Source organism: Sphingopyxis sp. (assembly GCF_016793825.1).
Classification (GTDB): Bacteria; Pseudomonadota; Alphaproteobacteria; order Sphingomonadales; family Sphingomonadaceae; genus Sphingopyxis.
Map to the genome: position 1 here is coordinate 1 of NZ_JAEULM010000024.1, position 48,235 is coordinate 48,235.

At 63.8% G+C, this 48,235-nt stretch carries 51 protein-coding genes; 30 read left to right on the forward strand and 21 right to left on the reverse strand.

Annotated features, from left to right (window positions below; all coding sequences use genetic code 11):
- Positions 1 to 94 precede the first annotated feature (94 nt).
- The 9 genes from JNM03_RS07980 to JNM03_RS08020 all read right to left on the reverse strand — a co-directional run bounded on the left by JNM03_RS07980 (position 95) and on the right by JNM03_RS08020 (position 10,973).
- A complete protein-coding gene (locus JNM03_RS07980) occupies positions 95 to 2,881 on the reverse strand; it encodes a carboxypeptidase regulatory-like domain-containing protein (protein WP_294035941.1) in 2,787 nt (928 codons plus the stop codon).
- A 30-nt stretch (positions 2,882 to 2,911) separates the two neighbouring features.
- The gene (locus JNM03_RS07985) at positions 2,912 to 3,742 is read right to left on the reverse strand and encodes a molecular chaperone (RefSeq protein ID WP_294035942.1); all 831 of its coding nucleotides are present in this window, start codon (positions 3,740 to 3,742) and stop codon (positions 2,912 to 2,914) included.
- A 283-nt stretch (positions 3,743 to 4,025) separates the two neighbouring features.
- Complete coding sequence (locus JNM03_RS07990; RefSeq protein ID WP_294035943.1) at positions 4,026 to 4,520, reverse strand: DUF4402 domain-containing protein; 495 nt, start codon at positions 4,518 to 4,520, stop codon at positions 4,026 to 4,028.
- A gap of 354 nt (positions 4,521 to 4,874) precedes the next feature.
- On the reverse strand, positions 4,875 to 5,828 hold the full coding sequence (locus tag JNM03_RS07995; protein WP_294035944.1) for a ParB/RepB/Spo0J family partition protein: 954 nt from the start codon (positions 5,826 to 5,828) through the stop codon (positions 4,875 to 4,877).
- Positions 5,829 to 6,611: a ParA family protein gene (locus JNM03_RS08000; RefSeq protein ID WP_294035945.1), complete on the reverse strand. Its 783-nt coding sequence runs from the start codon at positions 6,609 to 6,611 to the stop codon at positions 5,829 to 5,831.
- Positions 6,608 to 7,267 carry a 16S rRNA (guanine(527)-N(7))-methyltransferase RsmG gene (rsmG, locus tag JNM03_RS08005; RefSeq protein ID WP_294035946.1) on the reverse strand — a complete coding sequence of 220 codons (660 nt, stop codon included), beginning with the start codon at positions 7,265 to 7,267 and terminating at the stop codon, positions 6,608 to 6,610. The genes JNM03_RS08000 and rsmG overlap by 4 nt, the downstream gene beginning before the upstream one ends.
- A gap of 115 nt (positions 7,268 to 7,382) precedes the next feature.
- Entirely contained in the window at positions 7,383 to 9,245 is a 1,863-nt protein-coding gene (gene mnmG / locus JNM03_RS08010) for a tRNA uridine-5-carboxymethylaminomethyl(34) synthesis enzyme MnmG (protein WP_294035947.1), read from the reverse strand.
- Between the two features lie 76 nt (positions 9,246 to 9,321).
- Entirely contained in the window at positions 9,322 to 10,656 is a 1,335-nt protein-coding gene (gene mnmE, locus JNM03_RS08015; RefSeq protein ID WP_294035983.1) for a tRNA uridine-5-carboxymethylaminomethyl(34) synthesis GTPase MnmE, read from the reverse strand.
- Between the two features lie 8 nt (positions 10,657 to 10,664).
- Positions 10,665 to 10,973, reverse strand: coding sequence for a DUF6489 family protein (locus JNM03_RS08020; protein ID WP_294035948.1), 309 nt, complete (start codon positions 10,971 to 10,973; stop codon positions 10,665 to 10,667).
- Between the two features lie 97 nt (positions 10,974 to 11,070).
- Here JNM03_RS08020 and JNM03_RS08025 point away from each other — a divergent pair, with 97 nt between their 5' ends.
- From JNM03_RS08025 to JNM03_RS08035, 3 genes are read left to right on the forward strand one after another with little or no spacing between them, the layout of a single operon-like run.
- Entirely contained in the window at positions 11,071 to 11,778 is a 708-nt protein-coding gene (locus tag JNM03_RS08025) for a dienelactone hydrolase family protein (RefSeq protein WP_294035949.1), read from the forward strand.
- The gene (locus tag JNM03_RS08030) at positions 11,775 to 12,182 is read left to right on the forward strand and encodes a nuclear transport factor 2 family protein (protein WP_294035950.1); all 408 of its coding nucleotides are present in this window, start codon (positions 11,775 to 11,777) and stop codon (positions 12,180 to 12,182) included. Before JNM03_RS08025 ends, JNM03_RS08030 begins: the two co-directional genes overlap by 4 nt.
- Positions 12,183 to 12,201: 19 nt before the next feature.
- Complete coding sequence (locus tag JNM03_RS08035) at positions 12,202 to 13,779, forward strand: FMN-binding glutamate synthase family protein (protein ID WP_294035951.1); 1,578 nt, start codon at positions 12,202 to 12,204, stop codon at positions 13,777 to 13,779.
- A 10-nt stretch (positions 13,780 to 13,789) separates the two neighbouring features.
- Here JNM03_RS08035 and JNM03_RS08040 read toward each other — a convergent pair whose 3' ends face one another.
- From JNM03_RS08040 to hemE, 7 genes are all read right to left on the reverse strand, one after another.
- Entirely contained in the window at positions 13,790 to 14,191 is a 402-nt protein-coding gene (locus JNM03_RS08040; protein WP_294035952.1) for a DUF1489 family protein, read from the reverse strand.
- Between the two features lie 44 nt (positions 14,192 to 14,235).
- Positions 14,236 to 14,943, reverse strand: a complete 708-nt coding sequence (locus tag JNM03_RS08045; protein WP_294035953.1) for a YjbE family putative metal transport protein — start codon at positions 14,941 to 14,943, stop codon at positions 14,236 to 14,238.
- A gap of 13 nt (positions 14,944 to 14,956) precedes the next feature.
- Positions 14,957 to 15,610, reverse strand: a complete 654-nt coding sequence (locus tag JNM03_RS08050) for a YjbE family putative metal transport protein (protein ID WP_294035954.1) — start codon at positions 15,608 to 15,610, stop codon at positions 14,957 to 14,959.
- The gene (locus JNM03_RS08055) at positions 15,610 to 15,903 is read right to left on the reverse strand and encodes an antibiotic biosynthesis monooxygenase (RefSeq protein WP_294035955.1); all 294 of its coding nucleotides are present in this window, start codon (positions 15,901 to 15,903) and stop codon (positions 15,610 to 15,612) included. The genes JNM03_RS08050 and JNM03_RS08055 overlap by 1 nt, the downstream gene beginning before the upstream one ends.
- Before the next feature lie 9 nt (positions 15,904 to 15,912).
- The gene (rho, locus tag JNM03_RS08060) at positions 15,913 to 17,169 is read right to left on the reverse strand and encodes a transcription termination factor Rho (RefSeq protein ID WP_294035956.1); all 1,257 of its coding nucleotides are present in this window, start codon (positions 17,167 to 17,169) and stop codon (positions 15,913 to 15,915) included.
- A gap of 279 nt (positions 17,170 to 17,448) precedes the next feature.
- The gene (locus JNM03_RS08065) at positions 17,449 to 17,889 is read right to left on the reverse strand and encodes a CopD family protein (protein ID WP_294035984.1); all 441 of its coding nucleotides are present in this window, start codon (positions 17,887 to 17,889) and stop codon (positions 17,449 to 17,451) included.
- An 18-nt stretch (positions 17,890 to 17,907) separates the two neighbouring features.
- Positions 17,908 to 18,933 carry a uroporphyrinogen decarboxylase gene (gene hemE / locus JNM03_RS08070; protein WP_294035957.1) on the reverse strand — a complete coding sequence of 342 codons (1,026 nt, stop codon included), beginning with the start codon at positions 18,931 to 18,933 and terminating at the stop codon, positions 17,908 to 17,910.
- A gap of 378 nt (positions 18,934 to 19,311) precedes the next feature.
- On the opposite strand from hemE, the gene JNM03_RS08075 reads away from it, so the two are divergent.
- The 12 genes from JNM03_RS08075 (at position 19,312) to JNM03_RS08130 (ending at position 27,709) form a co-directional block, all read left to right on the forward strand.
- The gene (locus JNM03_RS08075; RefSeq protein ID WP_294035958.1) at positions 19,312 to 20,124 is read left to right on the forward strand and encodes a pyruvate, water dikinase regulatory protein; all 813 of its coding nucleotides are present in this window, start codon (positions 19,312 to 19,314) and stop codon (positions 20,122 to 20,124) included.
- Entirely contained in the window at positions 20,121 to 20,720 is a 600-nt protein-coding gene (locus tag JNM03_RS08080) for a Maf family protein (RefSeq protein ID WP_294035959.1), read from the forward strand. Before JNM03_RS08075 ends, JNM03_RS08080 begins: the two co-directional genes overlap by 4 nt.
- The gene (gene aroE, locus JNM03_RS08085; protein WP_294035960.1) at positions 20,717 to 21,529 is read left to right on the forward strand and encodes a shikimate dehydrogenase; all 813 of its coding nucleotides are present in this window, start codon (positions 20,717 to 20,719) and stop codon (positions 21,527 to 21,529) included. The genes JNM03_RS08080 and aroE overlap by 4 nt, the downstream gene beginning before the upstream one ends.
- The gene (gene coaE, locus JNM03_RS08090; RefSeq protein ID WP_294035961.1) at positions 21,526 to 22,149 is read left to right on the forward strand and encodes a dephospho-CoA kinase; all 624 of its coding nucleotides are present in this window, start codon (positions 21,526 to 21,528) and stop codon (positions 22,147 to 22,149) included. The genes aroE and coaE overlap by 4 nt, the downstream gene beginning before the upstream one ends.
- 19 nt (positions 22,150 to 22,168) lie before the next feature.
- Positions 22,169 to 22,867, forward strand: a complete 699-nt coding sequence (gene dnaQ, locus JNM03_RS08095) for a DNA polymerase III subunit epsilon (protein WP_294035962.1) — start codon at positions 22,169 to 22,171, stop codon at positions 22,865 to 22,867.
- A 43-nt stretch (positions 22,868 to 22,910) separates the two neighbouring features.
- Positions 22,911 to 23,495: a ribosome-associated translation inhibitor RaiA gene (gene raiA, locus JNM03_RS08100; RefSeq protein ID WP_294035985.1), complete on the forward strand. Its 585-nt coding sequence runs from the start codon at positions 22,911 to 22,913 to the stop codon at positions 23,493 to 23,495.
- A gap of 227 nt (positions 23,496 to 23,722) precedes the next feature.
- Positions 23,723 to 24,187: a PTS sugar transporter subunit IIA gene (locus JNM03_RS08105; RefSeq protein WP_294035963.1), complete on the forward strand. Its 465-nt coding sequence runs from the start codon at positions 23,723 to 23,725 to the stop codon at positions 24,185 to 24,187.
- Between the two features lie 15 nt (positions 24,188 to 24,202).
- Positions 24,203 to 24,541, forward strand: coding sequence for a DUF1491 family protein (locus JNM03_RS08110; protein ID WP_294035964.1), 339 nt, complete (start codon positions 24,203 to 24,205; stop codon positions 24,539 to 24,541).
- Positions 24,542 to 24,739: 198 nt separating this feature from the next.
- The gene (locus JNM03_RS08115; RefSeq protein ID WP_294035965.1) at positions 24,740 to 25,405 is read left to right on the forward strand and encodes a cell wall hydrolase; all 666 of its coding nucleotides are present in this window, start codon (positions 24,740 to 24,742) and stop codon (positions 25,403 to 25,405) included.
- A 98-nt stretch (positions 25,406 to 25,503) separates the two neighbouring features.
- Complete coding sequence (locus JNM03_RS08120) at positions 25,504 to 26,115, forward strand: DUF4136 domain-containing protein (RefSeq protein WP_294035966.1); 612 nt, start codon at positions 25,504 to 25,506, stop codon at positions 26,113 to 26,115.
- Positions 26,112 to 27,227 (forward strand): M14-type cytosolic carboxypeptidase, encoded by a 1,116-nt coding sequence (locus tag JNM03_RS08125; RefSeq protein ID WP_294035967.1) that lies wholly within the window; start codon positions 26,112 to 26,114, stop codon positions 27,225 to 27,227. Before JNM03_RS08120 ends, JNM03_RS08125 begins: the two co-directional genes overlap by 4 nt.
- Positions 27,227 to 27,709, forward strand: coding sequence for a GNAT family N-acetyltransferase (locus JNM03_RS08130; RefSeq protein ID WP_294035968.1), 483 nt, complete (start codon positions 27,227 to 27,229; stop codon positions 27,707 to 27,709). Before JNM03_RS08125 ends, JNM03_RS08130 begins: the two co-directional genes overlap by 1 nt.
- Positions 27,710 to 27,768: 59 nt before the next feature.
- Here the strand turns inward: JNM03_RS08130 and JNM03_RS08135 are convergent, their stop codons facing one another.
- On the reverse strand, positions 27,769 to 28,224 hold the full coding sequence (locus tag JNM03_RS08135) for an Hsp20 family protein (protein WP_294035969.1): 456 nt from the start codon (positions 28,222 to 28,224) through the stop codon (positions 27,769 to 27,771).
- 186 nt (positions 28,225 to 28,410) lie between these two features.
- Here JNM03_RS08135 and gpmA point away from each other — a divergent pair, with 186 nt between their 5' ends.
- Entirely contained in the window at positions 28,411 to 29,097 is a 687-nt protein-coding gene (gene gpmA / locus JNM03_RS08140; RefSeq protein ID WP_294035970.1) for a 2,3-diphosphoglycerate-dependent phosphoglycerate mutase, read from the forward strand.
- 24 nt (positions 29,098 to 29,121) lie between these two features.
- Here the strand turns inward: gpmA and JNM03_RS08145 are convergent, their stop codons facing one another.
- A complete protein-coding gene (locus tag JNM03_RS08145) occupies positions 29,122 to 31,221 on the reverse strand; it encodes a TonB-dependent receptor (protein WP_294035971.1) in 2,100 nt (699 codons plus the stop codon).
- 194 nt (positions 31,222 to 31,415) lie between these two features.
- Here JNM03_RS08145 and JNM03_RS08150 point away from each other — a divergent pair, with 194 nt between their 5' ends.
- Complete coding sequence (locus JNM03_RS08150) at positions 31,416 to 33,452, forward strand: DUF3857 domain-containing transglutaminase family protein (RefSeq protein ID WP_294035972.1); 2,037 nt, start codon at positions 31,416 to 31,418, stop codon at positions 33,450 to 33,452.
- An 18-nt stretch (positions 33,453 to 33,470) separates the two neighbouring features.
- On the opposite strand, the gene dapD is transcribed toward JNM03_RS08150, so the two are convergent.
- Together dapD and JNM03_RS08160 are read right to left on the reverse strand one after the other, a co-directional pair.
- Positions 33,471 to 34,310: a 2,3,4,5-tetrahydropyridine-2,6-dicarboxylate N-succinyltransferase gene (gene dapD, locus JNM03_RS08155; protein ID WP_294035973.1), complete on the reverse strand. Its 840-nt coding sequence runs from the start codon at positions 34,308 to 34,310 to the stop codon at positions 33,471 to 33,473.
- The gene (locus tag JNM03_RS08160; protein ID WP_294035974.1) at positions 34,307 to 34,984 is read right to left on the reverse strand and encodes a pyrimidine 5'-nucleotidase; all 678 of its coding nucleotides are present in this window, start codon (positions 34,982 to 34,984) and stop codon (positions 34,307 to 34,309) included. The genes dapD and JNM03_RS08160 overlap by 4 nt, the downstream gene beginning before the upstream one ends.
- Positions 34,985 to 35,181: 197 nt before the next feature.
- On the opposite strand from JNM03_RS08160, the gene JNM03_RS08165 reads away from it, so the two are divergent.
- Positions 35,182 to 37,584, forward strand: a complete 2,403-nt coding sequence (locus tag JNM03_RS08165; RefSeq protein WP_294035975.1) for a S8 family peptidase — start codon at positions 35,182 to 35,184, stop codon at positions 37,582 to 37,584.
- Between the two features lie 53 nt (positions 37,585 to 37,637).
- On the forward strand, positions 37,638 to 38,939 hold the full coding sequence (locus JNM03_RS08170; protein WP_294035976.1) for an amidohydrolase family protein: 1,302 nt from the start codon (positions 37,638 to 37,640) through the stop codon (positions 38,937 to 38,939).
- 2 nt (positions 38,940 to 38,941) lie between these two features.
- Here JNM03_RS08170 and JNM03_RS08175 read toward each other — a convergent pair whose 3' ends face one another.
- Positions 38,942 to 39,436, reverse strand: a complete 495-nt coding sequence (locus JNM03_RS08175; protein ID WP_294035977.1) for a DNA-deoxyinosine glycosylase — start codon at positions 39,434 to 39,436, stop codon at positions 38,942 to 38,944.
- 303 nt (positions 39,437 to 39,739) lie between these two features.
- On the opposite strand from JNM03_RS08175, the gene rpsL reads away from it, so the two are divergent.
- From rpsL to rplV, 11 genes are all read left to right on the forward strand, one after another.
- Positions 39,740 to 40,111, forward strand: coding sequence for a 30S ribosomal protein S12 (gene rpsL, locus JNM03_RS08180; protein WP_294035978.1), 372 nt, complete (start codon positions 39,740 to 39,742; stop codon positions 40,109 to 40,111).
- Between the two features lie 73 nt (positions 40,112 to 40,184).
- Entirely contained in the window at positions 40,185 to 40,655 is a 471-nt protein-coding gene (rpsG, locus tag JNM03_RS08185) for a 30S ribosomal protein S7 (RefSeq protein WP_033074359.1), read from the forward strand.
- A gap of 105 nt (positions 40,656 to 40,760) precedes the next feature.
- Positions 40,761 to 42,854, forward strand: coding sequence for an elongation factor G (fusA, locus tag JNM03_RS08190; protein ID WP_294035979.1), 2,094 nt, complete (start codon positions 40,761 to 40,763; stop codon positions 42,852 to 42,854).
- Between the two features lie 151 nt (positions 42,855 to 43,005).
- Positions 43,006 to 44,199, forward strand: coding sequence for an elongation factor Tu (gene tuf, locus JNM03_RS08195; protein ID WP_294035980.1), 1,194 nt, complete (start codon positions 43,006 to 43,008; stop codon positions 44,197 to 44,199).
- Positions 44,200 to 44,347: 148 nt separating this feature from the next.
- On the forward strand, positions 44,348 to 44,659 hold the full coding sequence (rpsJ, locus tag JNM03_RS08200; protein WP_003042199.1) for a 30S ribosomal protein S10: 312 nt from the start codon (positions 44,348 to 44,350) through the stop codon (positions 44,657 to 44,659).
- Positions 44,660 to 44,936: 277 nt separating this feature from the next.
- Positions 44,937 to 45,716, forward strand: a complete 780-nt coding sequence (gene rplC / locus JNM03_RS08205; protein ID WP_056341854.1) for a 50S ribosomal protein L3 — start codon at positions 44,937 to 44,939, stop codon at positions 45,714 to 45,716.
- A gap of 2 nt (positions 45,717 to 45,718) precedes the next feature.
- A complete protein-coding gene (gene rplD / locus JNM03_RS08210; protein WP_294035981.1) occupies positions 45,719 to 46,357 on the forward strand; it encodes a 50S ribosomal protein L4 in 639 nt (212 codons plus the stop codon).
- Positions 46,350 to 46,658, forward strand: a complete 309-nt coding sequence (locus JNM03_RS08215) for a 50S ribosomal protein L23 (protein ID WP_058806667.1) — start codon at positions 46,350 to 46,352, stop codon at positions 46,656 to 46,658. Before rplD ends, JNM03_RS08215 begins: the two co-directional genes overlap by 8 nt.
- 21 nt (positions 46,659 to 46,679) lie before the next feature.
- Entirely contained in the window at positions 46,680 to 47,516 is an 837-nt protein-coding gene (gene rplB, locus JNM03_RS08220) for a 50S ribosomal protein L2 (protein WP_294035982.1), read from the forward strand.
- 3 nt (positions 47,517 to 47,519) lie between these two features.
- Positions 47,520 to 47,795, forward strand: coding sequence for a 30S ribosomal protein S19 (gene rpsS, locus JNM03_RS08225; protein WP_037556370.1), 276 nt, complete (start codon positions 47,520 to 47,522; stop codon positions 47,793 to 47,795).
- Complete coding sequence (rplV, locus tag JNM03_RS08230) at positions 47,795 to 48,175, forward strand: 50S ribosomal protein L22 (protein WP_056341841.1); 381 nt, start codon at positions 47,795 to 47,797, stop codon at positions 48,173 to 48,175. Before rpsS ends, rplV begins: the two co-directional genes overlap by 1 nt.
- Positions 48,176 to 48,235: the final 60 nt, after the last annotated feature.

Consider the following 48,235-nt stretch of genomic DNA (forward strand, 5'->3'; position numbering starts at 1 on the left):
GCTCGTTCATCGTTCGACTCCTCAGGTAAAGGAGCCGAAAGGGTCTGCCTGTGGCAGCCCGCGTTCAATCAGGCGCGGCGCTCGAAGGGCTGCTTTACATCGAGGCTAGCGCCAATCCACGAAGTGGTTCGTGCACCGGCCCTCGCGCGCTATTGCCGCTTTCGGCCGCCGCCGTGGGTCCGGCCGCGTCGCGCTGGAGCGGCCGCAGCTTCAGCGTTCCCAATTTGACGCGCGGCGCCGCCTTCCCCGGCCCCACACTCAGCATGAAAGCGGGGTCGAGCCGCAACGCAGCAGCCGATGCTTTCGCCATACGCACCGTGTATCGGCCGTAAGCCACACTTTCGAAAAGGAAATATCCGTCGAACTCCGTCAGCGTCGTCGCGCGGACGCGGCCTTCGGCATCGACCAGCTCAAGGCTCAGTCCTTCGATCGGATTACCGCCGTCGCGGATTGCAACGCCTTCAATTTCGCCGGCCTGCGTCATCGGCAGCGCGACGCGCGTCGCAACGCCGGGGCGCGGAGTAACGACCACACCGGGAAGTGCCGGCTGGACATAGGGATCGGGAAGGCTGCCCGCATCGATCCCGATCATTACCGGGCGAAAGGGCTCAAGCCCGTCGATCGCGGCCCGCCCGCTCTTATCGGTCGATGCCTCGACAAAGGCATTCCCCGCGGTCAGCGGGACTCCGACCACCGCGGCTTCACCGGGCTGACGGATACCATCGCCGTTATCGTCCATGAAGACGTCGGCCATCACTTGCCCGCGACCGCCCAGCTTTTCGCTCGACAGGCGCCAACCGCCGCCGGCCGGCTTCGGCCCGAAGCTGAAAGCGAGCGACAGCGACGCCGCGACGGAGCCATCGGTCGCCACTTCGCCGAATCCACTGAGCTGTAGCTTGTTGAAACGGCGCGTATATCCCAGGCCTGCCCGCGCGCGATCGAGCCCTCGATCATAGCCGAGTTCGGCGCGCCATTCGGCATCGTCCTTCCCCGTCCATTCGCCAACCACCGCGACGCGCGTGTCGGCACTGGCACCGGACAGCAGAAAGCGCGCCTCACCGCGCAGGCGGACGCGCCCGATCCGGGCATTGGCGAGCAGCGTTGCGGTCAGATTATCGGGCGGATCGGGCCCGACAGGAACCTTGGAACGCGCCCAGTCGAGTTGGCCGGTGAAGGTCAGTGCGCGAAAACTCAACGATGCTCGTCCCGACGCCTCAAGGGTCGAGGCTCCCGAGGCACGGTCGATCTTTGCGAGATCGAAATGAAGCGGCAGGATCGTCCGTCCCAACGTCACGGACTGATCGACCGACAACGAATAGAGTCCCTCGATCTTGCCGACGAACCGATCGGACACGAAGCCGCCCCAGCCGCGCATCGCATCGGCCCGCACATTGGTATCGCCGAACGCCGCAACCCAGCTTGCGCGCGCCGCCGCGCTGCCGTCGTCGGCATAGCTCCCGGCGATTTCGAGCAGCGAGGGGCCAATCGAACGACGCACTGCCACTTCACCATAGGTGCGCCGGATATTTTCGATCATCAGGCTGTGGAGATACGCCGCGATCGAGGTACGGGTATTGAGTCCTCGCTCGATTCCAGCGGTTCCGCGCCAGCCACGCCGAAACGCCCCGCCACGCCGGCCGAATTCGACAAGATCGGTGTTTTCCTGGGCGACGCCCGCCCAGTACCAAGTCTGCTGCGGCGGTATCGAATCGATGCCGACCTGCAGTTGCTTGATTTCACGACGAATTTGCCCCTGCGGGCCATACATCACGATCTCGAAGCGGTTCGATCCATATTGCAGCGGGACGTCGAGAAATTCGTAACGACCGTCGCTGTTCGGCGCGGTAAAGGCCAGCAACTGCCCGTTGCGATACAATTCGGCGTCCCAACCCGCCGGAAGGTCGCCGCGAAAGCTCGTCTTGTCGAAGCTGTCGGGGCGCTCGACGGGGCGGTTGGTCAGCACGGCACCGCGCCCCGGTATCGACTGCGCGACGAGTCCGGTCGACAGCAAGCTGACATCGCCCACGGCATAGTGCGTCGCACGCAGTGGACCCAGCAGCCGCCCCTCCGGATCGGTTCGGTAGAGCCGCAGGCGCAGGCTGTCGGGCACTCCCTGATTGTCCGATGACAGGCGCGCATCGAAACTCTGGCCGACCACTTCGCCGGCCGCGAAAACCTCATAGCGCGCCTGTGCGTATGATCCGCCCTTCTTGTCAGACACGAACCCGGCAGAAGCGACCACATCGACCGAAGGAGTCGCCCAGCCCTGATAGGGCCGCTTGGTCTGCGGCAGACTGGCGAGATCGAACGATGCCTGCGGCCGGATTCCCGCCGCCCGGGCCCGCCGCTCGGCCGCTAGCTGGAACGGCAGCTTCTCCTTGGAATCGACCCGCAAAACGGCATTCGACAGATCGGCAACGACGGGAACGCCCAGCCATGTGTTGAGACTGGCGAGGTCGACGCACCAGCCTGCGGGAACATCGCGGATTGCGGTCGCGCCGATCGCATAGCTCTGGCTGCCGACATGGACCTCTCCCGCGTCGCGGTCGATTACCAGGCTGCGCCGTTCGTCGAACACCCAGCCGGTTGCGCGGCGCAACTTCTTGTCGACGCGGACGGCCAGATCGAGCGCAAGCACCATGTCGCCCAGATCGACGCAAATGCCCTGCGGGGTCTGATAGCCGCGCACGCCATCGCCCAGGCGGTATTGGCCAGACCGCAGGTCGAAGAGCCAGCGGTCGTCCTCGTTCGGCGCCCAGCCATCGGATGCCAGAGATACAGGATTCTTTTCAACGGCATGGGCGCCGAACGGGGCAAGCCCGACCAGCGCCAGTCCAGCGAAAAGCGCCGGAAAATACCGAAGTATGGCCGCGCGGATCATCGCACGCCTGCGGTTTCGTCCTGCCCCGACCTATTTCACGACCCGATCCACCGCATCGATCGTAGCGCCGCCAACCTCGCGGTCCTCGGTATAGCGGATCTGTACCGGACCTTTGAGCTTCACCGCCAGTTCGGGCGGAACGCGCAGCGATACCTTGCGCGCGCCAATCTCGGGATAGACAGCAATGCCTCGTGCGAGCAGCAGCGGTTCTGAAACCCCGGGCCGCGTCACTTCGATATCGCCATAAACCGAACGATTGCCCGTACGCGAGAGGTCGAACTCGAACGCTGGGCCATCCTTCGTTTCACCAACCCAGGCGTTGCCGATCGTCGCGGTCGCACCAAGATCGCCGACGCGCACGATGATCGGGATGGTGATGCCGTATATCGGCGTGAGCGCGATCGAAACACCGGTCGGCGCAGGCTTCGCAGGATCGACCGCGACGGCAGGCACGGCATCGGGGACCGCGCGAAACAGCATGTGCGCCCGATACTCCCCCGAAGCAAGTCCGTCGGGAAGGCGCACGCCGACCCGGATCACCTGCGGCTGATTCGGGGGCAGCGTCACGCGCCGCGGGCTGAAGGCGATCATGTCGAGCGCCGCGCGCTCGGCGGCCGTGACATTCGCTTCGTCTATTTCCTCCAGCCCGCCTTCGGGCGTCATTCGCTTGATTTCCAGGCTGATACGGTATGTCGCCGGCTCGGCGCCGATGTTGTTCAGCACCACTTCGGTGCCGCGCGATCCGTCGAGGATGACGCGCGTCGGCGCGACGAGCAGGTCCCCGGCCGCCTCGGCCGGTACAGCGGCCGCTGACAGCGCAGCCGCGGAAAACAGGCACAGGGCCCTCATAAGGCGCAACATCGATACGATCCCCACAATCGTTGCGGGCGTGGTCCCCACCGCGCCCATTGGTTGGTCGATCCCTGTTGCGCCTTCATGGTTGATATTTCGCTAACCATGGCGGAGCGCCCAGCGCTGGCCGGTTCTTTCCGTCTTACCCCGCCGATATTTTCCAGTGGCGCGGGGCGTCAGGGAGACGGCACGGCCGGAACACAAAAAGAGCCGCCGAGGCTGGTACCCGGCGACCCCTTTGTGGTCGGCGCGCCCGTCCGGCGCGCCGTCCCCCCACCTGAAAAATCAGGACTTACTGATAGTTGGCGGTAACGGTGAACGTTCCCGCGTAGTTGCCGGCAGCCTGGCTGGCACCGACGGTCAGCGTGCCGCCAACCGAGAAAGTGCCACCCGTCGCGCCGAGCGTAACGGTCGGAGCCGAATAGGTCAGCGCCGCCGACATCGTGTTGCTACCCGACGTCAGCGAAACCGTGGACGGACCGCTGATGCCGACAACCGCGCCGCTCGTACCGGCGAGGTTGAAGCCCGCGGCGGTCGTGGTGCCGATGCAGGTCAGGCCGGTGCCGCACGATACCGCGCCGGCCGTCGAAACCGCAACGGTCGACGCCGCGGTGCCGCTGACGATCGTGCCGAAGTCGAGATCGGTCGAATTGGTGAGCGTGAGCTGCTGGAGGATGCGGGCCTTCGCCGTGGCGGTGGCCGTTGCCGCATGTGCCGCCGAGGCGTTCATGGCGAGGGCAGCGATCGCGGCGCCGACGATGGCGCGCTTCATTCCAATGGTGCGCATATGATTTGGTCCCTTGAAGTCGATAGGTAGAGTCGAAACCCGAATGGAAATCCCACCCCATTCGCCGACCTCTTTAGCGACGCACATCTTCAGGCTTTGCCAGCAAGCATGGTTAACAGCCCATATAGTTTTGGCCCGCGTTGCGAGGTGCAAGCGAGCGAAAACATGGCCTTAGGCCGCAGTTTGGCTAGTCGTGGGGACCGCCTATGGCCTGTTAACGGCCCGCGCTGACACAAATTAAGTCGCGCGAAAAAAGATTCGCAGGAAGGCGCACCGAATCGGAACCGCATTCGCCATCACTGCGAAGGCCAAGCCTATCCGTTCAAATTTTATGGGGCCCGCCCGGGCGCCGATTCAGATCGATTCGCCGCTAAGCCGCTGGCAGATCATGTCGAGCTGGTCGAGCGAAGCAAATTTCAGCGTCAGCGCACCTTTGCCCCCGCCCGCATATTGAATGGCAACGCCAATACCCAGCAGTTCGGACAAATGCCGCTCCACGGCCATGATGTCGGGGTCGCGCCCCGAACCGCTGCTCGCCGATTCATCCGCGGCCTTGCGCCCACCGCCCTTTTCGGCGCGGACCAACGCTTCGACGGCCCGAACGGACAGCCCTTCCTTCGCGACCTTGCGCGCGATCGACTCGGCGCCATCGGCCCCGATCAGAGCGCGCGCATGCCCCATCGACAGCGATCCGTCGCCGACCATCGCCTGCACGGCTTGCGGCAGGTCGAGCAGGCGCATCAGATTCGCGACATGGCTGCGCGATTTGCCGACGAGCTTGGCCAGTTCTTCCTGGCTATGCCCGAAATCGTCGATCAGCCGGCGATACGCGGTGGCCTCTTCGATCGCGTTGAGATCCTGACGCTGGATATTCTCGACGAGCGCGATCTCATAGGTCGCGGCGTCGTCGAGCTCTCGCACAAGAGCGGGAATCTGATGCAGTCCTGCGCGCTGCGCCGCACGCCACCGCCGTTCGCCCGCAACCAGTTGATACCCCTGCCCATCCGGAGCGCGCCGGATGATGATCGGTTGAAGCAGCCCGCGCGCGCCGATCGAATCGGCAAGCTCCGCGATCGCCGCGTCATCGAAATGCCGCCGGGGCTGATTCGGGAGCGGCCGGATCGACCCGACCGATACATGCTGCACCGAATCTCCTGTAGCCGGGGCGGTTTTTGCCGCTCCGCCGGGGGTCGCAAGCACCGGCGCCTCGACGGCCGCATCGCCAAACAGGGCATTCAATCCGCGACCCAGTCCCGAGGGACGCTTGCGCGGCGTTGATCCGGAATTTTCCTTTTCAATATCAGACATCTAAGCTGCTTTCCGGACATTCGGAAGCCGATCGATCAGCTCGCGGGCAAGCGCAATATACGCGGCCGACCCGGCACAGCGATGGTCGTAAATCAGCGCGGGCAAGCCATGGCTCGGTGCTTCCGACAGCCGCACATTGCGCGGGATCACCGTTTCGAACACGACCGGGCCCAGCACTTCGCGGACATCGTCGGACACCTGATCGGTCAGCCGGTTGCGGCGGTCGAACATCGTCAGCGCGACGCCAAGGATCGACAATTTCTGGTTGAAGCGACCCCGCACGCGCTCAACGGTCGTCAGCAACTGACTCAGCCCCTCGAGCGCGAAAAATTCGCATTGCAACGGAACGATCAGCGATTCGGCCGCGATCAGTGCATTGAGCGTCAACATGCCAAGCGACGGGGGGCAGTCGATCAGGCAAATATCCCATTGTCCGGCCTCGGCGCCCGTCAGCGCCTGCTCGAGCCGGTGGAGCCGGTCGGCAAACTCGATCAGTTCGATCTCGGCGCCCGACAGGTCGACCGTCGCCGGGACGATATCGAGCCGTGGTACCGCCGTCGGCACCGCACATTCGGCGACGGTCGCCTCGGCGCGCAATAAATCATAGCTCGAATATTCGCGCTGCGCCTGCTTGATGCCGAGTCCCGTCGATGCGTTGCCTTGCGGATCGAGGTCGATGATCAGCGTCCGCCAGCCAGTTGCCGCGAGTGCGGTCGCCAGATTGATCGCGGTCGTCGTCTTGCCGACCCCGCCTTTCTGGTTCGCCACGGCAATGCGGATCATCGCTTTCCTCGCTGTTGTGCCCCAATCGACCCTTCGCCGACCAGAATGTAACTTTCCGCATCGGTGCGGCTCTGTTCCACGTGAAACATCCTCTGCCACGCCCGCGGCAGCAACGCCAGTTCCTTAACCGCGTTTCGTCCCTTTGGCAGCAGCCAGCGGGTCGATTCGGTGGAAAAGCGGGTGGATAAGCCGACCAGCTTGTCGAGCGGCGCGAAAGCGCGGGCGCTGATGGTCGAAGCGGCGCGCGTTTCGACGCGCTCCAACGACGCTTCGGCAACCTCTGCATGGGAGAGATCGAGTTCGGCCGCCACTGCACGCAAGAAATCGCACCGCCGTTTGCGCGATTCGACCAGCAACAGGGGCCGATCGCTCAGGATTGCAACGACCAGACCCGGCAGCCCCGGCCCGCTTCCCAGGTCGATCCAGAGCCCGTCGCGCGCCCAATCGAGCACCAGCAATTGCGCACTGTCGGCGACATGCCGCACCCAAAGCGTCGGAATAGTCGACGCCGCAATCAGATTCTGCCGGTCATTCTCCGCGATCAGCATCTTCGCGAAGCGGTCAAGCTGCGCCCATTGCCGAACCGTGGGAGAGAGGACCTCATCAATCCAGGCGCGAGCGCTCTCCTCGCTGTCGAGCAACGCTATATCCGTCATGCGCGCGCCTTCGCCGATCCTTCGCGCGCCACTTCATCGATATCTGCGGTGACAAGGCGGCATGCGACGCTGCGTCCGGATTCGCCACCTGGCAAAGAACGGACCATAGGCCACATCACGCCGCCCTCTTTCGGCTGTGGACCATGATCGCGGTCAGTGCCGCCGGCGTTACGCCGTCGATCCGCGCAGCCTGACCCAGCGTCTCGGGTCGCGCCCTTGTCAATCGCTCGACCATCTCGCGCGACAGACCGCCGATCGCGCCGTAATCCAGCGCGGGGTCGAGTCCGATGGCCTCATTTGCCGCAAGCGAGCGTAGCTCCGCGTCCTGCCGCGCGATATAGGGGGCATAGTGCGCATCCTCGGCAAGCTCCGCCAGTATCGCACCGTCGATCGCCTCTAGATCAGGCGCGAGCGCCTTCAGCGTGGCGATCGTCACGCCAGGAAAACGTAAGAGATCGATCCGCCTCCGCGACACGCCGTCCGCCGGAACCGCCAGACCGATCGCCAGATAGTCCGCCGTCAACACCGGCTCGGCCAGCAGCGCCGCCGCCGACTCCCGATTCACTTGCCGCGCCTCGAACAACTCCGCCGTTGCGCGACGCACCAACCCCAGTGCGATCCCCCGGGGCGTCAGTCGCGTTGCGGCGTTGTCGGCGCGAAGCCGCAAGCGATACTCGGCCCGCGCGGTCAACATGCGGTAAGGCTCGGTAACCCCCTGCAGCACAAGATCGTCGACCATGACGCCGATGTAGGATTCCGATCGGTCGAGGATCATCGATTCGCGGCCCTGCACCGCAAGCGCGGCATTGGCCCCGGCTACCAGACCCTGCGCCGCCGCTTCCTCATAACCCGTGGTGCCGTTGATCTGCCCAGCGCAATATAGTCCTCCGATCGCGCGAACCTGCAACGTCCGATCGAGCGCCCGGGGATCGATATGGTCATATTCGACCGCATAGCCCGGCACCGTCATTTCGACCTGCTCCAGCCCCTCCATCGTCCGCAGCATCGCAAGCTGGACATCGGCGGGAAGCGAGGTCGAAATTCCGTTCGGATAGACAAGGGATGAATCCAGCCCCTCGGGCTCCAGGAACACCTGATGGCCGTCACGGTCGGCAAAGCGGTGGATCTTGTCCTCGATCGATGGGCAATAGCGCGGGCCAGCCGCGCCGATCGCCCCCGTGAACAGCGGCGAGCGGTCGAGATTCGCCGCAATGATCGCATGCGTTTCGGCGTTGGTCCTCGTGATCGCGCAGAAAATCTGCGGGACTGTTCGGCCCCCGTTCCACGTGGAACAGGTCCAATCGCCCATGTCCGACGGCTGCGCCTCCAGCCGCGCCCAATCGATCGATCGTCCATCGAGGCGCGGCGGCGTCCCCGTCTTGAGTCGGGCCATCGGCAAATCCGCCGCACGAAGCTGGTCGGCCAGCCGGTGGGCGCCGGCCTCTCCGATACGTCCACCCTCCATCCGCTCCTCACCACGGAAAAGGCGTCCGCCTAGAAAGGTCCCCGTAGCAAGCACCACCGCGGACGCCAGAAGGATCGATCCGTCGCCGAGTTCCAGCCCTTCGACACGGGCGCCATCATCCGAAAGCCTCAACGCCGCCGCCTCACCGGCAATCACGGTGATGCTCGTTTCGGCGGCGAGCAGGGTCTGGATCGCATCGCGATAGAGCGTGCGATCGGCCTGGATGCGCGGACCCTGTACCGCCGCACCCTTCGAGGCATTCAGCATCCGATAGTGAATCGCCGCACGGTCGGCGGCGCGGGCCATCCAACCATCAAGCGCATCGACTTCACGCATCAGATGCCCCTTGCCGAGCCCGCCAATCGCCGGATTGCATGACATCGTTCCGATCAGCGCAGGGTCGAAGCTGACAAGCCCGACGCGCGCACCAATCCGAGCCGCCGCCGCGGCGGCCTCGGTTCCGGCGTGTCCACCGCCGACGACGATGACATCGAAAAGAGCTTCATTCGGCATGATTGCCGGCGCCTTTAGCGCAATGCGAGCAGCGAATCCACCGGCGTGCGCCCGGAGCCGTGTTTCACGTGAAACATCATTTTCCGATGCAGAAACGGCCAAACAGCGCATCGAGCATGTCCTCGACGCCAGCCCGCCCCGTTATCCGGTCGAGCGCTATGCCCGCAAGCCGCAAGCGCTCGGCAAGCAGGATAAGATCCTCCGCTTCAGGTGACTGCGGCATGATGTCGAGCCATTGCCTCGCTTCGACGAGAGCGCTCCGCTGCCGCTGCCGCAGCGCCGCCTCCCCTTCCCTCGGCAACATCCTCCGCGCCTGTTCGACGATGAGTCGGTGCAGGGCATCCATCCCCTCACCCGTCATCGCCGACAGAGCGAGATCCCAGCGCGCCACGGCGTCAGCATCCGGCACCCTCTCGCTTCCCGCTTCGTCCCGCCAGCGGTCCGCCTGCGCCGCAATCCGAATGACGCGCGGATGTTCGGGCGCATCGCTCGGGCGTCCCAGCCACAACAGAATATCCGCCGCCTCGATCGCCGCCTTTGCCCGGTCGATACCGATCGCTTCGACCCCATCGCCGGCTTCGTCCCGAATGCCGGCCGTATCGGAGAAACGCATCGCGATCCCATCCAGCGCCAGCGGCGTTTCGATGACGTCGCGCGTCGTTCCCGCAACAGGTGACACGATCGCAAGCTCGCGCTGTGCCAAGGCATTGATGAGCGTCGATTTTCCGGCGTTCGGCGGGCCCGCAATCACAACCGAAAGTCCTTCGGAAATCACCTCGGCCGCAGGCCGCGCCAGCCATTCGTCCAGCGCACGGCCGAGGCTCTCCATCCCCTCTCGCAGCCGCCGCATCACCGCATCGCCGACCTCGACATCGTCCTCGTCGGCGAAGTTGAGTTCGGCCTCGGCCCCCGCCATCAGCGTCAACAGCCGATCCTGCCAGCCCGCCACGGCGCGCGACACATGCCCGCTCGCCATGCCGAGCGCCTGGATACGCTGACTTTCCGTCTCGGCGGCAAGAAGATCGGCCAGTCCTTCGGCCTCAGCCAGGTCGATTCGCCCATTCAGAAACGCCCTGCGGGTAAACTCTCCTGCCTCGGCACGCCGCAGCCCCGGAATCGCCCCGAGCGCCGTCTCCACGGCCGCGACCACCGCGCGGCCACCATGAAGATGCACTTCGGCCAGATCCTCGCCCGTCGCGGTGGCCGGGCCGGGAAACCATAGCAGGAGGGCGCGGTCGAGCGGTGTGCCGGCTGAATCGTGAAGGTCCGCCAGCGACGCCCGCCGCGCTTCGGGCAAGCGCCCGGCGAGCGTCTTCAGCGCCACGCCGGCTTCCGGTCCACTGACCCGCACAACCGCGATCGCTGCCGGCGGCATTCCGCTCGACAACGCAAAGATCGTATCACTTACAATGGCTTGGTTCAGCTCTTGCGCCCCTTGGCGGCCTTGTCGTCATCGCCGGCGCCTGCCGCCTTCCCGGCCGACTTCGACGCGCCGCCCATCAGTCCGCTCCCAAACTGGCCCAGCAACGACTGGACGAGACCCAATCCGCTTTCGCCCATTGGCACCCATGTCTTGACCATCTGCTGGACCATGTCGGGCGTGATGCCTTTCGCCATCAATTCCTTGACCCGGCTCAAATAGATGTCGTGCAGCGGCTCGAGGTCGGGGAGCCCGAACAGCCGCCGGGCTTCCTCGGGCGTGCAATCGATCTCGATATTGAACTTCATCGTGTGGCCTTCCCTTTCGGCGCTTGAGCCGCGCCAGAACGAAGGCTAGCTTCGCGCTTTCCCTACCAAGAAGCAAGAGACAGGAGATCTCCCCGCCATGACCGCAACTTCCGCGACGAACACGACCATCCCGGCGCTGGACGGCGAAGGGGCAATCCCGGCCTATGTCGCGCGGCCCGACGCCGATTCGTCGCGTGCGATCATCGTGATTCCGGAGATCTTCGGCGTCAATGCCGGCATCCGTGAGAAGTGCGACGACTGGGCCGCACAAGGCTATCTCGCGATTGCCCCCGACATTTTCTGGCGCTTCGCTCCCGGTGTCGAACTGGATCCCGACGTCGAAGCCGAGTTGCAGGAAGCCTTCGGCTATTTCGGCCAGTATGACGCCGACGATGGCGTGAAGGATATCGAAGCCGCAATCCGCTGGCTCCACTATCAGGGGGCAAGCAAGGTCGGTTGTGCAGGCTACTGCCTCGGCGGGCGTCTCGCCTATATGACCGCGGCCCGCACCGACATCGATGCGTCGGTGGGCTATTATGGCGTGATGATCGACCAGATGCTGAACGAAAGCCACGCGATCGCGCGACCGTTGATGCTTCACATCCCGACTGCCGACCATTTCGTCAGCGCCGAAGCACAGGCCCAGATACACGAAGCGCTCGACCCGCATCCCAAGGTCACGCTTCACGACTATGTCGGGCTCGACCATGGCTTCGCCGCGACGCATGGCAACCGCCGCGACAATGCGGCGGCCGAGCTGGCCGACGGTCGCACCCGCGCGTTTCTTGCGGAGCATCTCGCATGAGCGCGCGCGCTGACGCCAGGACGGGTGTGGCTGCCTGGCACGCCTATATGCAATCGGGCGATGCGCAGGCACTGAAAGGCAGCCTGGCCGACGATGCGGTATTTCATTCGCCTGTCGTCCACACCCCGCAGGAGGGCCGAGAGAAGGTTTTCGCCTATCTCCATGCGGCAAGCCATGTGCTGGGCGGCGAGAATTTCCGTTACCTGCGCGAGATCGTCGACGGCGACCAGGCCATGCTCGAGTTCCAGAGCGAGATCGATGGCATCCAGATCAATGGTGTCGACATCATCCGCTGGAACGACGACGGAAAGATACAGGATTTCAAAGTGATGGTTCGCCCGCTCAAGGCGATCAACAAGGTCTGGGAGAAGATGACGGCGATGCTCGCGGCGCAGGCGGGGTGACGGGGACCGGGTGCTCGCCATGCGCCGGCTGATCGCTTTCCCGATCCTGCTCGCGGCGATCGCGCTGGCCGCGTGGTGGACGCCGGCACGCTGGACACTCCTGCTCTGGGTGCCGCTGCTCCTGCTTGCAGCCTATGATGCCCTGCAACGTCATCACAGCCTCCGCCGCAATTTTCCACTGATCGCACGCATCCGCTGGCTGTTCGAGGCGCTGCGCCCATTCCTCTACGCCTATATCGTCGAGGGCCCGCTCGACGGCCGTCCATTCGCCCGCGCCGAACGCGATATCGTCTATGCCCGTGCGAAGGGCGAACTCGACAGCCATCCCTTTGGCACCGAACTCGACGTCTATTCGGACGAATATGAATGGATGAGCCACAGCATCGCCCCCGCCACGGGAGCCGATCGCAGCCAGCGCGTCCATGTCGGTACCGCCCAATGTACCAAGCCCTACGACGTCGCGTTGCTCAATATCTCGGCGATGAGTTTCGGCTCGCTCGGGGCGAAGGCGATCGAAGCGCTGAACCTCGGCGCCAAGCTCGGCAATTTCTACCACGACACCGGCGAAGGCGGCTTCAGCCCCTATCACAGCATCCACGGGGGCGACATCGTCTGGGAGCTCGGAAGCGGCTATTTTGGCTGCCGCGATGAAGCGGGCCGCTTCGATTCTACGCGCTTTCGCGACCGGGCCCAGAACGACCAGGTCAGGATGATCGAGATCAAGCTCAGCCAGGGCGCCAAGCCCGGACATGGCGGCGTCTTGCCGGGCGCAAAGGTCAGCGCAGAGATCGCGGCGACACGCGGCGTCCCCGAAGGACGGGATTGCATTTCCCCTGCCGCGCATTCGGCGTTCACGACCCCGATCGAAATGGTCGAATGGGCCGCGAAACTGCGCGATCTGTCGGGTGGCAAGCCGGTGGGGATCAAGCTTTGCGTCGGCCAGCCGCACGAGGTTTATGCCGTCATGAAGGCAATGATCGAGAGTGGAATCCGCCTCGATTACATCGTCGTTGATGGCGCCGAGGGCGGCACCGGTGCAGCGCCGATCGAGTTTTCGAACCGCGTCGGTATGCCGCTGCGCGAAGGGCTGATCTTCGTGCGCAATGCGCTTGTCGGTTGCGGGCTGAAAGAGGACATCCGCCTGGCCGCATCGGGGAAAGTGCATTCGGGTGCGGGGCTCGCGGTCAATTGTGCGCTCGGCGCCGACTGGTCGAACGCGGCGCGCGCCTTCATGTTCAGCCTCGGTTGCGTCCAGTCGCTGCGCTGTCATACCGACCAGTGCCCGACCGGCGTCGCCACGCAGGATCCCGGCCGCCAGCGCGGGCTCGTTCCCGCCGAGAAGGCCGGGCGCGTCCGCCGCTTCCAGGCGGCAACCGTTTCGGCGCTGTGGGATATCAGCTGCGCCATGGGGCTCGACAATCCCTGGCAGATCCGGCCTCACCATCTGCACGAGCGCCTCAACTCGGCGCGCTCGGACACGATCGACCGTATCTATAAATTCTACGAGCGCGGCGTGCTGCTCGACGATCCCGATTCCGTCGCGGGCGCCCGCTATTGGGCCATGGCGCGCGCCGACAGCTTCCGCGCGGCCTGCTAGGGTCAGGACCCTAGATCAGGCTCAATTCGGCGAGTTCGCGATACAGTTCGGGCGGCAGGTCGCCGATGCCGTCGCCCTCTCCAACGCCTTTTGGCGCGTCCGCCTCGGTCAGGTAGCGCCATCCCTGATGCGCGCGCTTCGGTTGCGGATGGATGCGTTCGAGCACGCCGGCACAGACGATATCGATCCGCCCGTCATCGCGATCGTCAAAGCGCAGAATCTCGACGCGCCCGACAAGCGTATGGCGGACGATAAAATGCAGCTTGCCACCGATCAGCTCGTCGGCGCGCTTCGGCTTGAACCGTGTCGTGAACCGGACTTCACCTTGCTCAGTGCGCGCCTCGATCCGCGCGGCGAGCGCCGGATAGTCCGGGCAGCCGACGGCGACGCGGGTCATGTGCAGGGCAGCCATCGCCACCATATGGGTGCGCCAGCGCCAAAGCGCCAGCCCTGCGATCAGCCGCCAATCAGGTTCATGAAGTGCGGATGGACATCGTGCCAGCCGTCCCAGATCATCTTGATCGCGACATAGAGGATGACCAGCAAACCGACCCACGCGATCCAGCGATAGCGTTCGATATATTTGGCGATGACATTTGCCGCGACGCCCATCATCGCGACCGCGAAGATCAGCCCGACGATCAGGATTCCCGGGTGCTCCCGTGCCGCGCCGGCGACCGCGAGGACATTGTCGAGGCTCATCGACACATCGGCGATCGCGACGCCCCACGCCGCGGCCGCAAAGGTCTTTGCGGGACGGAGACCTGAATCCTCATCACCGACAATCTCCGGCGATCCCGCCGATTCGCCGTGATCGCTGCGAATGTCACGCCACATGCGCCACGCGACCCACAGCAACAGAACCCCGCCGGCCAGCACCAGCCCGACGATCCCGAGCAATTGCTGGACGACCAGAGCAAAACCGATGCGCAGCACCAGCGCCGCGCCGACGCCGATCAGGATGACCTTGCGCCGCTGGTCGGCCGGCAAGCCCGCGGCGAGCGCGCCGACGACGATCGCATTGTCCCCTGCAAGCACGAGGTCGATCAACAGGACCTGGATGAAGGCCGTGAAGGCGGCAGGTTCGGTGATGTTCGAAAAATCATGGACGATCGCGTCCCAGATTCCACCTGACGCCGGCACCCCAGCGGCAAACAAGATCATGTCCCAAATCATCTCAGCGTATCCATCCGAACAAATGACCCAGGCCGATCTCGGGATCGACCCAACCGTCGTAAATCATCTTCAGCGCCACATAGAGGATCACCACCAGCCCGACCCAGGCGATCCAGTGATACCGTTGCAGCAGCTTGGCGACATAATTGGCGGCCAGCCCCATGATCAGCACCGTGACGGTCATGCCGACGAACAGCAAGGCCGGATTTTCACGCGCGATCGAGGCGACGAGCAGCACATTATCGATGCTCATCGACAGATCGGCGATCATGATCGAGATCGCAGCCTTGAAAAAGGTCTGCTTTGCCGGTGCGCCTTCGATTTCTGCGGTATCTGGATCATCGATCGGACCCGCTTCGGGCGCCGGGCGAATCTCGCGATACATGTTGTAGGCGACCCACAGCAGCAGCAACCCGCCCGCGAACACCAACCCCGTGATCTTGAGCAACTGCGTCGCGATCGTCGCAAAAGTGACGAGAAATACCAACGCCATACCGACGCCCAGAAACAGCACGCGCTGGCGCTGGCGTTCGGGAAGGCGCCCCGCGATGGTTCCCATGATCAGCACATTATCGCCGGCCATGGTGAGATCGCCGATAATGATCTGACCCAGCAGCAGCAGTCCGGGTGCGGTAAAGATCGCCGAAAAATCCATCAGAGCGGCTCTCCGAAATATTGAACCTCGGGCACGGGGTCATAAAAGGGATGCAGAAGCGCGCGCCACTGCCGATAGCGGTCGGACAGCCGGAAACCATCGCGGTGATCAGCCACCGACCGCCATTCCACCAACAGCAGATAGGGCTGTCCGGTTCCGGTCGGGCGGCGGATTTCGAACGAGAGGAAACCGGGCGAGGCCTCGATCAACGGCCTCGCTTCGACAACGGCCGCTTCGAACGCCGCCTCGCTGCCCGCTCGCACGGGGAGCAATGCATGCTCGATCACGGCCATCGCCCTGACTTATTGATTCATCGAATCGAAGAAATCTTCGTTCGTCTTCGAATCCTTGATCTTGTCGAGCAGGAATTCCATCGCATCGACGGTGCCCATCTGCATGAGGATGCGGCGCAGCACCCACATCTTGCTGAGCTTGTCCTTCTCGACCAGCAGTTCTTCCTTGCGGGTACCGGATTTGCCGACGTCGAGCGACGGGAAGATGCGCTTGTCCGAAACCTTGCGGTCCAGCACGATTTCCGAGTTACCCGTACCCTTGAACTCTTCGAAGATGACCTCGTCCATGCGGCTGCCGGTATCGATCAGCGCGGTGGCGATAATCGACAGCGAACCGCCTTCTTCGATGTTGCGCGCGGCACCGAAGAAGCGCTTCGGGCGCTGGAGCGCGTTGGCATCGACACCGCCGGTCAGCACCTTGCCCGACGACGGCACGACGGTGTTGTACGCGCGGCCAAGGCGCGTGATCGAGTCGAGCAGGATGACGACATCCTTCTTGTGCTCGACGAGGCGTTTCGCCTTTTCGATCACCATTTCAGCAACCTGGACGTGGCGCGTCGCGGGTTCGTCGAAGGTCGAGGAAACGACTTCGCCGTTGACGCTGCGCTGCATGTCGGTGACTTCCTCTGGACGTTCGTCGACCAGCAGGACGATCAGATAGACCTCGGGGTGGTTGTCGGTGATCGCCTTGGCGATATTCTGCAACAGCACGGTTTTACCGGTGCGCGGCGGCGCGACGATCAGCGCACGCTGGCCCTTGCCCTGCGGGCTCACGAGGTCGATGACCCGGGCCGACTTGTCCTTCACCGTCGGATCGACCGTGTCGAGCGACAGCTTCTGGTTCGGATAGAGCGGGGTGAGGTTGTCGAAGTTGACGCGGTGACGAACGGCTTCAGGATCGTCGAAATTGACCTTGATCAGCTTGGTCAGGGCGAAATAACGCTCGCCGTCCTTCGGCGCGCGGATCTCGCCTTCAACCGTGTCGCCGGTCCGCAGGCCATATTTACGAACCTGGTTCGGCGAGACATAGATATCGTCCGGACCCGCCAGATAATTGGCGTCGGACGAGCGGAGAAAACCGAAGCTGTCGGGAAGGACTTCGATCGTCCCCGATCCGATGATTTCCTCGCCCTCTTCGGCGAGTTCTTTCAGGATCGAGAACATCAGGTCCTGCTTGCGCAGCGTCGATGCGCCTTCGACGCCCAGTTCTTCCGCCATTTCGACGAGCTGCGCGGGCGCTTTGGTTTTGAGTTCTTTAAGATGCATGGATGGATTCCGAGTGTAAAATAAGAGAGATATCTGGACTAAGTTCGGCGCACCGGCTGGTGCCTATCCGGCCGTGGGACGACCGTTCAAGATAGATCGACGCGACGACGCGCCGCCCGCAGGACGCGGGGTTGATCGGCCCCTATAACCGGCTTTTGCCCAAGTCAATCGGCGCGGAGCCCTGCAGGCAGGAAGATTCGACCATTTGATGCCCGTTTTCGCCGGACCGAAACCCGGACCGAAGCAGGGCCCGCCCGAGAGTGAAAGCGATGCCGCGGCTCAAAACGGCCGCACGACCACCAGGATAACGATCGCCGCCGCGGCCACCCCGGGCACTTCGTTGAGCATCCGGAGCTGTTTTTCGGTCAGCGGGCGCAGACCCCGCTTCAGCTTCTTGAAATAGCCGATCAGCCACCCGTGATATCCCGACAACAGAAGAACGAGCAGAAATTTGGCGTGGAACCAGCCTTCGCGCCAATAATCGCCATTGAAGGCCAGCATCAGGCCGAGAATCCAGACAAGGATGATCGACGGATTGAGGATGATCTTGCGGAGCCGATCCTCACGCTCAATCCATACCCGGTCTTCGTCCGATCCGACCGCGCACTGGTGGTGATAGACGAAAAAACGCGGCATCATGAACAGGCCGGCCATCAAGAATATCACGAAGATGACGTGCGCGGCTTTGACCCAAAGCATCGTCACGCCCAGAAATCCCACCAATTCCATAAATACCGCCTAGCCACGCACGCGCCGGATCAGATGTTCGACATGGGCAATGGGCGTGTCGGGTACGATGCCATGCCCGAGATTGAAGATATGGGGACGCGAAGGAAAAGCTGCAAGGATGCGATCGATCGCCGCGTCCAGCGCTGCACCGCCCGCAACAAGCACGAGGGGATCGAGATTGCCCTGAACCGGTAGCTCCGCAGGCAGCGCCGCATCGGCCCATGCCGGATCGACCGTCTCGTCCAGACCGATCGCATCGGCGCCCACTTCGTTCGCGTAAGCGGTGAGCTTGCCGCCAGCCCCTTTGGGAAAACCGATGATCGGCGTCTCGGGATGAAGCGCCTTCAGCCGGCGTACGATTTCGGCGTTGGGCGCGATGACCCAGCGTTCGAATTGCGCGGGCGACAGGCTTCCTGCCCAGCTGTCGAAAAGCTGGACCGCTTCGACCCCCTGTTCGATCTGGCCCGACAAATAGGTGACCGACAGGTCGATAATCGCCTCGATGATCGCGCCGAAAGCCTCAGGATCGTTCAGCGCCATGCGCCGCGCCGCGGCCTGGTCCTTCGACCCCTGCCCCGCCACCATATAGGTCGCAACGGTCCAGGGGCTTCCTGCAAAGCCGAGGAAGGTCGTCTCCGGCGGCAACGATGCCGCGACGCGCGCGACCGTGCCATAGACCGGGTCGAGCCGCTGGGGCATCGCCTCAAGCGACGCCAGCGCAGTGTCGACAAGCGGCGGCGCGAGACGCGGCCCCTCTCCCGCCTCGAACCACAAATGCTGGCCCAGCGCGTGCGGTACGACAAGGATGTCGGAGAAGAGGATCGCCCCGTCGAACCCGAAACGTCGGATCGGCTGCAACGTCACCTCAGCCGCCGCCGCGCTGTCGTAGCAGAGCTCGAGAAACCCTCCCTTGGTTTCACGCAAGGCGCGGTATTCGGGAAGATAGCGCCCGGCCTGGCGCATCAGCCACAAGGCAGGTCTGTCCTGCCGCACCCCGCGCAGCGTTGCCAGCAAGCTCTTCGACGACGCCTTCACGCGGCCCCTCTTTCTCTCATCTAATAATCTTATAGATAATTGTGGTGGTTTGTTGGTCGGCGGACAGCGCGGCTTTAGGCGGCGATGTCCCTTTTGCCAACATATTGACTCGGCAGGTTACGGGTAACGTCGCGGAGTCGCCGGGCGCTGTCCCCCTAATTCACAGCCTGTGGATAAAATTCATCCCTTGTGGACAAAGGGTGGAGCGGAATCGGCACCGCCGGGGACAAATCGGCCGTACCAAATTTGTCCCGCCGCTTATCCGGAAACTATCCACAGGACCCTTGTTCGCCTCTGCCGATCGAATCCGCGGTGATGTTTGACGGTCGATCGTTCGCGGGCTTGCCTTTTTCCGCGCCGTTCCGCCATGGTGGCCGAATGAGCCGGCTCCATCTCCACCTCATATCCGATTCCACGGGCGAGACGCTCGAAAATATCGCAAAGGCGGCGATCGCGCAGTTCGACGATGTCGAGGTCGTGCGCCATTTCTGGCCGATGGTCCGGTCGGAATCGCATCTCGATCGCATCATTGCCGAAGTACAGGCCAGCCCCGGGATGATCCTGTTCACGCTGGTGAGTGGCGAGTTGCGCGCCAGCCTCGAACGCCGGGCGGCGGCGCTGAATCTGCCGATCGTCCCTGCGCTCGATGCGGTCACCGATGCGCTGTCGCGCATGCTGGGACAGGAAGCCAAGGCGCGGCCCGGACGCCAGCACGCGCTGGATGCCGCCTATTTCGCGCGCGTCGAGGCGATCCAGTTCACCGTAGCGCATGATGACGGGATCGGTTGGGAAAACTGGGAGCAGGCCGACATCGTCCTCGCGGGCGTATCGCGCACCTCGAAAACCCCGACGAGCATCTATCTCGCCAACCGCGGGTACAAGACCGCTAATATCCCGATCGTCCCCGAATCGCCGCCGCCCGAGGCGCTGTACAATCTGAAACATCCTCTTGTCGTCGGACTGACAACCGGACTCGACCGGCTTGTCCAGGTGCGCAGAAATCGTCTGCTCTCGCTCAACCAGGCGCCGGAAACCTCTTATGTCGATGACGAGAATGTGAAGGCCGAACTCGCTTATGCCCGCCGCATGTTCGCCGATAATGGCTGGCCGGTGATCGATGTCACCCGCCGGTCGATCGAGGAGACGGCGGCCGCGGTGATCAAACTGGTCGAGGATCGCTCCGCGGCATGACACAGCTTCTTCTCGCCTCGCAAAGCAGCGGCCGCGCCGCGATGCTGCGCGCCGCCGGGCTCGATTTCGAAACGACGGCGGCGCATGTCGACGAGGAGGCGCTTACCGCGTCGCTCGTCGCTGCGGGGCAGACCGCGCGTAATATCGCCGACGCACTTGCAGAGGCAAAGGCGGTCAAGATCTCCTCGCGGCTTCCCGGAGTTACGGTGATCGGCGCCGACAGCACCCTGGCGCTCGACGACGGGTCGATGCTTGCAAAGCCCGCGACGACCGAGGAGGCTGCGGGTCATCTACGCCGGATGGCGGGTTCCCGTCACCGGCTTTTCAGTGCCGTGGTCGCCGCGCGGGATGGTACCCCCGTCTGGCGTGCGGTCGGCGAGGCGAAGCTGTGGATGCGTCCCTTGTCCGACGCCTTCATCACCGACTATGTCGCGCAAAACTGGGACAGCATCCGCTGGACCGTCGGCTGTTACGAAATCGAGGGGGCGGGCGTGCAGTTATTCGACCGGGTCGAGGGCGATCCCTGGACGATCATCGGGATGCCGATGCTTGCGCTGCTCCAATGGCTGCGCGCGACGGGACTCGCGCCGTCATGAGCGTCCCGTTCGCGGAGGTGATCGGTGATCCGATCGCGCACTCGAAATCGCCCCTGATTCACAATTTCTGGTTGGAAGCGCTCGGCATTCCCGGCGACTATCGGCGCTTTCATGTAACGGCCGATGTGCTTCCGGACTATATCGCCGGGGCCTGCGCCGACGCCGACTGGCGGGGTTGCAACGTCACGCTTCCGCATAAGGTGGCGGTGATGGATCTTGTCGATGATCCTGGCGACGTTCGCGGTACGATCGGCGCAATGAATACGATCGTTCGACAGCCCGACGGGGCGGTCATCGGCACCAACACCGACGCGGCAGGCTTTTACGCGCCGCTGGCCGATCTCGATCTGGAGGGCGCCCCCGTGGCGGTCGTCGGGGCGGGCGGCGCGGCGCGGGCGGTCCTGTTCGCGCTGGCGCGGGCGGACGTCGGCCATGTGACGATCTTCAACCGCAGCCCGTTGAAGGCGATGGGCCTGCTCGCGACCTTCGGCCTCAAGGGCGAAGTCGTCGGGCTTGATGCCGCGTTGCCGCCGGTATCGCTGCTCGTCAATTCGAGCAGCCTCGGCATGACCGGCCAGCCGCCGCTCGACCTCGACCTGTCGCCGCTGCCCGACGCTGCCGTCGTCTATGACCTCGTCTACGCGCCGCTTCAGACCGGTCTTCTCAAGGCGGCGGCCGCGCGCGGACTCGATACCGTCGATGGGCTCGACATGCTGATCGGTCAGGCCGCGCTCGCGTTCGAACTGTTCTTCGGGCAATCGCCGCCCGAAGGCCGCGACGACGAGCTGCGCGCGCTGCTGACGGCATGAGTGTCCGGAAACATCGCGGGCTGCGGCTTCGCCGACCGTTCATTCTCGGACTTACCGGTTCGATCGGGATGGGAAAATCGACCGCTGCCGCGATGTTCGAAGAGGAAGGCGTTCCCGTCTTCGACGCCGATGCCGAGGTGCATCGGTTGCAAGGTCCGGGCGGTGCGCTGGTCGCCGCGATCGAGGCGCGATTTCCCGGTACGACGGGTCCTGCCGGCGTCGACCGGCAAAAACTTGGCGCCTGTGTTCTTGGCAATGGGCACGAACTGGCGGCGCTCGAGGCGATCGTCCATCCTGCGGTCGGCAAGGCGCAGAAACGTTTCCTCGCCAGGCATCGCGCGCGGGAGCTGGTCGTTCTCGATATCCCGCTGCTGTTCGAAAAGGGCGGTTGGCGAAAGGTCGGTGCCGTCGCGGTCGTATCGGCCCCCGCCTGGATGCAGGCCAAGCGGGTCCTGCGCCGCCGCGGGATGACGCATGCCAAGCTGAAAGCGATTCGCCGCCTGCAGGTGCCCGACCGCGTCAAGCGCGCGCGCGCCGATTTCGTCATCGAAACGGGCCGCCCAAAAAGCGCCACGCGCCGGCAGATTCGCGCCATCGCCTCTTGTTTCCGCTCCCGATAAGGTCCAGATTGAAGCTTCGATGCGAGAGATAATCTTCGATACCGAAACTACGGGACTCGATCCCAAAACCGGGGACAGGCTGGTCGAAATCGGGTGCGTCGAGCTGATCGATCGTCGCGAAACGGGGATCACGTTCCACGCCTATTTCAACCCCGAACGGGACATGCCGGCAGCAGCCGAGGCGGTCCATGGCCTGTCGATCCAGTTTCTGTCCGACAAGCCCCTGTTTGCGACGCGGGTCGATGAATTGATCGCGTTTCTGGGCGATGCGCCGATGGTCGCACACAATGCGGCCTTCGACTTCGGCTTCATCAACGCCGAACTCGCGCGCGCCGGGCGTCCGGCGCTCGATATGGCGCGGATGTGTTGCACGGTACAGATGGCGCGCAAGCTTCATCCCGGCGCGAAACACAGTCTGGATGCGCTCTGCACCCGTTACGGCATCGATCGCAGCCACCGTATCAAGCATGGCGCGCTTCTCGATGCCGAACTGCTCGCGCATCTGTATATCGAAATGACCGGCGGGCGGCAGATCGGTCTTGGTCTGGCATCGGCTCCGTCGGGCTCTCTGCGCGTTGCCGCCGAACAGGTGCGTGCCGTTGCCCCGACCCGGCCGTTTCGCGAACCCCGCCCCCATATTGCAACCCCTGCCGAACTGGCGCGACATGCAGAATTCGTTGCCGCACTGAACCAACCTTTGTGGCACGATAGTCCGTAACGGCGGCTCCCCGCCGTTGCCGAGACCCAGAAGGAGAAGAATGATGGAAATCCGCGTCTCTGGCCACCAGATCGAAACCGGCGAAGCGCTGCAGGCGCATGTGTCGGACCGGATGAACGCGATTGCCGACAAATATTTCTCCCGCGCGATCGGCGCGCATGCGACCTTCGGTAAGGGTCCGCACGACAGCTTCCAGTGCGATATCGTCGCGCATGTGATGCAGGGCCTCGTGCTGAAGGGGCATGGCCAGGCGCAGGACGCCCATGTCGCGTTCGAAGGTGCGGCGGAGCGCATCGAAAAACAGCTGCGGCGCTATATGCGCCGCCTGAAGGACCGAAACGTCAATGCATCGGTCGCCGCCGCTGCCGCGGCTTCGCTCGACGAAATCGACGATAATGCGAGCTACACCGTTTTCGACGCCGGAAGTGACGAGGATGACGCGGGCGACGCCCCGGCGATCATCGCCGAAACGCGCGTCGATATTCCGACGAGCAGCGTGTCCGATGCGGTGATGATGCTCGACCTTCGCAACACCAATGCGCTGCTCTTCGTCAACAGCAAGACCGGGTCGCACAATATGGTCTATCGTCGGGACGACGGGACGATCGGCTGGGTCGAACCCCGCTAGTGCAAAGGACAGGCGCCCGATCGGTGCTTTCGGCGGAAGGACAATGCCCTTCCGCCGCATGGCGCCCCGGGTCGGATACGATAGGGCTGGATTTTCTCTGCCATCCGGCCTAAGGGCCGCGCCCAACGATGCCCGGATGGCGGAACCTGCCGCACGACCGATCCGATGATCGATTGCCAACAGGATGAACCGGGCGCGGGCCCGGCGGACAAGATTTGACCAAAGCGATGAACCTATCCTCTCTTCTCTATCCGGCGACTGTTCGCGCGCATGTGCAGCTGGATTCCAAAAAAGCCCTCTTTCCCTTCGTCGGCGATCTTGCGGCCCGTTCGCTCGGGCTCGACGCAGGTGAAGTCAGCGAAGCGCTGCTTGAGCGCGAGCGCCTTGGCTCGACCGGTTTCGGTCGCGGTATCGCGCTTCCGCACGCCAAGCTCGCGGACCTTTCGGGGGTCCGCGGCCTGTTCCTCCAGCTTGCGCGGCCGATCGATTTCCAGGCGGTCGATGGGCTGCCTGTCGATCTTCTTTTCGTCCTGCTCTCCCCGCTCGATGCGGGAGCGGACCATCTGAAAGCGCTTGCAGGCGTGTCGCGGATGCTCCGCAACGACAGCATCGCCGAACGGCTGCGCGGTGCGAAGAGCGACGAGGCGCTGTATGCGATGCTGCTCGATACCGAAACGCGTGACGCGGCCTGACGCAGCCGTTTTCTCGTGACACGGCTGAGGAGCCGATTTCTCGTCGATTTGCTGATCCGCCGGACCGAAGCGGCCGGAGGGTTTGCCGCGATTCTTGCCAGCGGCGACGAGACGGCGGGAATCATCCTGGTCCAGTGCAGCGAACGCGGGGTTCCCGGCCCCTTGCTCGAGCGGCGCTTTTTGCCGTCAGGCACCTATATGTGGGAGGCCGTCGGCCCCGATGACCCAAATGATGGTGAATCGCGGGCAAACTATCGGGATCGGCGCCGCACGGCCGATCCGGATCTGTGGATCGTTGAACTGGATATCGCAGATGCGCCACGACTCGTCGCGGAGTGGGGTGCGTTAACTTGACTCTGTTGCAGCGCACAATAGGTCGCGCGCACCCTTAATGCGTAGGTCGGTCTGCGGGTTCCTTTTGGTTGGCCACAAGGAACGCCGATACAACGGACTGGACACGCAGTCGGATGATGGCCGCAGGCGGACAGGAACCCCATTTGTTCCGCTGCCTGTTTTTGTTTCGGTTCATCAGCCGCCCTTTTGACGGACTATATGAGTCGCATTTTGAACGCCGCCAGTGTGGCTGCCGTCGGCTTGACTGCCGCCTCCATGCTGTTGCTGGCCGAACCGGGCTTTGCGAGCGATCTCGCTGAAAGCGCGAATCTTCCCGCCATCATTCTCCCGGGCGCCGACGCGCCGGTCGAGTCTGAACAGGCGACTCTGTCGACCGATGCCGCATCGCCGGTCGATACGACCCCCGAAAACAAGGACGAGTCCGAGGCGGAGCCCAAGGCTGCACCGCTCGATATCGATTCGCTTGCCGAACTCGTCACTGCAACTCCGCGTCCGGTCGAGCTTGATCCGGAACTGCGCTGTCTCGCCGGTGCCGTCTATTTCGAGTCGCGCGGTGAATCGCTGGCCGGCCAGCTTGCGGTCGCGCATGTCGTTCTCAACCGCGCCAATTCGGGCCGCTTTCCCAGAAGCCTGTGCGGCGTCGTCCACCAGCCGAGCCAGTTCAGCTTCGTGCGTGGAGGCAGGATGCCGGCGATCCGTGAAGGGTCGCAATGGAACAACGCTGTCGCCATCGCCCAGATCGCGCGTGACGGCAGCTGGAAGAATCAGGCACCGGGCGCGCTCTTCTTCCATGCGCGCCACGTCTCGCCCGCTTGGCGCAAGACGCGCGTCGCGTCGATCGACAATCATATCTTCTATCGCTGATCGGGGCGGCGGCCCCCCTGACGAGACCTCCCCCTTCCCCGGGCCGCTCCCGCATCCCGTTCATTGCCAAGCCATTATTCGTGGCGCATGATGCCGCGATGATGCGTTCTTCCTCTGTCGCCCTGCTTACGGCAGCGGCGCTCGCGCTCGGCGGCTGCGCCACCGTGGTTCCGCCGGTCGAGGTCACCCGTTTTCACAATGCGTTGCCCGGCTGGGCGTCGGGGACACGATATGCGATAGCCACAGCGCCGCTCGATGGATCGGCGGCGGCGATGCCGTCGATCGAATGGAACAGCTATCGCGCCGCGGTCGAACAGCAGTTGCAGCGTCAGGGGCTGGTCGCGGCCGGCAGCAACGATCGCGCCTCGCTTCTTGTCCGGATATCCTTCGAACGCAGCGAACAATTGCCCGAGGCGCGGCGCTCGCCGGTCTCGGTCGGCGTGGGTGGCTCGACGGGCAGCTATGGTTCCGGCCTCGGGCTTGGCATCGGCTTCAACCTCGGCGGCGGGCCAAAGCGGATGGCCGATCTCCAGTTGTCGGTGCGGATCGACGACGCCACAACGGGTCAGGCCATCTGGGAGGGCCGCGCGCAAACCGCGGTTCCGGTCAAGGCGCCGGCCGCGCAGCCATCGCTCGCGGCGGCGAAATTGGCCGAAGCGTTATTCAGGGACTTCCCCGGCGAATCGGGACGCACTATCAGCGTTCCATGACCATCAGCATCAACGCCGCTTTCGATAGCGGCAATATCGTCGTGGATTCGATCGACGGCACTTCAGCTCGTCTGTCGATTCGCAAGGACCGCGAGTCCGACTTCTTTCAATGGTTCCACTTTCGCGTGGCGTGCCAGACCGGCGACGCGCTCGATCTGGCGATCACGGGCCTTGCCGATTCGGCCTATCCGGATGGATGGCCGGGCTATGCGGTATGCGCGAGCAGCGACCGCGATCACTGGTTCCGCCTCGACACCGATTATGATTCCGCGACGGGCACGCTGACGGTCCGACACACCGCGGAAAGTCCGCTTCTCTGGCTCGCCTATTTCGCGCCCTATTCGATGGAGCGCCATCACGACCTCGTTGCGTCGGTCGCCGAATGCGAAGGCGTGACCTACCGCTGCCTCGGCACGAGTCTCGAAGGCCGGCCGATCGACTGCCTCGAAATGGGCAGTGGCGATACGCAGGTCTGGCTCTATGCGCGCCAGCATCCCGGCGAATCGATGGCCGAATGGTGGATGGAAGGCGCACTGGAGAAGTTGACCGACCCTGCGGATCCCTTTGCCCGCTCGCTGCGGCAGAAGTGCCGGCTCCATATCGTTCCCAACATGAATCCCGATGGGTCGTTCCGCGGGCATTTGCGGACCAACTATGCAGGCGTAAACCTCAATCGCGAATGGGATAATCCGACCGTCGAGCGCAGCCCCGAAGTATTGGCGGTGCGCAATGCGATGGACGAAAGCGGCGTGGACTGGGCGATGGACGTCCATGGTGATGAAGCGATTCCGGCCGTTTTCCTGGCGGGATTCGAAGGCATTCCGTCGCTGAAGGCGGGACAGATGGATCAGTATCAGGCCTTCCGCAAGGCGCTGGCGGCGAACACGCCCGATTTCCAGACCGATCTCGGCTATGTCGAATCGGCACCGGGTCAGGCCAATCTGTCGATGTCGACGACGCAGCTCGCCGAGCGTTTCGGGGCGGTGTCGATGACGCTGGAAATGCCATTCAAGGACAACCGCGACTTGCCCGATCCGGTGCAAGGCTGGTCGCCCGAGCGTTCGAAGCTGCTCGCGCACGCCTGTCTCGCGACGCTGGATCAACTGCTCTGATGCCGAACGCGGACGGGGGCTGGCGGATTGTCGAGGACGATCTGTCGGGCACCCCGATCCGCGCACTGCTGGAGGCGCATTTTGCCGGAATGCTGGCGAATTCGCCGGCAGAGAGCTGCCATTTTCTCGATTTCGCCGGTTTGCGTGCCGATGGCGTGACCTTCTGGTCGATCCATAAGGGCGACGATCTCGCGGGCTGCGGCGCGCTCAAGGTGCTGGACGCCCAGCACGGCGAGATCAAGTCGATGCGCACCGCCGACGCCTTTCTGCGGCAGGGTGTCGCTGCGCGGATGCTCGCCCATATCCTGGACGAAGCGCGCAGCCGCGGCCTTGAACGCCTCAGTCTCGAAACCGGGTCGAGCCCGGCGTTCGAACCCGCCCTCGCGCTCTACCGCAATCACGGCTTTCGGGATTGCGCGCCATTTGCCGGCTACAAGCCCGATCCGTTCAGCCGTTTCATGACGCGCCCTCTGCGGACGTGAAACAGGGTCCGGAAGGGACTCCGGACCCTGCCTGTTCCGCGATCACATACGGCGCGTCGTCACGCGGCCTTCTTGTCCTCGATCACCGGCTGCGCGCCGCCGATCGCGATCTTGTGGGGCTTCATCGCTTCGGGCACTTCGCGCACCAGATCGATCGTCAGCAGCCCGTCGGCGAGGTCGGCCACATCGACGCGAACGAAGTCGGCGAGCTGGAAGCGGCGCTCGAACGCGCGCGTCGCGATGCCGCTATACAGAAGCTGGCGCGTATCGCCTTCGGCCGCCGGCGCCTTGCGGCCGCTGACGGTCAGCATATTCTGCTGCGCGGTGATGTCGATTTCCTGCGATTTGAATCCCGCGACCGCGACGGTGATGCGGAAATGATCGTCGCCCAGCCGTTCGATGTCGAACGGCGGATAGTTTTCGGCCGTCGATCCGCCGGTTTCGAGGAAATCGAACAACCGGTCGAAGCCGACCGTCGAACGGCGATAAGGGGTCCAGTCGAAACTGTTACGCATGGTCTTTCTTCCTTTCAAAAGCGAAGTCAGGGACCGCAGCCGCTCGCCGCGATCGCCACCCGGCCCCGTTGCGGCGGCCGGATGATGCGAATCTGGTAACCGCGGAAACCATTTCAAGGGGGCGGTTGGCCTTTGCGCAAAAGGCGCGCTATGGCGCGGCGAATCGCTCCATCCAAAGGACAGGACATGCCGCAGCTCATCCTCCTTCGCCACGGTCAGTCGCAGTGGAATCTTGAAAATCGCTTCACCGGCTGGTGGGACGTCGATGTCACAGAGAAAGGGGCGACAGAGGCCTGGGCGGCGGGCACCCTGATGAAGGCAAAGGACATCGCGCCGGACGTCTGTTTCACGTCGGTCCAGACGCGCGCGATCAAGACGCTCAATCTGGCGCTCGAAGCGATGGGGCGCCTGTGGCTTCCGGTCACCAAGGACTGGCGGCTCAATGAGCGGCACTATGGGGGCCTGACCGGGCTCGACAAGGCCGAGACCGCGGCGAAACATGGCGACGAACAGGTGAAGATCTGGCGTCGCAGCTTTGACATTCCGCCCCCGCCGCTCGACGCCGGTTCGGCCTATGACCTGTCGAACGACCCGCGCTATGCGGGCATCGCCATCCCCGCGACCGAGAGCCTGAAGGACACGATCGCGCGCGTGCTGCCCTATTATGAAAGCACGATTGCGCCGCAATTGAAGGCGGGGAAGACGGTGTTGATTTCGGCGCACGGCAACAGCCTGCGCGCGCTGGTCAAACATCTGTCGGGCATTTCGGACGCCGACATCACTGGCCTCGAGATCCCGACCGGCCAGCCGATCGTCTTTGACCTGAACGACGATCTGACCGCGCGCGAACGCTATTATCTGAGCGAGCGCTGAAGGCGGCCGCGCGCCGGATCGGAATCAGAGCGTTCCCGTAACCGTAAGCTGGAAAAACCGGCCAAATCTGCGTTGGCGGCTTTCGCTGAAGGCGATCGGGCCGTCGCGCCGGTCGACGAAGACGGTACGATCGAACCCGTCCTTCATCCCCGCAAGGTTGCGGTACGACAGCTTCACCGTAAAGCCGGCGACATTCTTGTGCTCGATATAGGCGGTGACCAGCGGGCCGACCGTATAGTCGTTCTCGATCGCATCGAGGCGTAGACCGGGCGCGTAGCGCTCGTCGAAATAGCCGGCGCCCCACGCCAGGTTGCTGCCCGGGATATCGTGGCGAAAGCTCAGGTCGACGACATAATCCTGCCCGAAGCTCTGATCGCGCCACAACCCGGTAAGGGGATCGCGCACGCGGTTGCGGCGCCAGGTGACGTCGCTGTTGATGCGCGCGCCCTTGAACCCCAAGGGGTCCAGCAGCAAGGTCGCTTTCGAACTGATGCGATACAGGTTCGCGGGCGGCAGATTGCCTTTGCCCTCGGTCGTCGGCGACAGCGGGATCTGGTCGACTAGGTCCTGCGCATAGGCATAGGCGAAGGCGACGGACGCATTGCCCCAGCGTCCGAAATCCTGGACGAACTCCAGCTCGGTGCGGTTGACGATCGGCGGGACGAGCTCGCCGTTTCCGGTGTTGCCCTGCTGGTTCGCGACATCGACCGAGCTGGCGAAATCGAAGAAGTTGAGCTGATCGACGCGGCGCTGGATATGCCAGTTGATCGTCGTCTTTGGCCCGACCTTCCAGGCGAACGCCAGCTTGCCCTTTGGCCGGATGAAACTGCGCGTCAGCCCGCCGGGTCCGGATGATCCGAGCTCGCTATATTCGGCCGCCAGGTTGAGCTGCGCGGTCAGGTTGGTCGCCAGCGAGCGGCCCCAGGTCAGCGATGCCTCGCCGCGCTTTTCTTCGACCTTGGTCCTTTCGCCGCCGAAAACGACAGGGAGGAAGCTGCTATCCGGTTGCAAAACCGCAAGTTCGGCATCGACGTCGAGCGTGTTGTACGCACCTTCGATCGCGACTTGCCAGTCGGTGCCGCCGGCGGTGCGCCAGCTATACTCGCCGCGCAGGATCGACTCGCTTTCGTCAGCGGTCTGCTTGAAACGTTCGCCGCTTCGTCCGCCGTTTTCGCGTTCGACGACGAATGTGTTGACGAAGGGGCTGTGTTCGAACCGGTAGAGACCGATCAGCTTCAATCGCCCCTTGCCCAGCCCCAGCTCATAGTCGCCGCCGATATCATAGTTATACTCGTCCTCGGTAAAGCGGAAGCGCTCGTCGACGTGGCCTGCGACGGGCTGTAACGATGTGCCATGTACCTCCTCTTCGAGGAGCTGGAGCTGGCCGCCTGCGTTGAAATTCCATTTGTTGCCGTTCGCGGTCGATCGCGACAATGCCGCCGACAGGCGCGGCCGGTCGCCATAGCTGCTCGCGAATTCGTCGCGCACGAACGACAGGTTGCCGTCGCCGTCAAAGCGACGCTCGGGTCCCCAATGGCCGCTGCGATTGGCCTCGTTCTTGAGGCTGAGCGTCAGATTCGTCCTGCCGATCTTGCCCGTCGTCGAAATTTCGCCGTTCAGCCAATTGTCCTGGAGCCGCGGCCGCCAGTCGGGCTGCCAGCGAATGGTTGTCTGGAATCCGCCGTTCCCGGCGCCGGCAACCAACACGACATTGGCAACCTGACCTGTCAGCCCGGGGACGTTCAGGCTCGCCCCGTCGACGATGTCGATATAGGCGACCTGTGTGGCGGTGATCCGTTGCAGGGCCGCGCGCGCGTCGGTCGTCTTGCTCGCGATGCGTTCGCCATTGATCAGGACGTTCTGCGTTGCCTGCCCCAGGCCGCGGTCGCCGCCATTGGTACCCGTGACGATCAGGAAGCCCGGAATCTTCTCGACCATATCGAGCGCGGTCCGCGGTGCGAAGCGTGTGAAATCGGCGCCGCTGTACCTTTGTGCACCGTTGGCGGACGCCGGAATCGCGGCGGGCGCGTCGCCTGTCGGTTCGGCCGTTTCCTGTGCGGCGACGGGTGCGGCCGACATCAGGATTGCGGCGGCAAGCGACGAGGTCTGAACAACGGCTGGCATGATCCCCCTTCACCCTGCCTTCGAAACCGGCGGGGCTCACAATCGCGAATAGTTCGCAATTACTCTGAGGGGTTGCGCCCGTCTACCAACGCTCTGTCTCGTTCGACGAGTGCGGTGCGAAAGCGTGAAAATGGCGCCGTCTGTCCTTGCATCGTCTGGAAATGCCGACATTATGCGATGAGTCACGGGGGCTTATGGTGCGCATCTTTACATCGACGTTACTGGCGATCTTTTTCCTGCACGTCCCGATTCACGCGGAGCCCGGCGCGGTACAGGTGGCCCCGGTGCCCGACTGGGTGGTTCCCTCCGAACTGATGCCGGTTCCCGACAATGCGACGGGACTGGTATTTGTTCGGCGGCAGGACGTGCTGGCTCATCTCGACGACAAGGGGCAGGCGCAGTATCTTGGCTACCGCATCAAGATACTTCATCCGAACGCGCTGCAAATCGGAAACATATCGATTGTGTGGAATCCTGCGTCCGGGCCACCGATTGTGCATTTCATTCGGATCTATCGCGACGGGGACGTGATCGACGTTCTGGGAAAGTCGTCGTTCGAAATATTGCGCCGTGAAGATCAACTCGAAGCCGCAAAGCTTGACGGAGTTCTGACGGCGGTGCTTCGCGTTCCCGATCTTCGGGTCGGTGATGAACTGGAGGTGGGTCAGACGGTTCGCGTGAGCGACCCTAAATTGGGCACAAATGACGCCGGACTTCTCTACCTGGCACCGAATCCTGCGCCGGGTCGATATCGCCTTGGTCTCAGCTGGGGAAAGGCTCCGAAACCCAATCTCAGGATGACCCCCGATATGGCCGCCGTTGCCAGTGCTCATGATGGCGGCATCGACTTTCGTATCGACAATCCTGCGACGCTGAATCCGCTAAAGGATACGCCGGCACGTTATCAGTGGCAGCGCGTCGTTGAGTTTACGGACTTTCCCGACTGGGCTGCCGTCTCGCGCCATTTTGCGCCGCTTTACGCCAAGGCAGCGCGGATCGAGGACGGATCGCCGCTCGACAAGGAGGCCAAACGTCTTGCCGCGGCCGATTCCGATCCGATGGCCCGGGCGAGTGCGGCGTTGAAGCTGGTCCAGCAGGATGTGCGTTATATCTATGTCGGGCTGGGCGATGGCAATCTGACCCCGGCGACTGCGGAGGAAACCTGGGCCCGCCGATATGGCGACTGCAAGGGAAAGACGGTGATGCTCCTCGCGCTCCTCGCCAGGCTGGGGATCGAGGCCGAGCCTGTGCTGGTCAACAACAGCGGTCTCGACGATGGCCTCGATGAGCGCCTTCCGAACCCTGGAATGTTTGATCACGTCCTCGTGCGGGCGCGGATTGGAGGCGTTTCCTATTGGCTCGACGGCACCCTTCCGCCGGTCGTCGCGCCGGACGTGAACCCGTTGATCCCGTACAGATGGGTCCTGCCGCTGCTCGAACGGGGCGGCGCATTGCAGAATATCGCTTGGCATCCGGCGAAGAGGCCCGACGAAATCACCCTGTACGAAATCGACGCCCGTGCCGGGTTTGACCAGCTCGCCAAGGTGAAAAGCACGACCATCATCCGCGGTATTACGGGCCTCCAGCAGCAGGTTCAATTTTCTGGACTGACGCCCGACCAGTTGCTCAATGGGATGCGACAGCAGCTCGTCGGCAACACCTGGCAAACGGTCGATGACATCCAATGGCATTATGACCAGAAAGCCGGGGCCAGTGTGCTGACGGTCGATGGGACATGGGAGGTCGACTGGGATGACGATGGGGCCGGCGCCAGATCGTTGGCCTTGCCCGGAGGCGGCTTCAGTCCCCCTGAAAAGCGGGTGCGGCCTGCCGATCAGAATCAGGACCTGCCATTTTACAACGCGCCGGAATTCAGCTGCAACGTGACGACCCTCCGGCTGCCATCCACGGCGCCTATGGCGAAATGGACGTTCAAGTCAGGGTACGACACGCATATTTTCGGCAAAAATTATTATCGCGCGTTCGACGTTCGGGATGGTTCGATCCGCATGATACGGGGTTTTCGTGTGGAGAAGACGGAAATCGACGCGGTTACCGCGCGCGCGGACAATGCGCGGATCGCAGCCTTCGACAATAGCAAGGCATGGGTATTCTATGATCCCGATGGCGACAGTCCGCCGAGCGCGGCCCGGAAACCCGTACCGGCTACCTATGATATCGACTGGACGGGCGATGATGCCCCCTGCCTGTCGCCCGCGACGGTGCGCTGATCCGCAAGCGCCGGTGCGTCAGTCGCGCAGGAGTTCGTTGATCCCTGTCTTTGCGCGCGTCTGTGCGTCGACGCGCTTGACGATCACCGCGCAATAAAGCGACGGTCCCGGCGTCCCGTCGGGCAGCGGCTTGCCTGGCAGCGCGCCCGGCACGACGACCGAATAGGCCGGGACTTCGCCGACAAATACTTCGCCCGTCGCGCGATCGACGATCTTGGTCGATGCACCCAGATAGACGCCCATCGACAGCACCGCACCCTCGCGCACGATCACCCCTTCGGCCACTTCGGCGCGCGCGCCGATGAAGGCGCCGTCTTCGATGACGACCGGTCCAGCCTGCAGCGGCTCCAATACGCCGCCGATCCCGGCGCCGCCCGACAGATGGACATTCGCGCCGATCTGCGCGCAGCTTCCCACCGTCGCCCAGGCATCGACCATCGACCCTTCGCCGACATAGGCGCCGATATTGACGAAGCTTGGCATCAGCACCGCGCCCTTGCTGATGAAGGCGCCGCGCCGGACGATCGAACCGGGGACGGCTCGGAAGCCGGCATCGCGAAAGCGGTTTTCGCCCCAGCCGGCGAATTTCGACGGCACCTTGTCCCACCAGTGCGCTCCGCCGGGGCCACCTTCGATCGGCTCCATGTCGTTGAGCCGGAACGACAACAGCACGGCCTTCTTCAGCCATTGATTGACCTGCCAGACGCCCGAGCCATCGCGTTCCGCGACCCGATAGCGACCGTCGTCCAGCCCGGCGAGCGCCGTCTCGACCGCATCGCGCACCGTGCCGGTCGTTGCCAGGCCCAGCGTGTCGCGCGCCTCCCAGGCGGCTTCGATCGTCGATTTGAGGTCGGTCATGAAATTCCCCCGGGTAAAGCTAGGTCGTCGAGCCAGTCGGTGATGTCGCTTACGTGGAAATCGACATGGTCTGGCAGGTGGTCGCGATGGCCACTTTCGCTGCCATTGTCCAGCCACACGGTCGTCATTCCCAACGCTTTCGCCGGGGTCAGGTTACGCGCCATATCCTCCACGAACAGGCTTCGCGCGGGATCGATGCCGAGATGGGCCACCATGGCGGTATAGGCTTGCGGGTCGGGTTTGGGCGTATAGCCGGTGATCCGGATGTCGCAGATCGCGTCGAACAGGTCGGCGATGCCCCGCGCCTCCAGCACGCGCGCCGCGTAATCGGCGTCCGCGTTGGTAAAGATCAGCTTGCGGCCGGGCAACCGGGCCAGCCCGGCGCGCAGCCGAGCGTCGATCGTCAGGCGGTCGAGCGCGATGTCGTGCACATCGACGAGAAAGGTTTCCGGATCGACCCCGTGATGACGCATCAGCCCCGCCATCGTGGTGCCATGATCGTGGAAATACCGCTTCTGCACGCGCCGTGCCTCGACAGCGTTGACGCCCAGCAATCGCATGATGAAGGCGCCCATGCGGTCGTCGATCAGATCGAACAGCCTGGCCGACGGTGGATAAAGCGTGTTGTCGAGATCAAAGATCCAGTTGTCGATATGGTCGATGGGCGCAGTCATGACGTCGCGTCGCATAAGACGGCAACCGCGTGGCGGCAAGACGCGCGATTTTACTTTCCGGCAACGACTATGGCTCTAGATTGGCGGACGTTATCTTGTTGTGATCGTGGCAAGGGTCGGGGTTGAGGTCAGCCTGTCCGGCCTGCAGGAAAGATGTCACGCGCGCCGGGGTTAAGAGACGGTCAGGGGAAACGGCTATGGCCGAAAAGTTACGACGCAGCGCGAACCGGCATCTCTCGGGGCGGACTTTGCCCTTCTTGCTCGGCATAGCGGCCTTGTCGCTCGCGGGTTGTGGCGGCGGCGGCGCCAGGCCTTCGCCGACACCCGCGCCGCCGCCGGCGCCAACGCCCGTCCCCACGCCCACACCCACGCCCACACCCACGCCGACTCCAACTCCAACGCCGCCATCGGGCATTTTCAACACGGCTGAAACGCGCCGATCGGACGGCGTCAATTTTCACGGCGCGATCACGGCCTATCAGGCGGGCGCGACCGGGCAGGGGGTTCTGGCGGGCGTCATCGACGACGGGATCGACGAGGATAGTCCCGAATTCGCGGGACGCATTTCCTCTCTCTCGGCCGATGTCGCGGGATCGCGCGGGATCAACGGTGAAGGATCGCACGGGACGAACGTGGCGCAGGTGCTGCTGGGCGGGAAGAATGACGCCGGAACGTTCGGGATCGCTTTCAACGCCAACCTGCTCGTGCTGCGGGCCGATAGGCCAGGAAGCTGCGCCACCGAAGACCCGGACGACGATGAGAGCGGATGCCGCTTTGGTGAGAGCGCGATCGCGGCCGGCCTCGACCGCGCGGTCACCGCGGGCGCGCGCGTCGTCAACATCTCGCTCGGCGGCGAGGATGCGCCGGGCGCAACGCTGCGTGCCGCCGTGGCACGAGCGACGGCGGCCGGGATCGTCGTCATCCTTTCGGCAGGCAATGAAGGCGACACGACGGCCGATGGCAATGATCCGAACAACCCGGATCCGTTCGCGCAAGGGATGCGCGATGCGGGTGGCGGACTGGTCATCATCGCGGGATCGGTGGACGAAAACGGGGTCATGTCCGGTTTCAGCAACCGCGCCGGAAATTATTCGGGATCCTTCCTGTCGGCACTCGGCGAAGGGGTTTGCTGCGCTTATGAAAATGGCGTGCTCAAGACCGACGGCAGCTTCGTCTTCGTCCTCAACGGGACCAGCTTTGCCGCGCCCCAGGTTGCGGGCGCGGTCGCGCTGCTCGCGCAGGCCTTTCCAAACCTCTCCGGCCAGCAGATCGTGCAGTTGCTCTACCAGTCCGCGCGCGATGCCGGCGCGGCGGGTGTCGATCCGGTCTATGGGCAGGGGATCCTGAACATCGCCCGGGCTTTCCAACCGGTGGGCGCGACAACGTTGGCGGGAACCGCGACTGCGGTTCGGCTCGATACGTCGCTTGGGCTGCTTGGCGGTCCGATGGGCGATGCCGGCGCGCAGGGAGCGGGGACAACGCTTGGACTGGTCACGGATGGCTTTGGCCGCGCCTTCAACATCGATTTCGGTCAGTCGTTGCGCCCGCGCAGGCCCGATTTCAAATTGGCGGGCGCGATCGGCGGATTGATCCGCCAACAGAGCGCGACCTCGCGGGCGACCGCGATGTCGTTGCTCACCGCGCCGGGCCTCGCCGGCACCGACGCGCTCGCGGGACTCTCGTTTCACGATGCCGATCGGGCGCGGACGCTGGCAGCTTCGGTGATCACGCGCCTCGACGCGAACACACGCATCGGCTTCTCGGCCGGACGCGGGATCGGCGGGCTGCTCGCGGGCGAGCGTGGCGAAAGCGGTCATGCCATGCTGATCGGCGACGGCGCGCAGGAGGGTATCGGTTTCGCCGCCAGCCCCGGCATCGGCACGCTATTCCGCTATAAAATATATCAGGATCAATATGTTAACATACTCGCCGAAAGCGGCTGGGTGTCGGGATCGCGCTGGCAGGATGACCCTCTGCTCCGCTACCGTTCGGGCCACGACAGCCGTTACAACCGCCTCGGCGCCGCCTGGGACGGACGTTTTGGCCGAATTCGCGCTGCTGTCGGCGCAAGCTGGTTGCGCGAATCGGACAGCCTTCTGGGCGGACGGCTTGGTCCGGTCTTCGGTGCGGCGGGAGCGACGAGCCTGACCGGCGACGCGAACCTCAGTCTCGACGCCGGAAGCGGCTGGCGCCTCTCGGGCGCGTGGCGTCAGATGTGGACCCGGCCCGACCGCGCCGGCCTCGTCAGCGGCGGAGTGCTCCGGTCCAGCGCCTTTTCCTTCGACATTGCCAGGGCGGGTCTCTTCCGTCCCGACGATCAGGCGGCGCTCCGCTTTGCGCAGCCGCTCCGCGTCGCGCACGGCGGCATCGATCTGACGCTCCCGATTGCCTATGACTATGCCACGGGCGCCGCCGAATTCGGCCAGCGAACCTATAGCCTCGCGCCCACGGGACGCGAACTGGTGGTCGAGGCCAGCTATGCGCTGGCGCTTCTCGGCGGCGATCTTGTCGTCAACACATGGTGGCGCCAGGATCCCGGCCACATCGCCGCGATGCCCGATGACAAGGGCGCGGCGCTCCGCTTTACGATGGGCTTCTGATCGGCTCTAACATCCCCAGGTCACAAATCAGGTCACAAACAGGGGATCATCAGATGAAATCGATCTACGCCCTCCCGCTCGCACTGGCCGGTGCCACGGTTGCCATGCCGCTGGCGGCACAGCCGGCCGCGCGCACGGTCATCCATGCCGGAAAGCTGCTCGCCGAACCCGGAAAGCCGGTTCGCGGCGCTTCGACGATCCTTGTCGAAGGCGACAGGATCGTTGCGATCGTCGATGGTTTTCAGGCGCCGGACGCCAGCGCGACGCTGATCGATCTCAAGGACAAATATGTCCTGCCAGGGCTCATCGACAGCCATGTCCATCTGACAAGCGATGCCGGCGGCCTTGCCGGCCAGCTCGAGGAGGTGACGCTCAGCCCGGCGGCGCAAGCTTTCAATGCCGAAGTCAACGGCTTGAAGACGCTCCGTGCCGGCTTCACCACCGTGCGCAATCTGGGCGACGGTGATGGCGCAACGCTGGCCCTGCGCGACGCGATCGCTGCGGGCAAGGTGCGCGGCCCGCGGATCATCGACGCGGGCAATGCGATCTCCGGCAGCGCAGGCCATATGGATGGCTCGCTCGGCTATCGCGACGAACTGCGTCCGTTCTTTCAGGGCGCGGGCAATACCTGCAACGGCGCCGACGACTGCCGCCGCGCCGTGCGCCTTCAGGTCGGACGCGGCGCCGACGTGATCAAATTCGCCTCCACCGGCGGCGTGAACAGCCGCATCGGGGCCGGGCTCGGCAAGCAGATGTTCGATGACGAGGCGAAAGCGATCGTCGATACCGCGCATATGTTCGGCAAGAAGGTCGCGGTCCATGCCCATGGCGCCGACGGTATCCGCCTCGCGCTCGAGGCGGGGGCCGATTCGATCGAACATGGTACGATTCTCGACGAAGCGACGATCGCGGCCTGGGCGAAGTCGAAGGCCTATTATGTCCCGACGCTCTCGACCGTGAACGGGTACAAGGAACGCCTTGCGGCGAATGCCAACGCTTATGCACCCGATGTGCTTGCCAAGATTCAGTGGCGCATCGCGATCACCGGAAAAAGCCTTGAACAGCTTGTGCCGCGCGGCGTGCGCATCGCATTCGGAACCGATGCCGGCGTCTCGAAACACGGCCGGAACGGGGATGAATTCGAACTGATGGTGCAACATGGCATGACGCCGATCGAGTCGATCAGGGCGGCGACGATCAACGCCGCCGACCTGCTTGGCCTGTCGAACGAGATCGGGACGATCGCAGCGGGCAAGAGCGCGGACATCATCGCGGTGACGGGCGATCCGGTCGCCGATGTGCGCCTGCTCAAGAAGGTCGATTTCGTGATGGCGCGCGGAAGCGTGATCGATTGATTTCAGAGCGCGGCGCGGATCAACTGCCAGCGTTCCAGCTTCGCCGCGAAGCCGGTCGTGTTCGCAGCGCTGCTCGACGGCAAATCGATCATAGCGATGCCATTCGCGGCGGGAAGGCGTTTCCGCCCGATTGCCGAGGCCTTGCCGCCGTTGAACGCGATCATGCGGAGGTCGGGCAAGGTAGCGACGAGCGCGCCGAGATCGTGCGCCTCGGCGTCGCGGATGTCCGAATCGCTGCTTGTCCGACGTTCGGCGGTGCGGATCACGTCCCACAGGCCGATCTTCGCTTCGCGCAGCGCGGCCAGCCGCTCCTCATAGGGCAGCGCCGCAAGCGGCTGGTCCGTCACTTCTCCCAGCAGGCGCCAGAACAGGTTCGTCGGATGCGCATAATATTGCCGCGCGGCCAGCGACCGCGCGCCCGGCAGGCTGCCGAGGATGAGCAGGCGCGTATCGCGATGGACGTGGGGCGCGAAGCTGCCGTGGCGAAGGGTGGGCATCGTCTTGCGGTAGCGCGTTCCGGACCGCGCAACAATATTGCTGCCCCTTGACCCGCGAGGGAATCGCCGCTAGGGGCGCGCTCGACCGAAAAGGGCGGTTTGCTGCCTCTTCCGGTTACAACAGCGCTTGAACATTGCTGGCGCGGATGGAGCCTCCGGAAGATCAACGCGATCTGCCGGGGTCTTTTGCTGTTATCAGGTCGGTCCTTTTTCGCGATTTCGCGAACCGGGCGCCGGAGCTTCATCCACCGCGGCACAGTAACCGTTCGCTTTGATGGGCGGACATATAAAGGTGAAGCATTCATGCCCACGATCAACCAGCTGGTCCGCAAGGGCCGGACTCCGCAGAAGGCGAAGTCCAAGGTCCCGGCGATGGACGCAAACCCGCAAAAGCGCGGCGTTTGCACCCGTGTCTACACGACGACCCCGAAAAAGCCGAACTCGGCGCTCCGCAAGGTTGCCAAGGTCCGCCTGACCAACCAGCGCGAAGTCATCACCTACATTCCCGGCGAAGGCCACAACCTCCAGGAACACAGCGTCGTGCTGATCCGTGGCGGCCGTGTCCGCGACCTTCCCGGTGTGCGTTACCACGTCCTGCGCGGCGTGCTCGATACGCAGGGTGTGAAGGACCGCAAGCAGAGCCGTTCGAAGTACGGCGCGAAGCGTCCGAAGTAAGGACCGCTTTTTCGGCTATCTGATCATCCCGAGCCGCCAACGCGCCGGGATGCTGTTGTAAAAGGAATTACCTATGGCTCGTCGTCGTCGTCCTGAACGTCGCGAAATCCTGCCCGATCCCCGTTTCGGGGATGTCGTGCTGTCGAAGTTCATGAACAGCGTCATGCTGGACGGGAAGAAGTCCGTCGCCGAAAGCATCGTTTACGGTGCGCTGGAGTCGGTCGAAGCCCGCGCCAAGAAGGAACCGCTCGGCGTGTTCCATGAAGCGCTGGCGAACATCCGCCCGAACATCGAAGTCCGCAGCCGCCGCGTTGGTGGTGCGACCTATCAGGTGCCCGTCGAGGTCCGCCCGGACCGCGCGCAGGCGCTTGCGATCCGCTGGCTGATCACGGCCGCGCGCAACCGCAGCGAGACCACGATGGCCGCGCGTCTGTCGGGCGAACTGCTCGATGCGTCGAACAACCGTGGCAACGCGGTCAAGAAGCGCGAAGACACGCACCGCATGGCGGAAGCGAACCGCGCCTTCTCGCACTACCGCTGGTAATTTGCCGGACGCTCCCCGTGTTACGGGGGCGTCTCGCAATCGCAACAAAACTTCCTATATCGGGGGCGGCTCCAAAGGCCTCCCCCCAAATCCAAGGAAAAGATCATGGCACGCAGCCATCCGCTCGAACGCTATCGCAATTTCGGTATCATGGCGCACATCGACGCCGGCAAGACCACGACGACCGAGCGCATTCTCTATTACACCGGCAAGTCCTACAAGATCGGCGAAGTCCATGACGGCGCTGCGACGATGGACTGGATGGAACAGGAACAGGAACGCGGCATCACGATCACGTCCGCTGCGACCACCTGTCTGTGGAAGGCTGAAGAGGGCAATGGTCCCGAGCATCGCCTGAACATCATCGACACCCCCGGCCACGTCGACTTCACCATCGAAGTCGAACGCAGCCTGCGCGTCCTCGACGGCGCGGTTGCCGCGTTCGACGGCGTTGCCGGCGTCGAGCCGCAGTCGGAAACCGTGTGGCGTCAGGCCGACAAGTATCGCGTGCCGCGCATGTGCTTCATCAACAAGCTCGATCGCACCGGTGCGAACTTCTATTATTGCGTCCAGACGATCATCGATCGTCTCGGTGCGGTCCCGGCCGTCCTCTATCTGCCGATCGGCGCAGAAGGCGACTTCAAGGGCCTCGTCGACCTCGTCAACGAACGGGCGATCATCTGGAAGGATGAGAGCCTGGGCGCCGAATTCTTCTATGAAGAGATTCCGGCCGATCTCGTCGACAAGGCCGCCGAGTATCGCGAAAAGCTCGTCGAGCTCGCCGTCGAACAGGACGACGACGCGATGGAGGCCTATCTCGAAGGCACGCTGCCCGATGTTGCGACGCTGAAGGCGCTGATCCGCAAGGGCACGCTCGGCCAGGCGTTTGTTCCGGTCCTTTGCGGTTCGGCGTTCAAGAACAAGGGCGTTCAGACGCTGCTCGACGCGGTCGTCGACTATCTGCCGTCGCCGCTTGACATCGAAGACGTTCAGGGCATCAACCCCGACACGAACGAACCCGATTCGCGCGCGACCGCCGACGACGCTCCGCTGTCGATGCTCGCGTTCAAGATCATGAACGACCCGTTCGTCGGTTCGCTCACCTTCGCCCGCATCTATTCGGGTACCCTGACCAAGGGCAGCTATCTGAACTCGGTCAAGGACAAGAAGGAAAAGATCGGTCGTATGCTCCTGATGCACGCCAATTCGCGTGAAGACATCGAGGAAGCGTTCGCAGGCGACATCGTGGCGCTCGCGGGCCTCAAGGAAACCACCACCGGGGACACGCTCTGCGCCAACAACGCGCCGATCATCCTCGAGCGGATGGAATTCCCCGAGCCGGTCATCGAGCTGTCGGTGGAACCGAAGACCAAGGCCGACCAGGAAAAGATGGGCATCGCGCTCAATCGCCTCGCCGCCGAGGATCCCTCGTTCCGCGTGTCGACCGACCATGAATCGGGCCAGACGATCATCAAGGGCATGGGCGAGCTTCACCTCGACATCCTCGTCGATCGCATGAAGCGCGAGTTCAAGGTCGAAGCGAACGTCGGTGCGCCGCAGGTTGCGTACCGCGAATCGCTCGCGAAGCCGGTCGACATCGACTACACCCACAAGAAGCAGTCGGGCGGCTCGGGCCAGTTCGGCCGCGTCAAGGTCAGCGTCGCTCCCGGCGAACGCGGCTCGGGCATCACCTTCATCGACGAGATCAAGGGCGGCAACATTCCGCGCGAATATATCCCGTCGGTCGAAAAGGGCATGCGTGAGTCGGCCGAAAACGGTCACATGATCGGCTTCCCGATCATCGACTTCGAAATCAAGCTGACCGACGGCGCCTACCACGACGTCGACTCGTCGGCCCTTGCGTTCGAAATCGCGGGCCGTGCGGCGATGCGCGAAGTGGCGGCGAAGGCCGGCATCAAGCTGCTTGAGCCGGTGATGAAGGTCGAAGTCGTTACCCCTGAGGAATTCATGGGTGACGTGATCGGCGATCTCAACAGCCGCCGCGGCCAGATCCAGGGCACCGACAGCCGTGGTAACGCCCAGGTGGTTGAAGCCATGGTGCCGCTTGCCAATATGTTTGGCTACGTCAACCAGCTGCGGTCCTTCACGCAGGGCCGTGCGCAATACTCGATGCAGTTCTCGCATTACGAAGAAGTGCCGAGCAATGTGGCGGAAGAAGTGAAGGCCAAGATGGCCTGATTTGGTTTGGCCGTGCGGGGGTCCTCGCACGGCAGGACCTGAACAAGCGCGGACTTGCACCGCGCGCCAAGACCTACTAAGGGCGGCGCCTGATTCAGCAGGCTCGTCCACGACTGATCAACCGAAACATCGAACAAGAAGGTTCAATATCATGGCTAAGGCTAAATTTGAGCGGACGAAGCCGCACTGCAACATCGGCACCATCGGTCACGTCGACCATGGCAAGACCTCGCTGACCGCCGCGATCACCAAGGTGCTCGCCGAAAACGTCGCCGGCAACGCCGCCGTCGATTTCGCGAACATCGACAAGGCTCCCGAAGAGCGCGAGCGCGGCATCACCATTTCGACCGCGCACGTCGAATATGAAACCGACGGCCGCCACTATGCCCACGTCGATTGCCCGGGCCACGCCGACTATGTGAAGAACATGATCACCGGTGCCGCCCAGATGGACGGCGCGATCCTCGTCGTGTCGGCCGCTGACGGCCCGATGCCGCAGACCAAGGAGCACATCCTGCTCGCCAAGCAGGTCGGCGTTCCGACCATGGTCGTCTTCCTCAACAAGGTCGACCAGCTGGACGATCCCGAGCTGCTCGAACTCGTCGAGCTGGAAATCCGCGAAGAACTGTCGAAGCGCGACTTCGACGGCGACAACATCCCCATCATCCCGGGTTCGGCGCTCGCCGCACTCGAGGGCCGCGACGATGCCATCGGCAAGGACGCGATCATGAAGCTGATGGCGGCCGTCGACGCGTGGATCCCGCAGCCCGAACGTCCGCTCGACAAGCCCTTCCTGATGCCGATCGAAGACGTGTTCTCGATCTCGGGTCGCGGCACCGTCGTCACCGGCCGTATCGAAACCGGCGTCGTCAAGGTGGGTGAAGAAGTCGAGATCGTCGGCATCAAGGACACCAAGAAGACCGTCGTCACCGGCGTCGAAATGTTCCGCAAGCTGCTCGACCAGGGCCAGGCCGGCGACAATGTCGGCGCGCTGATCCGCGGCGTCGGCCGTGAAGAGGTCGAGCGTGGCCAGGTTCTCTGCAAGCCCGGCACGATCAAGCCGCACACCGAGTTCACCTCGGAAGTCTACGTCCTGTCGAAGGACGAAGGCGGCCGTCACACGCCGTTCTTCGCGAACTATCGTCCGCAGTTCTACTTCCGCACCACCGACGTCACCGGCGAGGTCATCCTCCCCGAGGGCACCGAGATGGTGATGCCGGGCGACAACGTCCAGCTGTCGGTCAAGCTGATCGCCCCGATCGCCATGGACCCGGGTCTGCGCTTCGCCATTCGCGAAGGTGGCCGCACGGTCGGCGCAGGGGTTGTCGCGACGATCACAAAGTAATATAGGGCCGCGAGCCGCGCGATTCGGACCTGATTCGCGCGGCTCGTAGCTTTAAGAATTTCAATGGCCGGTTCGGCTTCCATGGGGGAGCCGGAGCAGGCCATTTCGGCTCTTTCGCATCGTTAGACGGGATTCGACTGGAATAGTCATGGAAACGCAGAATATTCGCATTCGCCTGAAGGCCTTTGATCACCGCGTGCTCGATCAGGCCACCACCGACATCGCCGACACGGCGCGTCGTACCGGAGCGCTTATTCGCGGCCCGATCCCGCTTCCGACGCGTATTGAAAAATTCACCGTGAACCGCGGCCCGCATGTCGACAAAAAGTCGCGCGAGCAGTTCGAGGTGCGTACCCACAAGCGGCTGCTCGACATCGTGCAGCCCACCCCGCAGACGGTCGACGCGCTGATGAAGCTCGACCTCGCCGCGGGCGTGAACGTCGAAATCAAGCTGGCCTAAGGGTCAGCAGCCCCGCGAAAGCGGGGTCTCTATCGGCAGGACGGTTCGCCGCCTGCGTCACGATAGGGTGGATACCGCCGGACCGCTTCCTTGGAAGCATCATGGTCCGGGCTGCGTCCCCCGTCTCGCCGCTTATCCTTCGGGAAGCGGCACCTCAGCCCGGACGGGGCGATGCATCGAAATTTTGGGCTGGGAGGGTTCCGTAAGAGGCTTGCCTCAACGGGTCCCGCAAGCCGTGCGGAATGGTCCGCCCGGCCTCTGTTGAGGAGTATGGATCATGCGTACTGGCGTGATCGCGAAGAAAATGGGGATGACCCGCCTGTTTCAGGACGACGGCCGCCATGTGCCCGTCACTGTCCTGAGCCTCGAAGGCTGCCAGGTCATTTCCGTGCGCGAACAAGAACGTGACGGCTATGTCGCCGTCCAGCTCGGTGCCGGCTCGGCAAAGGCGAAGAATGTCGCCAAGCCCCAGCGCGGCGCTTTTGGCAAGGCCGAAGTCGAGCCCAAGGCGAAGGTCGTCGAATTCCGCGTCGCCGACGACGCGACGCTCGACGTCGGCGCCGAACTGTCGGCCGACCATTTCGTCGCCGGCCAGATCGTCGACATCCAGGGCGTCACGCAGGGCAAGGGTTTTGCCGGTGCGATGAAGCGCTGGGGTTTCGGGGGCATGCGCGCCACGCACGGCGTGTCGATCAGCCACCGTGCCCATGGTTCGACGGGTAACCGCCAGGATCCGGGCCGCGTCTTCAAGAACAAGAAGATGGCCGGCCATATGGGCGCGCGCAACCGCACCCAGCAGAATCTCGAAATCGTCCGCACCGACGTCGAGCGCGGCCTTCTCTTCGTCAAGGGCTCGGTCCCTGGCTCGAAGGGCGGCTGGCTGATGGTCCGCGATGCGGTCAAGCTGCCGCGCCACCCCGAGGCCCCCTATCCGGCGGGCATCAAGAGCGCGGCCAACAGCAACCAGGAAGCCCCGGCAGACGCGCCGGTCGAAACGCCGGTCGAAGAGACCGTCGTGACCGACACCGCGACCACCGACGGCGCGCAGGAGTCCTGATCATGAAGGTCAAGGTTCAGACCCTAGAAACCGCGGGCTCCGGCAAGGCCGGCACCGATATCGACCTCAGCGACGACGTCTTCGGCGTCGAAGCGCGCGCCGACATCCTGCACCGCGTCGTGTCGTGGCAGCTCGAAAAGCGCCGCGGTCCGGCTCGCGCCGCCCGCGAACGCAGCGACGTCGCCCGCACGGGCAAGAAGTTCGGTCGCCAGAAGGGCGGCGGTACCGCGCGTCACGGCGATCGCAGGGCGCCGATCTTCATCGGCGGCGGCAAGGCGCACGGCCCCCGGGCCCGCACCTTCGGCCACTCGCTGAACAAGAAGATCCGCGCGCTCGGCCTGAAGATGGCGCTCAGCGACAAGGCCAAGGGCGGCAAGATCGTCGTCCTCGACACGCTCGAGCTCAAGGATGCCAAGACCAAGGCGCTCGCCGGCAAGCTCGGCAAGCTCGAACTCGGCAACCGCGCCCTCTTCATCGACGGCGATGCGGTCCATGAAAGCTTCGCCATGGCGTCGGCCAACCTGATCGGTATCGACTCGATGCCGGCGGCGGGTGCCAACGTCTATGACATCATCCGTGCCGACACGCTGGTCCTGACCCGCGCGGCGGTCGAAAAGCTGGAGGCCCGTTTCAATGGCTAAGGCAAAAACTGTCGACGCGCGTCACTATGACGTGATCCTCGCTCCGGTGATCACCGAAAAGTCGACCCTGCTCAGCGAGAATAACGCGGTGGTGTTCAAGGTTGCGAACGACGCGACCAAGCCCGCCATCAAGGCCGCCGTAGAGGCGCTGTTCGATGTCAAGGTGATCGGCGTCAACACGCTCGTCACCAAGGGCAAGACCAAGCGCTGGAAGGGCAAGCCCTACACCCGCAGCGACGTGAAGAAGGCGATCGTTCGCCTGGCCGAAGGCCAGTCGATCGACGTCACCACCGGCGTCTGATTGTAGGAAGAGGCAAGAACAATGGCACTTAAATCCTATAATCCGACCAGCCCCGCGCAGCGCGGCCTGATCCTCGTCGACAAATCGTCGCTGTGGAAGGGCAAGCCCGTCAAGGCGCTGACCGAAGGCAAGAACAAGACCGGTGGCCGCAACAACAAGGGTCATGTGACCTCGCGCGGCATCGCCGGCGGCCACAAGCAGAAGTACCGCTTCATCGACTTCAAGCGTCGCAAGTGGGACATGCCGGCCACCGTCGAGCGTCTGGAATATGACCCCAACCGCACCGCCTTCATCGCGCTGGTGAAGTATGAGGACGGCGAGCAGACCTATATCCTGGCGCCGCAGCGCCTGGCGGTCGGCGACACCGTCGTCGCGGGCAAGAAGACCGACGTGAAGCCGGGCAATGCGATGGAATTGTCGCAGATGCCGGTCGGCACGATCGTCCACAATATCGAGATGAAGCCGGGCAAGGGTGGCCAGATCGCCCGTTCGGCCGGCACCTATGCGCAGGTCGTCGGTCGTGACCGCGGTCTCGTCATCGTGCGTCTCGGTTCGGGCGAACAGCGGTATATCCGCGGCGAGTGCATGGGCACGGTCGGCGCGGTGTCGAACCCCGACAACCAGAACACCAATCTGGGCAAGGCCGGTCGCGGCCGCTGGCTCGGCAAGCGTCCGCTGACCCGCGGCGTTGCCAAGAACCCGGTCGATCACCCGCACGGCGGCGGCGAAGGCCGTACATCGGGTGGCCGTCATCCGGTGACCCCGTGGGGCAAGCCGACCAAGGGTGCCCGCACCCGCTCGAACAAGTCGACCGACAAGATGATCATCCGGTCGCGTCACGCGAAGAAGAAGAGGTAAGCCATGGCTCGCTCGGTCTGGAAGGGTCCTTTCGTGGACCTCCATCTGCTCAAGAAAGCCGAAACGGCCCAGGACGGCGGCAGCTCTGCCCCGATCAAGACCTGGTCGCGTCGGTCCACCATCCTGCCGCAGTTCGTGGGGCTGACCTTCAACGTCTACAACGGCCGCAAGTTCGTGCCGGTGTCGGTCAATGAAGACATGGTCGGCATGAAGCTGGGTGAATTTGCGCCGACGCGCTTCTTCCCCGGCCACGCGGCCGACAAGAAGGGCAAACGCTAATGGGCAAGGCAAAATCCCCCCGCCGCGTTGCGGATAATGAGGCATTGTCCGTGGGCACGCAGATTCGTGGCTCGGCGCAGAAGCTGAACCTCGTCGCTGCGCTGATCCGCGGTCGCAAGGTCGAAGACGCGATGAACGTCCTCGCTTTCTCGAAGAAGGCGATGGCCGTCGACGTGCGCAAGGTTCTCGCCAGCGCCGTCGCCAACGCCGAAAACAACCACAACCTCGACGTCGATGCCCTGGTCATCCAGGAAGCCAGCGTCGGCAAGTCGATCTCGATGAAGCGCTGGCACGCTCGCGGCCGCGGCAAGTCGACCCGGATCGTCAAGCCGTTCAGCCGCATCCGCATCGTCGTGCGCGAACAGGAAGAAGAGGCGTAAGATGGGCCAGAAGAGCAATCCGATCGGCCTGCGCCTGCAGGTCAACCGTACCTGGGACAG

Bases quoted from the DNA above. Each gene is read 5' to 3' on its own strand.
- JNM03_RS07980 (WP_294035941.1), bottom strand. From the start codon at position 2,881: ATGATCCGCGCGGCCATACTTCGGTATTTTCCGGCGCTTTTCGCTGGA.
- JNM03_RS07985 (WP_294035942.1), bottom strand. From the start codon at position 3,742: ATGTTGCGCCTTATGAGGGCCCTGTGCCTGTTTTCCGCGGCTGCGCTG.
- JNM03_RS07990 (WP_294035943.1), bottom strand. From the start codon at position 4,520: ATGCGCACCATTGGAATGAAGCGCGCCATCGTCGGCGCCGCGATCGCT.
- JNM03_RS07995 (WP_294035944.1), bottom strand. From the start codon at position 5,828: ATGTCTGATATTGAAAAGGAAAATTCCGGATCAACGCCGCGCAAGCGT.
- JNM03_RS08000 (WP_294035945.1), bottom strand. From the start codon at position 6,611: ATGATCCGCATTGCCGTGGCGAACCAGAAAGGCGGGGTCGGCAAGACG.
- rsmG (WP_294035946.1), bottom strand. From the start codon at position 7,267: ATGACGGATATAGCGTTGCTCGACAGCGAGGAGAGCGCTCGCGCCTGG.
- mnmG (WP_294035947.1), bottom strand. From the start codon at position 9,245: ATGCCGAATGAAGCTCTTTTCGATGTCATCGTCGTCGGCGGTGGACAC.
- JNM03_RS08020 (WP_294035948.1), bottom strand. From the start codon at position 10,973: ATGAAGTTCAATATCGAGATCGATTGCACGCCCGAGGAAGCCCGGCGG.
- JNM03_RS08025 (WP_294035949.1), top strand. From the start codon at position 11,071: ATGACCGCAACTTCCGCGACGAACACGACCATCCCGGCGCTGGACGGC.
- JNM03_RS08030 (WP_294035950.1), top strand. From the start codon at position 11,775: ATGAGCGCGCGCGCTGACGCCAGGACGGGTGTGGCTGCCTGGCACGCC.
- JNM03_RS08035 (WP_294035951.1), top strand. From the start codon at position 12,202: ATGCGCCGGCTGATCGCTTTCCCGATCCTGCTCGCGGCGATCGCGCTG.
- JNM03_RS08040 (WP_294035952.1), bottom strand. From the start codon at position 14,191: ATGGCTGCCCTGCACATGACCCGCGTCGCCGTCGGCTGCCCGGACTAT.
- JNM03_RS08045 (WP_294035953.1), bottom strand. From the start codon at position 14,943: ATGATCTTGTTTGCCGCTGGGGTGCCGGCGTCAGGTGGAATCTGGGAC.
- JNM03_RS08050 (WP_294035954.1), bottom strand. From the start codon at position 15,610: ATGGATTTTTCGGCGATCTTTACCGCACCCGGACTGCTGCTGCTGGGT.
- JNM03_RS08055 (WP_294035955.1), bottom strand. From the start codon at position 15,903: ATGGCCGTGATCGAGCATGCATTGCTCCCCGTGCGAGCGGGCAGCGAG.
- rho (WP_294035956.1), bottom strand. From the start codon at position 17,169: ATGCATCTTAAAGAACTCAAAACCAAAGCGCCCGCGCAGCTCGTCGAA.
- JNM03_RS08075 (WP_294035958.1), top strand. From the start codon at position 19,312: ATGAGCCGGCTCCATCTCCACCTCATATCCGATTCCACGGGCGAGACG.
- JNM03_RS08080 (WP_294035959.1), top strand. From the start codon at position 20,121: ATGACACAGCTTCTTCTCGCCTCGCAAAGCAGCGGCCGCGCCGCGATG.
- aroE (WP_294035960.1), top strand. From the start codon at position 20,717: ATGAGCGTCCCGTTCGCGGAGGTGATCGGTGATCCGATCGCGCACTCG.
- coaE (WP_294035961.1), top strand. From the start codon at position 21,526: ATGAGTGTCCGGAAACATCGCGGGCTGCGGCTTCGCCGACCGTTCATT.
- dnaQ (WP_294035962.1), top strand. From the start codon at position 22,169: ATGCGAGAGATAATCTTCGATACCGAAACTACGGGACTCGATCCCAAA.
- raiA (WP_294035985.1), top strand. From the start codon at position 22,911: ATGGAAATCCGCGTCTCTGGCCACCAGATCGAAACCGGCGAAGCGCTG.
- JNM03_RS08105 (WP_294035963.1), top strand. From the start codon at position 23,723: ATGAACCTATCCTCTCTTCTCTATCCGGCGACTGTTCGCGCGCATGTG.
- JNM03_RS08115 (WP_294035965.1), top strand. From the start codon at position 24,740: ATGAGTCGCATTTTGAACGCCGCCAGTGTGGCTGCCGTCGGCTTGACT.
- JNM03_RS08120 (WP_294035966.1), top strand. From the start codon at position 25,504: ATGATGCGTTCTTCCTCTGTCGCCCTGCTTACGGCAGCGGCGCTCGCG.
- JNM03_RS08125 (WP_294035967.1), top strand. From the start codon at position 26,112: ATGACCATCAGCATCAACGCCGCTTTCGATAGCGGCAATATCGTCGTG.
- JNM03_RS08130 (WP_294035968.1), top strand. From the start codon at position 27,227: ATGCCGAACGCGGACGGGGGCTGGCGGATTGTCGAGGACGATCTGTCG.
- JNM03_RS08135 (WP_294035969.1), bottom strand. From the start codon at position 28,224: ATGCGTAACAGTTTCGACTGGACCCCTTATCGCCGTTCGACGGTCGGC.
- gpmA (WP_294035970.1), top strand. From the start codon at position 28,411: ATGCCGCAGCTCATCCTCCTTCGCCACGGTCAGTCGCAGTGGAATCTT.
- JNM03_RS08145 (WP_294035971.1), bottom strand. From the start codon at position 31,221: ATGCCAGCCGTTGTTCAGACCTCGTCGCTTGCCGCCGCAATCCTGATG.
- JNM03_RS08150 (WP_294035972.1), top strand. From the start codon at position 31,416: ATGGTGCGCATCTTTACATCGACGTTACTGGCGATCTTTTTCCTGCAC.
- dapD (WP_294035973.1), bottom strand. From the start codon at position 34,310: ATGACCGACCTCAAATCGACGATCGAAGCCGCCTGGGAGGCGCGCGAC.
- JNM03_RS08160 (WP_294035974.1), bottom strand. From the start codon at position 34,984: ATGACTGCGCCCATCGACCATATCGACAACTGGATCTTTGATCTCGAC.
- JNM03_RS08165 (WP_294035975.1), top strand. From the start codon at position 35,182: ATGGCCGAAAAGTTACGACGCAGCGCGAACCGGCATCTCTCGGGGCGG.
- JNM03_RS08170 (WP_294035976.1), top strand. From the start codon at position 37,638: ATGAAATCGATCTACGCCCTCCCGCTCGCACTGGCCGGTGCCACGGTT.
- JNM03_RS08175 (WP_294035977.1), bottom strand. From the start codon at position 39,436: ATGCCCACCCTTCGCCACGGCAGCTTCGCGCCCCACGTCCATCGCGAT.
- rpsL (WP_294035978.1), top strand. From the start codon at position 39,740: ATGCCCACGATCAACCAGCTGGTCCGCAAGGGCCGGACTCCGCAGAAG.
- rpsG (WP_033074359.1), top strand. From the start codon at position 40,185: ATGGCTCGTCGTCGTCGTCCTGAACGTCGCGAAATCCTGCCCGATCCC.
- fusA (WP_294035979.1), top strand. From the start codon at position 40,761: ATGGCACGCAGCCATCCGCTCGAACGCTATCGCAATTTCGGTATCATG.
- tuf (WP_294035980.1), top strand. From the start codon at position 43,006: ATGGCTAAGGCTAAATTTGAGCGGACGAAGCCGCACTGCAACATCGGC.
- rpsJ (WP_003042199.1), top strand. From the start codon at position 44,348: ATGGAAACGCAGAATATTCGCATTCGCCTGAAGGCCTTTGATCACCGC.
- rplC (WP_056341854.1), top strand. From the start codon at position 44,937: ATGCGTACTGGCGTGATCGCGAAGAAAATGGGGATGACCCGCCTGTTT.
- rplD (WP_294035981.1), top strand. From the start codon at position 45,719: ATGAAGGTCAAGGTTCAGACCCTAGAAACCGCGGGCTCCGGCAAGGCC.
- JNM03_RS08215 (WP_058806667.1), top strand. From the start codon at position 46,350: ATGGCTAAGGCAAAAACTGTCGACGCGCGTCACTATGACGTGATCCTC.
- rplB (WP_294035982.1), top strand. From the start codon at position 46,680: ATGGCACTTAAATCCTATAATCCGACCAGCCCCGCGCAGCGCGGCCTG.
- rpsS (WP_037556370.1), top strand. From the start codon at position 47,520: ATGGCTCGCTCGGTCTGGAAGGGTCCTTTCGTGGACCTCCATCTGCTC.
- rplV (WP_056341841.1), top strand. From the start codon at position 47,795: ATGGGCAAGGCAAAATCCCCCCGCCGCGTTGCGGATAATGAGGCATTG.